This window comes from Photobacterium kasasachensis, from assembly GCF_050336885.1.
In the GTDB taxonomy this organism is placed as follows: domain Bacteria; phylum Pseudomonadota; class Gammaproteobacteria; order Enterobacterales; family Vibrionaceae; genus Photobacterium; species Photobacterium kasasachensis.
Map to the genome: position 1 here is coordinate 1 of NZ_JAKJSH010000012.1, position 57671 is coordinate 57671.

Genomic DNA, 57671 nt, shown 5'->3' on the forward strand with positions numbered 1-57671 from the left:
GCTCAGGTAAAGTCGAAAATAAAGCGGTGGAGCAGACCTATGACTACGACAAGCTGGGTAACCTGGTGCGTAAAACGGATGGTCGCAACAACAGCACATTACGGATGTATGACAGTGCCGGCCTGCTTGCATGGGAGAAGAATGCCGTCGGTGCAGTCACGCAGTACCGGTACGACAGCTTCGGCAATAAAACCCATACCAAAGATGCGATGGGTAACTTCATTTTAACAACTTACAACAAGCGTGGCTTGGTGACCAGGGAGGGGCAAATTAGGGTCACTGAGCAATCTAAAGTGGTCTCAAAATCAGTAGACCCTTATGCATGGTATGGCGCGTCTGGATCTTATGGTTCTTATGGCTCATCCGGGAGCTCTAGTACGTATATTACAATAGGCTCTCGCAGCTTTTATAACTCTGGCCTTACTCATACCTATATATACGACCAGGCAGGCCGACGTATTCAGGATATTACCGGCTTGTCAGACAACGGCGCCAATACTGTTTACACCCAGTATGATGCGAATGGAAATGTTATAGCCAAGCGGACCATGGAGCGTGTTGTTACCCGCTATGAATACGATGAGTACAACCGTAAGTCCATAGAAATCACAGCGGATGGTCGTTATCAGAAGTGGTGGCATGACAGCTTCGGTAATGTCACCCAGCGACGTGATCTAAGTGGGCGCACTACCAGTGTCAAACTAAATGCCCACAAGCAAGTAGAGAAAGAGACGAATGGTGACAATGTCAATACGTATACGTATTGGAATAACGGTGCGCTGAAGTCGGTTGCTCGTACGGGAAGCTCGGGTTGGGATGCGCTGGCCAGAAACTTGGAAGCATGGTCGCCTCAGAAAAGAAATTATCACAGCAAGAGCGTAAGCAACATATACCGCTCTGAAGTGAGTCGCTATGACTATGACAGATTAGGAAACCGTACCAGTGAAACTCACAGTTCAAAACGTGAGTATACGAGAACACATAGCTATAGAGAGAGGCCTAGTAAGTACGGTAGTTATGTAACCCGAAATGTCAGCGAGAGATTTGTCTATGACTTCAAGCGTACGACGACCAACAAATATAATGCACGTGGACAGCTAGTCGAAGTTACCTCTCCGCAGCAGGCCTATTCACCTAAAGTGTTTGAGGCTGCCACATCAAAGTATGGCAGTTCAGCTCCAAAAATTGAGTCAAATACGTCTGGGTTACAACGTTTGCAATATTACTACGATGAAGTTGGCAACCGTCGCAGAGTGTATGCCGAAGTAATCAGATCAGGGACGTTCGGTGCTGTCGAGACCCAAGATCATTACTATACCTACGACTCTGTCAACCGGGTACTCGTTGCTAATGCGGTAAATGCGACTGGAGGATATAAAGAGGGGACGCGATCGTTCACCTACGATAACTTAAACCGCCGTACGCGTGAAATTAAACGTGAAGGCGGACGTTATGACCATGAACGTTATACATATCTGTTAAGTTCCGGGCAGCTGTCATCAACCTATAAGCTGAAGAACTCAACGTCCGCATCAATATCGGCGGCAACATATAGGCAGAGTTCTAGGGACTATGACAGCTATGGTCGTCTTACCCGTGAGTATAACTATGCTATTTCGAACGGGGAAGGGAACAGTCATGCAACACGGGGTTCCACTATTAAACGCACTGATTATTCCTGGGGCAGCGGTTCAAGGCTAAATAAGCAGACGACCTACAATCTGAGAGATATATCACGTCAAGAGATGCATGTGCACCGGCGGTATGGTAATTCTGGCCCTGTGATGGCGACCTATCCGGTAAATGTTTATGACCATACGGAACTACGCAAGGCGAGTGAGGTTATATATAACAGCTATGACGGTACTGGTAACGTTCTCCAATATACAGTCAATGTTAACCGACAGAATAATGTAATTCTGAAGGGAGGGGGCGATGTTTGGGATTACACGGAAGTTCATACCAAGTCCTACTTCTTTGGTATCAGTGCACAGCAGCAGACATCCAATATGACGACGACGCGACGTCACTGGAGGCCGAACAATACTACATCGTACTTTGATCGTTTTGGCGAGCTCATGTATGTCCGCGGTTCGAATACCCGCTCTGCAGGCCATGACCGGATGCTCATCAGCAACCGAGATGGACAGGTGTTATTCCGTCGTGATGGCAATAAGATGCAGGATTTCTACTATGCCAACGGGAAAGTCCTGGGCGAATCGGGCACCCTTTCTGCTACTAACTTTGAAAGCCACATGGTTAGTGCATCAAAAATGCAGCAGTCTGCGCCGGGCACCTATGCAGTATCTAATGGCGATACCCTCAAAGGGATTGCCCAGAAGCTGTGGGGGGATCCGTCTCTCTGGTATCTGATTGCCGATGCCAACTCGATAGAGCCGACAGCTGCGCTCCAGCAGGGAATGAGCCTGACTATCCCGACGGTGAACAGTAATGTTCATAATAACGACAGCACCTTCAAGCCGTACAATGCTGCGGATGCCATCGGCAAGATAGATGCCGAGGCGATACACGTGCCGCCGCCGAGTAACCACGGCTGTGCAACTATGATTGTCGCTATCGTTGTCATTGTGGTTGCTGCGGTTGTTACATACGGTGCAAGTACAGCACTTGCTACTCCAGCCGCAACTGGTGTGGCCGGGGGGGCAACCGCTGGAGGTGCAGCTGCTGCAGGGGGAGCGACTCTAAGCGCAAGTGGTGCAATGCTTGCCGGAGCCGCAGGTGCAGCTGCGGGGAATGCCGCAGGCCAACTTGTTGGTATGGCGCTTGGCGTGCAAGATGGTTTTGATTTAGGGGGAGTATTTAAAGCCGGTGCAAGAGGAGCCTTAGCCGCAGGAGTCGGTATTATGGCTGGCAAAGTGGCAGGGGCTGGAGGGCTATTTGAACAAGGTTCAATTGGCTATATTGCAGCGCGCTCTGCCGTTCAGGCGGGGGGGAACTACCTGACGAATGCTGTTCTGGAGGGCCATAGCAACTTTAGCTGGAAGGCGTTGGCTGCGAATGTCGCCGGATCCATGGCCGGGCATTATGCCGGAGAAGCTATCGGTGGTGATGCGATGACAGCCAGTCAGCAATTTACAAGAGATCTTGCTTCATCGTTTGCAGGCGGTTACACCGAAGATATCGCAAGAGAGTGGATGGATATCGGTGGTAAACGCGGCTTTGAAAATATAGCTGTTGATGCTTTTGGCAATGCGCTAGGGAACTCGGTGGTGGGTGCTCATAAAGTGGCTGCTGAGAAGGCTAGGGCCGAGCAGATCAAAGCAGGGCATGCAGAAATTAGCTATTACGGTCGGCCTGAGGGAGGTCAAGCTTCAAATGAAGGTGTAGCAGCCTACTTTGATGGTGGGGTTGCTGACTATACGACTCTAGAACAAGAAATGACCCGCTACGGTGCTGAAATGTTGCCTGATGATTATTCTGAGGGAAGCTATTCAGCATTTGATAACTACCAAGAGGGAGTATTCTTTAATGATATATTTGGATACTCAGATTTAGTTCCGGTAGAACCAGGTTTGGGAACTGTACCAATTTTACCCATCGAATGGGCTATAGATGGTATGGCTCAAATGTGGGATGGTATAACTGATGCAGTGACAGACTATGGTTTTTGGAGTCTTCAGACTGGAAAAGTTGTAGGTGGAATTGCTGCTGAGTATGCCCTTGATCGGACTATTGGGAAGTTTATTCCAGATAATCTGACTCAGAAGTTTGTAGATTGGATGCCGTTTGGTAGTTCTTCAAATATGGTTGACGCTTTGGGAGGGCGACGTGTATATCTAAATGAAAAATTTGGTCGTACAGGTGATCTTAATGCAGATATCAATATACGTGGAAACAGAGAAACAGCTATTAATTTCTATATGCAGTCTGGCTACAGCGACCTAGATATGGTATCACATCTAAATGGTATAGATTTTACTAAACCCGTTGAGGTTGTTAAATTTGGAAAAGGCCAATCGTTTTATCAATGGGATGCACCAACAACTTATAGAGGTGGACAATATTTTGCTATTATGGAAAACAGTACACCAAGTCAGTTAGGAATTAACCCTTCGAAAGTAGGGTTTGGGAGTGACACCGTATTCAATAGAATACAAACTCCTTTAATAACAAATCGAGCTGTCTATGGCTTGAAATCTACTGCCGCTCCCATTAAAGATACGTGGTCTGTTGGGCATCAGCCTTTCATGACTGCAGGTGGAGCCCCCCAGATCTTTACAACGGATCTTGATGCATTTAGCTTGAACTCTTGGAAATATTATGGCCAATAGATTTATGACACTTAATCAGCAGCAACTTTGGATAAATACTGCTATAGACCTTACAAGGGAGCGTTTAGGTAGTGACTCTCAAAATTCAGATTTATATAATTATATTCTAAATCAGTTAGAGTACATCGGTGAGTGTATTAGAGATAAATCATTATCGAGAGAAAGGCTTTCAGACGTTAATGTTGGACAGCTGGCGGTAAGAGAATTTGAATCGATTGACAGAGAGTATAGTAATTCTCTAAAAAAAGTATATTTTATTGTTCATTACATGAAGGAAGGTAATAAGGTTCCTTTATTGGATGAAAGTGGGAATATTGTTAAAGGTTAAAGGTTAAAGGTTAAAGGTTAAAGGTTAAAGTAAGCCTAGTTATAGCTGGGCTTCTATTCCAGCCCTATATATTTACTTCATCAGGTGGCTATCATTCAGTTAGGATTTGCCTGTAATTCTACTTATGCTAATAGTTTTATCGTTTTTATTGAAATTCCTGCATCTGGATTTGTGTATATGACATTTCTAGTTATGGCCTTTCATGCGGGTGCAATCTTATATATAGTGAATGCTTTATTCTATAACTTCATAAATGATGATTTGATGGAAGAACTATTTGTGTTTAGAGGTAGTATCAGTTATTTTATTTTGCTTATAGTGTTTATTAGCATCATTCTTACTTATTTTATGTGTTGCTATAAAATTAAATACGAAGAGATAGAGGCAAGAATTAAGCAAGGCAATTGGTTAGCTAAACGATCAGCGTATAAATTGATTTTATTGCCAGTATGTAGTGTGTCATTTTGCCTTGTTATACTTAACTTGCTTTATTGGTATGTACTAAACCTTAATGGTATCTTTGAGGTATAACGACTGATTGTTAATTGTTCTCACATTGAATGTGTTGTGAATATTGTAAAATATTCAGGAAATGAGGTGCTTGAAGCAAGCTGATCTTCGGTATTGGTCAACAGAAGCTACTCCACATAATGTAGCGGAAGAGGGCATTTAGCAATCAGATTCTTAGCATTTCCGTAACATCACACTTGTATTTTGACATCTGACCGATAGCCTTAAACTGTAAGTTTAGGTCACCGGAAGGCTTACGTTCATGTTTCTCAAATGGCAAGAATTTAATAATTCTCTAAAGTTTTAGATTTATTTAAGGCCAGCTAACCTGGATATTTATTACTTATAATTGTTCAAAGAATTACCGGTAAAAACATTCATAAATACTTGTGACATTAAACAATAATTTGAATGATTGTGATGCCTTATGAGTGGGTTTTCCTTTATAATGCTGTGTTAAATGATTATTAAACAATGGTTTATGTATTGAAAGATAAATGGATAACTATAACGGTTTTGAAAAAGATGAGTTGTTGTTCTTAGTTAATCTGAAATTTGATAAATGGTTTTCTGGGCGTGTGGTGGGAACTAGGGCTGCTAACGCATTTAAGTGAGTTTTGAATGATGTATAGCAGCTTTGTTACCAATTCAAGCTATATTCAACAACGTACTTGAGTGCATACTATATTAACGTTGGGTGCTATCTTTAAATGTACACTATAGGTTTCTAATAAGGTGAAGAACTTAAGCTCGGTATTAAGGTGGCTCATTTACATTCGAGAGTGCGTGTTTTTTGAAGCGCACCTGTTAGATATAAAGAGTGAGAGAGGTCCGGTAGTATTTCCTGCATTTATTGTAGGTGTCTTTGATGCGATGATTTCCTTCTTGGTGGTTCTTTGCGTAGAAAAGATGGTATTTCCTGAATCTGGTTTCACGGAAACCTACTTGTCAGGAGGGATGTTCAATCTTTCTGGATTTATATGGGTGTTTTTAATTTTTTTATTGACGTTATTTATTACAACGTTATTTTTGATGGGAATGAAATTATTCGTCGATTTAGTGGTTTTAGCAGAAAGAGGCTCAAGCTGGCTAAAGGGATTGCTTTTACATATTTTTGTTTTGCGTTTGCTGGAGGAGTTCTCGCTGGATTCTATTCATAGAAAGCAAAATAACAAGGCATCCACGTTGCATTAAAGAAAAAAAAGGACAACACCTAAAGGGTTGATAATCGAACCCGAGTGTGGATAGACGTTGGCGGGACAAAGAGCACGCAACAGCTGTTAACGGATGCGAATGGCAGTGCGCTAGGGAACTCGGTGGTGGGTGCTCATAAAGCGGCTGCTGAGAAGGCTAGGGCCGAGCAGATCAAATCCTTTGAGGGTGTAGGGCCGATATTTGACTGGCGCGATAAGTCAATGAAGTATGATTTTAGTGGCTATCAACCAATATTTGATTGGAGAGCAATAAATGATTCAAGAAGCCTTGTGAAGGCTACTGGGTCAGTTTATCGTGATATGTCAAACTATTCTCCAATTTTGGACTATACAAATTATCAGACTGAACAAATTAATAAATTGGATTGCGAATCAGTAACTGGTGTTATTATTTTTTCGAACTGTAAGTGGAAGCAATGGGAAAGTGAGTCTCCCTACCTAAGTGAGGTCGCGGGTAGAAACTCAGTATTGAGTACCGCTGTTGGCTTAGCGAATGACTTAGGGCCGTCAGGGTTTGCGTCGATGAGAGGTGTTTTCAGTGCTTCAAATAACAGTAAAGGCCTTTTTTCGGGGGGGAATCCGAGTGGTACGTCTGGCTTTTATCGGCTTTCAAATCCTAATCCTACATTGTCGACACCAGCGATAGGTGAACCTATATACGCTAAACCTTCTTTTGGGGAGGGCGTTAAAGCTGCTCGTTTCACTAATATGCTAAAAACATCAGCACGCTCAGGAGGTGTCACCGGTGCAGTATTGGCTCCAATAGGACGCGCAGTTGAATTCGGTTTGGAAGGAAAGAGCCTACAGTCCCAAGAGTTTGTTGTAAATGCATCACTTGATAGTGCAAAAGGAATGGCTGCTGGTTCAGTAGGAGCTTATGTAGGTACAGCTGTGGGCGCTGGAGTTGCAGCAGAATTCGCCGCCGCTGGTGCAGCAGCTGGTAGCGCAGTTGCTCCAGTTGTTGGTGCTGCAGTTGGTTTTCTTGTTGGTTGGGGGGCATCCTTGTTAATTGAGAATGGAGTATATAATACTTTGGAATTGAGAGATTGGAGATTTTGACGAAAAGAATACAGAATAACTATATTAGCATGATGCTCTTGGGTTTAGTCCAGAGTATCACGCTTATGTCATGTCTTCATGGAAATATTCATGTTGATGAGATTCTGAAAATTGAAAAGTATATGCTTTTCGTTTTGTTTATATATGTGTCAGGCCTACTGTTTGGAAGGCTGTTGAATAAGTTTTCTTATGAATTATTTGTGTGTTGGAGGATTGTTCTAACTACATCATATACAGGGATAGGATTGGTCATATGTTATTTTCTTATGAATGACTATCCTTTTATATATTATGTTTTATTTATTGTTCTTCCTATTGTTTTATCTTCAATTAATGGCTTTTGGTATCGTTGTAGAACTGAGAGAATGGTAATTGGGTATAAAAGAATAACAATAAGTAAATATTCGTCAGGGACATTATTAAATCGGGTTGTTGTTGTGCTTGCAGTACTAGGTGCAGTATATGCCAACTATGATCATGAAGGTGTTCTTGTCATTTTTGCGTGCTTGGTTTTGACGTTAACATTATCTTGGGCATATTTTTTCTTTTATTGGTATGAATTTTTGAATGAATGTAAGAAATAAGTTGACAATAATGGGTAATTAATAATGGTTTCAATAAATTTCACTTATATAAGTTCAACCATTTGGATGAATTTCCTATTTGTTGTCGCCTTTAATAAATTCTACCTCCTAGTCTGATATTTAAAGAACAGGCTTTCCAGAACCTTCCCTTCCGTCATCTGATGAATGGCCTTAAACTGTAAATTTAGGTCATCGGAAGATGTACGTTCATGCTCCTAAAATAGCAAAAATTCGGTAATGATACAAAGTGTCAGTGTTATCTTGGTCCTACAAAACTGAGCCAGTCATATTTGAAAAACTTTAAAATATCTTCTGAGAAGAAATATCTAAAATACTTGTGATATTAAACAATAATTTGAATGATTGTGATGCCTTATGAGTGGGTTTTCCTTTATAATACTGAATTAAATGGTAATTTAAACAATGGTTTACGTATTGAGGGATAAATGGATAACTATAACGATTTTGAAAAAGATGAGTTGCTGGCTTTAGCTAATCTTTATTTTGACAGACAGGACTATATTGTTTCACTGCGTATATTAAAACGACTAGTTTCTGAGGAAACTGCTCCAGTTGGCGCATTTTCAACATTGGGTAGAATATATGCAGTGCTCGGACTTTTTGAGCGTGCAATGGTTGCATTTGAAACTTACTTGGAATTTCGACCTGAAGCGATTCCAGAGCGTTTTGAAATGAGTCTTATCCACCGTCATATGGAAAATGATGATAAAGCGCTGAAAATCTGGGAAGAGATTCTAAAGGATAACGCAAATTTTGCACCGGTGTTATATGCTAAAGCTATGTATCTCAGAGATAATGAGCTTGAAGATGAGGCAATAGACTTGTTGACGCAGCTTATTGAAAATACACCTGCCGAAGATCGTCATGTGGAATTGGCAAATCAGCTTCTTTCTGAGATCTCGCTGTACTGTTAATTAACAAAAAGCAGTTGAACAAATGTTCGACTGCTTTTTTTATTCTTTCTCACGAAACGCTATAGCAACCCTTGTATGGATTGCGATAGCTTTTTTAGCTTATGGCTACAAATTCCGCGCTGATTTCCACATTGTTGCATTAATCTTTACGGTGCGATAAAAACTTTTCTCAAGGTGATCTCGTAGTTCATCGCATGTCTCCATATATAAATCCATAGGCATCATCTGCCGATCCGGATCTGTATGGCTTCCATGAATTGATGAACTCCAGGGTTTCATTTTTCCAACCCAGTGCAACACTTTGGATTCCCTTATCGACTGTGCCAGCTTTTGATGATCAACGTAATCTTCAAGAAACCAAATAGACAGTTCCGGCATTGCATTCAATGTTCGTGGAAGGGGAATCTGATTAGGGGATAAGTAGTTTAGGCAATCTTGATCTGCCATCGACCACTTATATTTGTTCTCGATATAACAGTTACAGATAGACTTATAGCCTTTGTCTATGGCTTTATTCAGTAGCTCTTTGGGGTTTACAACTAGAACCCCGGCATTAAAGTAGGTTCGGTTAATATGTCGTTGGTACCAATACAATGGCCGGTGCAGTGCGTATCTGGTATTGCCATCTACTGTTTTTAGCGCGTGATATTCGCCGATGCCTGCGATTGGTGCATCTTTAGTTAGGGTGACTGAATCAGCCTCATCAACAGCTCCGCGTACAAGGATATCGAGATCCATATAGAGAATATTCGTATCCCAATGTCTGCTTATCCAATCAAATGCGACCAGCCGCAATAAGGCGCCGTGCATGTGTGTTGAATCAAACTGATCGGATACACCTTCTAATGGATTGACTACCTGGCTTTCAACACCGTATTTATCTAAAAGAGCAGTGTCAAAGTCACCGGAATGGAACATTATGACCATACGAGAAGGGTTATGCTTTCTGAAAGAGTGAGCGAAAACCTGAAATTGGTCGGCATATGCGCTGTTACCGCATAGTACTACTGGCAGCATAAAACATCCTTACTCAATAATTTGTACATCGATAGCATTAAGGTTGCTCCCGTAAACATCGCTCGGGATATGATCAACTTCCAGAGCCTTTATGAGGTCTTTGAAAGAGGTTATTGCGCTGTCAGCAACCCATTTCGCCTCAACGTCCTTAAGGCTAGTCATTACAACATTCTTTAGAAATGTTCTAAATTTATCTGCGTATTTCATTCGCACACTACGCGGAAGGTTGTGAAGAGCCATGTCATGAGGTTTAACAACAGAGCATAGGTCAAATAGGTACATACTTCCGTTTAGTACCCGTTCTAGCCACCACTGGTAAATATCTTCAAGGTTATCAATGTTCATTGTCGATAATGTCACATGCACAGTAGCAAAATGCAGGAGATCGAGATTTTCGACACACCTGTCAATATTCCTTTCGAGGATACTGTGATCTAGGCCACGTCGAATTTTTTCATTCAGCTCGCGTGTGCCGTCTAGAGAAAAGACCATGCAGAGCCGTTTAGGGTACTTTAATACGATATCGTTCCAGAAACCGTTTTTGACAAGGTCATAGCTTCCGTTGGTAAGGATGGAAACAACAGCATTGGTATTTTCTAATATAGTAATTAGATCATCGTTGAGGTTTCGGTACATGAATGGTTCACCACCGTATACAACTACCGATTTGGGTTGGTGCAGCAAGATTTCAGATACCTGATCTACGGCTATAACCTTATCTACCTCGATGACACGATCTGGAAAAACCTTACCGTGCATGATGCTATGCTCTGTGTCGCAAGTATCGCAGGCCAAGTTACATTTATTGCCAAGGAAATACTGCATGACGTCGATTTCTCCCAGCATAGCACCGGTCTTGAAATCATACTTTTCAGGGTTGAACTCTCCCCCGTATTTCATTGCAGAGTTATATCCATAATGCAAGCAACTGTGACACTCATCCGGAAGTGTGTCCCTGGAAAACATTTTCTTCCTGAACTCACGCTGATACTTAGAATTCCACGGGTTTCCCGGTAGGTTTTGCGGTTTTAGGTGGCGATTGCAACAAGCTCTCCAGCCTTCAGTCTTCATATTCCACAAGGTAAATGGCTGGGCACAGAGTGGTTTGCGATGGGAGGGGGTTTTCATTGAAGACTTCCTTCTTGTTTCAATTGACAAACGATGTCATGGATCTCTGATGCAGGCGTATCCGAGTTAAGCGCATCAACTAAAAGCTCGGGCAGTCTGAATCGTCTCTCACCATCAAGTTTTGAATAATAGTTTGCCTTGACTAACACCGATCTAAGAAAGTCAGGATGGAGCCATTTATGTGCTCTCAATGCTGCGGTGGCATACTCGCCGTAAGGCGTGACTTTTGCGATAGTTGTCCCGTCATTAAGTTCCCATGGAAGATTATCGCGATCAAATACGACGGCCCCCTGGGCCTGGTAAGCCTTCTCACGCATCGAAGATAGGACAGGATCGCTGTCTTCAATGATTGTTAGCGGGTTAACAAAGTAAACATCGTTATTTCTAAAGCTATTCGTTGTTGGGAGTAATTTATTAAGAATGTCATCAATTATGGAGTCACCCTGGTTCTTAATTTGCTGCCTACGTTCTACCAAGTCGAATGTTCGCATTGCAGCGAGTTTGCGGCTTGTTTTGTCTACATCAAAAACCATGAGGTCTGACGAATAATAATTCGTACTGATTACTAGCCTGCGGAAGTGTTCGTCTATCATTTCTTCTTTGAGCTCATTGGTACGGTTTCTGCCATGGCAAAGGGCTGCATGATCAATCGCGTCGGTTTTCGCGATCATCATAAACGGCTTTAATGTTCTGACAGGTAAAACATTCAGTCCCATGAATACGGAGGTTGCACAAGCTGGAGATAGCGCTTCGTTCAAGGCTGCCATTCTTAGTAACTCCGAGCCATAAGTTCTGTTATCAGAACCTTTACACATACGTATTACACATGGAAGCTTGGGTAACTCAGCTATATTTACATCGCCATCAACAAAGATACTAATTGCTACCTGTTGAGAGAGGCCTTCATTAGCTATTAACTCTCCCATACGGACTAACCACACATATAATTGATTTTCATCTCCAGCCGCAACTGCAGTATGAAATGTTACTTTTACATCTAGAATCATGTAACGTCCTGTTTTAAACCTGAATCATCACAAGAGAATTGTCCAGTAGAGTGAATCACAGAGCTCTGCTAATAAGCATTGTTAGCTTTGCCTATGAGGTAATAATTCGCATAAGAAAAACAACAATAAGACGCAAGTTATTTTTAATCTAAGGCAAGAGATGATAATGACACTAAGGAGTTATCTTGTACCTAGCATTGCGTTGAAATAACAAAGTTACAACAAGGCATTTTTTGGGCGATGATAATATAGTAAGGTTAGTGTACATTTGTTGATGTAATCGACATTTTTTAAAAACTACTGTCAGTTTATCTGAGCAAACTCAGTATATGGTTTTATATAAGTTGGCTTAACCAATATTGGTGTAGCTATATAAGCGTCATTGAGTTCAATTGAAGTGATGGTTAATACTTATATAAACAATCATAATTTCCAGTTTTGGGTATTATGTCCTGTGTGATGAATGATAATGGAGTTAGTAGCACTATAATGTAATCGATATCATTGTAATTATTGATAATTAAGTTATTAAATAGGAGTGAAAAATGCGATGGTTTAATAAGAATTACATGAGTTGAGTAAATGGTATTTAAGAATAAGATTAGGCTGTGAAGGGATTTTTATTGCACCGAAGGTGATTTATGTCAAAAAAGTGAATACTTCATAAATAGCCCTTGCAAATGCGGCTTGCTTGAATAATAAAAAGTCCGTATCTTTCTCTTAATATATTAATAAATAATTATCTTGGTTAGTTTGCTAGGCTCTTATGGATGTTTCTGAACAATATAAAAGATACAAGAAGTATCTTGAGTTTGACGCTGAAAATACACAGTTACTCGCACAGACTATTGAGTTTGCTTTAAAGGCTAATGATTTTAATGGTGCCTGGGAGTTGGCTGTTAGGGCGATGCAGGAGCATTCGGAAGATCTTTCCTGTCGTTATCAAGCAATAACAACTGCAATAGCAACTCATAAGTATAACGAAGCCATTTCATGGCTTTCCGCTACTATCAGTACTGATCAACCTCCTGTTTGGGCATTATATAATTATGTATATTCGCTTTTACAGTTAGGTGACTATGATGGCGTTATTGGCTATGTTGATTCAATACAGGTACAGCTCGAAGAAATACCCCAAATAATGCTTCTCAAAGCGCGAGCACTTCACTTTAATGCTGAATATACAGCATGTGAAGAGGCGCTTGTTGCTTATCTTTCTTCCAATCCGGAAGATGCTGAGGCATTAGGCTGTTTGAGCTTGGTATTGCTTGATATGGGTACTATTGAGCAGGCAGAACTAACAGGCTTAAAAGCGTTAGAGCTAAATGCAAAACAGTTTGAATCCCTATTGACTATGGCAACGATTAAGCTGGCACAGCATGATCCGAAAAAAGCACTAGCTTATGCCGAGCAAGCCTTGTCTATTGCTCCTAACGCAGGCAGAGCTCTCACAATTAAAGGTCAATTGTTGTTGATTGAGAGCGATTATGAACAGGCCATGGTTGTTTTTGAAAAGGCGATAGAAACCATACCTTCCCATATCGGTACTTGGCACGGACTTGCTTGGTGTTATTTGCTGTCAGATCAGTATGATAAATCTGAGCGAGCTTTTGAAAATGCATTACAGCTCGATCATAACTTTGCCGAGTCTCATGGTGGACTTGCGTTGGTTTGTGCGATTCAGAATAAATTCGATGATGCTGACGAACATTTGGCAAGGGCACTACGGTTGAATCGTCGTTGCTTTACTGGTCTGTTTGCCAGGGCGATGATATTACGTAAACGTGGAAAAGATAAAGAAGCAGATAAGATTATTACAGCGATCCTCAAATCACCAGCAGCAGCTGGTGCACTTCCCCTTCGTGAGGTCGCCGGAAATCTTATTTCAAAGTTGAACGAGTCATTTGATGACAAGTGATACAGCAGTATTAATACTTTCGCAAATGTTGGTAAAGACAGCGATTATAGCAACACCAGTATTGATGGTGTGTTTAGTCGTAGGTTTGCTTGTTAGCTTAATTCAAGTTGCAACGCAAATACAGGAGATGACATTAACATTTGTTCCGAAGTTGCTAGCTGCCGGAGTTACAATATTATTAATTGGGCGTTGGATGCTTTTGTCTATTGTTGAGTTTTTGATTACACACATAGAGAAAATTGCTCAATTTTAATCGAATAAAGAAGGGATCATGGCTTTTTCTGAGTTTAATATTGCATTGGTGTTGTCTGCATCAAGATTTACACCTTTGATGATTTCTGGAGGATTGCCACCTTTCTCACGTGTGCCAAAATCAATTAGAATTATTCTTCTTATTGTTGTGGCTGGCGTTTTTGCAAGTACGGCGAAATTGACACAGATTCAAGAGACTGATGAGCGGCTAGTCTTTTATATCTTATCGGAAATTATGCTTGGCTTTGTTTTTGTTTTCAGTTTGGCTATGGTTTATGGGGCAATTGATTTTGTCGGAAAAACAATTGATGTCCATATGGGATTTGCTGCTGTTAACGTTTTTAACCCTTTTTCAGGTCAAACGGGGTCATTATTAGGCAATGCTTTGATGATGACATTAATAACATTGCTGGTGACACTAAATATTCATGTAGATCTTGTTAGGTTAATTGGTCTAAGTTTTGATTTTGTACCGTTAGGTGAGGTTAATATTGCCGTGGAACCTAAAAGGTTCTTAGCTCACCTTGCTGGTGTCTTTGTCATGACGGTAATGATGTTTATTCCCGTATTCTCAGCGTTATTCCTTGTCGATTTTGCTATTGGAATGGTGTCGAAATCGATGCCTCAAATGAATGTGTATTTTGTAACGTTACCGCTAAAAATCTTTTGCGGTGTGATTTTTATGGCACTGACAGTGCGAAGCTCTGCACCTGCGTTTGTTGATCTAGCGAAGCAGACTACTTCTTTTATAGAGAGACTATAAAATGGCAGAGCAAGAACAGAACAAGAATGAACAGCCAACTCCTTTTAAGCTAAGCGAAGCCAAGAAGAAAGGACAGGTCGCTAAAAGCACTGAGTTTACGAGCATACTCGGTTTAATGTTAATTCTTCCAATCGGATATGCTATTTCAGGTTGGTTAATTGATTCTGTTGCGCGGTCGTTTCGGATAGCGATGTTGGCAATTGGTAAAATTGGGACGTCAAATAATGAGGCAATGTTATCTTGGGTATGGAACTTCATGTCTGAGGGATACATTATTGTTTTTCCAATTTTGTTTCTGGCTATGATTGTGGGAATAATGTTGACAGTTGTTCAGATTGGTTTTATTTGGTCTGAAGAACCTATAAAACTGGATATCAAACGTATGAATCCAGTTACTAATCTTAAGAAGTTATTTTCAAAAAAAATCATATTTGAATCTATTAAAGTCCTAATAAAAATGGGAGCTGTAGCATTGCTGGCATGGTGGTTTGGTTTCGACCTTTATCAAGCGACCACTGATTTTCGCTACATTCACCCTGGCAATTATGCGAATGAACTTGCACAGCTCTTGCTTTTTACAGGACTGGTAGTAGGGCTGGTTCTGATGATCTTTGCTTTAGCTGACTTAGCTTTTGTTAAATGGTCTTTCCTTCAACAAATGAAAATGTCCATGCGTGAAATAAAGGATGAGCACAAAAAGCGAGAAGGTGATCCTGAAATTAAAGGTAAAAGGAGAAAGGCCCAACAAGAGCTACTAAAGCGTTTGTCAGGACTGGCGAAGGTCAAAGATGCAGATGTCATCATTACTAACCCAACGCACTATGCAGTGGCGCTGAAGTATAAGCCTGAAACAATGTTAGCACCTGAAATGCTGGTGAGTGGACGTGGTTTCTTTGCTGCCTTGATACGTAAACAGGGGAGAAGATACTCAGTCGTTGTTAAACGAAACCCACCCTTGGCTCGATTGCTCTACAAGCAATGCAAAATTGGTGGTCCTATTGCAGCAGAGAGCTTTGAAGCTGTTGCGGCGGTCTATAGAGAGTTGTGGCGTAATAGCACTCCGGAACAAGGTGCGGTGAAGTGATGGCTGTTCAAAGTGTGAACTCAAGGCTGGGAACTAAGAGTGACTTGCTTATTGTACTAGCGACAATTGGCATTATCTCTGTGCTTTTTACACCTCTGCCTCCAATGGCGCTGGATTTCTTGTCTATCTGTAATGTTGGGACAGCGCTGCTAATTTTGTTGCTGACATTTTACTCTGAGAAACCATTAAGCTTTTCAACATTTCCGTCAATATTATTAATCACAACACTATTTCGCCTGGCATTAAATATATCTGCAACGCGGTTAATATTAGATGATGCCAGTGCGGGTAAAGTAATTGGCGCAATTGGTGAACATGTTATCGGTGGTAATTATGTGGTTGGTGTCGTTGTCTTTGTTATTCTGATTGTTGTTCAGTATGTCGTTGTAACTGCCGGTGCTCAGCGTGTTGCTGAGGTTGCTGCACGCTTTACTCTAGATAGTATGCCGGGCAAGCAAATGAGTATTGATGCCGATTTGAATATTGGCGTGATTGATGAACAAGAAGCCAAGAGGAAGCGCGAAGAAATACAGCAAGAGGCTAACTTTTATGGCGCAATGGATGGTGCAACTAAGTTTGTAAAAGGTGATGCCATTGCGGGCATTATCATTATCTTCGTCGATATCATTGCGGGTCTCATGATGGGCGTTGGGCATCATGGTATGAGTTGGAATGAGGCCTTGCATACCTATACGCTGCTGACGGTGGGTGATGGCATTGTTACTCAGATACCTTCACTTATCATTGCAACGGCGACAGGTATTATTATTACACGTGCAGCTACTGACTCTAAATTGGGCTCAGAGGTGGTTGAGCAGATTACTGCCCATCCTGTTACCTTGTTGATATTAGCTGCCTGCATATTTTTCCTGATGTTTCTACCTGGTTTGCCTACAGGGGCATTGGCTCTTGCATTGCTGGCAGTTGTTGCTCTTTTGATTTATTCCTATCGAAGTGCGGGTAAATCGGGTGAGCAGGATAATCCAGAAGCGATAGAAGATGATGAGGAGTTACCCCGGTCAGGCAGTAAAGACGATATCTATAAACAACTGGAACTTCACCCTATTGAAGTACGGTTAGGGGTGGAGCTGCATGAGGTTCTTGAACAAGTAAAAGATGCACTTTACGAAAGGGTGCAAAACTTCCGTAAGCAGTATGCTCTTGATTCTGGCTTTGTTGTTCCATCAGTAAAAGTTATAGGTAGCCACTCGGGTGTTGATTCCGACGCATATGCTATTTACGTGTATGGGGTTAAATTAGGATCTGGTCAAATTAAAGTAGACCACCAATTAGCAATTGCGGGCGCTCAGACCAAAGTACAACTTGATGGTGAAAAGACGACAGAACCAACCTATGGGTTACCGGCTGTTTGGGTTCCTGAATCAGGGGTGCAGATGGCTCGTGCTGCCAATTACACTTTAGTGGATTGGCAAACAATGTTGATCACGCATTTAGGTGAAGTCATTCGTTCTAATGCGAATGAATTGCTGACGCGTAACGAAGTTGAAAAACTCCTTGAGAGAAATAAGGCCACTTGCGAAGGTTTGGTTGAAGAAATAGTACCAAGCATTATGTCACTAACGGATATACAGCGAGTATTTCAGTTATTACTGAAGGAAAATGTGCCTATCCGTAATATCGAGTTGATTCTTGAGGTGTTGGCTGATGCAGGTAAACGCATGAAAACACCTGAAGAGCTGGTTGAAGAAGTGCGCTTAAGGCTGGGGGCGTTCATCTGTCAATCTTTGATGAGTCGTAATGGCTTGTTAGAAGTGCTGACCTTAGAACCAAATTTAGAACGAGTACTTATAACGACGGTCAATCCACCAGAAAGGATGTCAGCATTTTCTATCGATCCATCGGGTAAAGAGCAACTGTTAAATGCGATTAGCTACAGTGCGCAAAAGATGATGTCTAAAAATCATATGCCCGTGATTATGTGTTCACCAGTGATTAGGCGTCGTCTTAAACAATTAACCGAAAGAGCTTTACCAAGGTTAGCAATTATTTCGATGACGGAAATCCCTACGTCATTGAGTGTCAATTCATTTGATGTCGTTAAAGCATCTGTGCAGTCAACAAATCTAGAGGCAAAGTATGGTTGATCCTATAAATATTGTTTCGAGCACTATGCAGCAAGACCTTCAGCGAATTGAAGTGGTGAGTAATAACGTTGCCAATGTAAATAGTGTTGGTTTTAAAGCACAAGCATTGCCAAATGTTCAAAACAATATTGGCGGTGTACCAGAGCACGAGAATAATACTTTATCGGTAAATGTAAGTGATGGCCGGTTAATACAAACGGGGCGAAGCTTAGACTTGGCCATACAAGGTCAGGGTTTCTTTGTTGTCGATAACAACGGAGAAAAGCTCCTGTCACGCAATGGTAGCTTTTCCGTGAATCGAGATGGGTACTTGGTAACTTCTGCAGGTAGTTACTTGGTACAAGGTACCAATGGCGCTGTATATATTGGTGATGAGGCATTCCAGGTGAAAAGTAACGGACAAATTATCAGTAATGGTCAGGAGTTGGACCGTCTTCAGGTTCATCAAGCATTTGGTGATTTACGTTCTGTTGGAAACGGCGCATATCAAGCCCAGGGTAGTGGGCAGATCGTAGAAGGCTATACTGTTGCACAGGGAGTCCTCGAAACGTCGAATGTCGACGTTGCATCAGAAATGATGCAGCTGATGTCAACTCAGAAACACTTTGGCTTAATACAGCGCTATTTCGTGGCCTATGACGGCTTGTTGAAAAGTGGAATTAATCAGATTGGAAAAGTGAATTAGGTACTATTGAAATGATAGATGCACTATATATTGCAGGATCTGGAATTCAAACACAGCAAACTTATGTTGATGTGATTTCAAATAACATCGCAAATGTAAATACAATTGGATATAAGCGCGAATCAGTTAGTTTTTCTGATATGGTTTCGGGGAGCCAATCAGCTAATGGGAGTAGTGTTAGTCAGTCTCCGATTGCTTTTGGTGGCAATGGGGCGACAATAAATGAGATTCGTCCAGTTTTCGAAGATGGCGATTTGCGTGCAACAGATTCTGAACTGGATCTTGCTATTTCTGGGCGTGGTTTTTTCGAGGTTGAACTTGAAAATGGAGAGCAGGCTTACACTCGTGTTGGTAAGTTAAGCATCAATACGGATGGTAAACTAGCAACAGCGACGGGTCAGATACTCTCTGCGAATATTACGGTTCCCCTAGACGCTAAATCTATCGAAATCAGTAGTACAGGCGAGGTTCATGTCAGTGTTCCAAATGAAACAAATAAGGTTTATATCGGCGAACTAGAATTAGCTAAATTTTCAAGTCCATCTGAGTTAGACCCCGCCGGTTATGGTTTGTATAAGGCGACTGATTCGAGTGGGCTTGCCTATTATGGTAAACCAGGTGAGGCTGGGTTTGGAGATATTCGCCAAGGGTTTGTTGAGGTTTCGAATGTTTCAATGGTCGCAGAAATGGTGAACTTGATGCTCGCTCAGCGTGCATATCAGTTGAACGCTCGTGTCGTTCAAACCGCAGATCAGTTGATGGAAACTGCTAATAATTTAACTCGGGGTTGATAAAGTGCGCTTGCTTGCTGCTATCTTTATTGTCTTTTCTTTTACCTCTATGGCAGGTGAAGTAAAACTTTCTTTTCGAGAGCCTGTGCTGCGAATCGACGAGCAAGCAAAACTTAAGGATTTACTTATTATTCGAGCAACTGACACCGAATTGAAGATGAAACTTGGTAAGTTACCATTGGTAAGTAATGCTGGTGAAATAAGTGACAAAGAATTAGTGACCTATATTAGAGAGAATATAGAAATCGAATTCGATATAAAGTGGCGCGGGGAAAGACACGCTGTTTTAAAGCAACTTAAAAAAGTGAGCTCGGAGTCAATTAAGACAGAGATGGAAGCGCCAGTTAACCAATGGGTGGAGGAAACTTTTGGTAGTGATGCGGGTGTGTTGTGGTTAGATTATCCAGACCCATTGGTGATTGAAACAAGCCAATCTTTGCTGGGATTTGAACTTGACCCTCGTGGCTCATCCCCAAGGCAAATCGTTGGGTATTTAAAAACTGGCAATGATAAGCAGGTGTTGGCAAAGCATAGAAGAAGAGTTTTAATTTCTATTAAAAAGCCGGTTTATGTCGCTACATGTTCGTTGAACAAAGGCACAGTATTAAATGACGAATGTTTTCAACGTCGTACTGAAATTATTGAAAATAAGTTATGTGTTGGCACTAACTCGAAGTTGTCATTATTACGGTTAACCTCGCCTCTTGAATCAGGACAAATACTATTGCAAGAGGCCGTTAAGACTATCTCTATGATTGAAGCGGGTGATCGGGTGCTGGCAACCTATTCACGTAACGCGATTATGATTGATTCATTTGCAATAGCAAAACAGTCAGGAAGTGAGGGTGACAGAATTCAAGTGCTAATTCCTTCGTCTGGTAGTGAATTACCAGCTGTTGTAACGCGAAAAGGAAGAGTGACTATAAATGGTAGTTAGGATTATATGTGCATGGATATTGTTGTTTGGATCATGTGCAGCCATCGCTGAGAACTTTTTTGATCAGGGCGGTTTTGTTTCTTTAGTTTCAGATAATAGGGCTCACAAGGTAGGTGATACTTTAACCGTCATTATTGTTGAGAGCACAAAGGCAGAGAGCAGAGCTGGAACAGGATCCGAGACAAGTATTGATGTGGCTGCGAATGTTATTACTACATCGGATAGAGAGAAGTTCGGCTTAGGCTATGACCGGGATAGTGCCGATGATGCCAATACGAAACGGGAAGGCAAATTTAAGGGGCAATTAGCTGTACGTGTCGACGGTATGGATGAGCATGGCATGCTGTACGTTACCGGTGAGCAATTACTTCTAATTAATGGTGAAGAACAACGCATTGCGTTGACTGGATACATTCGACCTATAGATGTAAGAGATGATAATACAGTTTTGTCGAGCCGAGTTACAGATGCCCGTATCGAATTTAACGGAAACGGTGTTGTAAACGATGGCCAGTCTCCTGGCATTTTCTCTCGTATATTCAGCTGGTTTGGGTTATGAGGATTAACATGAGCAGACATATAATCGCTGTTCTACTTCTTCTCTTTGGGGGAGTGTTTGATGCACATGCTTTCACTGGCATAAAAGTGGGAGCACTGACACGAGTTGAAGGAGTACGAGATAACGAACTGGTCGGTTATGGAATCGTTATCGGTCTGAGCGGGACGGGTGATAGCCGACGGAGTCAGGCGACATTGCAGTCGGTTGCTAACACTCTACAAAAGTTTGGGGTGTCTGTTTCGATGAATGAAATTAGTAGTCGAAATGTAGCTGCTGTTATGGTGACATCGACAATTCCAGCTTTTTCCGAGAAAGGGAATAGAATTGACGTCAATGTATCATCGATAGGCGATTCACGTAGCTTGGTTGGCGGAACATTATTATTGACGCCGTTGAAAGCGGTAAATGGAAAAGTCATTGCTGTCGCACAAGGTTCAGTATCTATTGGTGGTTATAGTTTTGATGCCTTCGGTAACAAGGTGCAAAAGAATCACCCTACCGCTGGAATTGTTCCAAAAGGTGCGGTGGTTGAATACTCGACAACAGATACAGTAATAAACCCTGATGGTAGCTTTAGTTTGTTGCTAAAAGAGCCAGATTTTAATTTAGCAAGCAAGATAGCGGATGCAATTAACTTCCGTGACCCTTCAGTGGCAGCAGAAGCATTACATGCGGGGAAAATACGTGTTTCTCTTGGGAAAAACATAGGTTCGGATGCATTTAGAAAAATTGGGCAAGTTCAGAATATTACTGTGGTTCCGGAAAAGACTGCGCGTATTGTAATTAACGAAAGAACAGGAACCATAGTCGCAGGTGGAGCTGTCCAGATTGATAATGTCACCATTACGCATGGTGATCTGAAAATCAGAATAGATACGGATTACCTTGTATCTCAGCCAGATTCTGTACAGCTTTATGACCGTTGGGGAGCACCTGTCGGTGGTGGGGCAAGCAATGAAAATATTCGTTCTATTGTAGTTCCTGATACCAATATCCAGGTTGATGACTCTGGCAATAAGGGTATCACTCTTGCCCAGGGAGCCAGAGTATCAGATTTAATTAGCGCACTTAATGACATGAAGCTCTCTACTCGAGACATAATTACCATTTTACAGTCCATAAGCCGTGCTGGTGCACTTCACGGTGAGCTAATAGTTCAATAAGGAAATTAAAGTGATTAATGAAGTTTCAACAAAATTATTAGTGCTCTCAATGGATATGGAAGCTTATAAGCAGCAGGTTGCTGCCGTCAATGTTGCAAATGTAAATACCAATGGATATTCAGCTCAATCTGTAAATTTCGACAGCGTGTTGCGACAAATTAGTACTAGTAGAGATAGAGCTCAGTTCGCAATGAATATTGACCTTTATAGAACGATGGACTTAGAGCAGTTGGCTGATGTTGAAAATAATGCTCAATCGCAGTCTGTCATGTTGGATGAGGAGATTTTGGCATCGACTCAGGCTTCGGGTAAATATCAGGCAATGGCTGAGTTATTGAATAGAAGGTTGGGGTTGATTCGTATGGGTATCAAGGGGCAATAATCATGGCACTGTCAGAAATAAAGGCCATTGCTGCACAAGGCTTAATTCAACAAAGGCTTATTGTTGAAGCTGCAGGTTTGAATATAGCGAATGCAAATCGAGTGGTTAATCAAGGAACAAACATTCCGTTATATCGTGTCGAAGTGGAAAGTAACTCTTTTGCTGATCTTATTTCTGGAAAAAATAACAACGGCCCTCAGATTGTATCGGCTAGTGCGCCTTTGAAATCCCACTTTTCACCGACGGATCCTAATGCTGACGCACAAGGTATGGTTTGGCGACCTGATATAAATACAACACAACAATTGATTGATGTTGTCAGTGCAAATCGTGCCTATGAGGCAAATTTGAGAATTTACAATGCTGCTTCTTCAATGGGCAAGAAAATTATGAAATTAGGCGGCAATTAGGAAGTAGGAAAGACATATGATTGATTCAATAGTACCAATTGCTAGTAAAGAGCTCTTTGATGTATCTGCGAGTGAATCTATATCACTCCCACAACCATCAGCAACGGATTTTGGCAATATGGTTCAAGACGGTCTTCAGAGCGTTAATGAGTCTATAGCTAAGGCTGATTCGATGACTGAGGCTTTTGCTCTGGGCGAGGCAGATATACAAGATGTGATGCTAGCAGTGGAAGAGGCAAACATGACAATGCAACTGGCAATAACCGTACGTAATAAGACAGTTGAAGGCCTGCAAGAGTTGTTGAGGATGCAATTGTAATGGAGGCATTAAATCAGGGCTGGAAAAATATTGCCTCACGTAAGCGAACACTAATCAGCGGTATTGCTGTCATTATGGTGGTTGGTGCATTTGCATTGGTATGGTGGTTGTACCAACCCAAATATGATGTGTTGTTTGCGAACTTGGAGCAAACTGACGCAGCTGAAATAACTCAGCGACTGAAAGCGATGGAAGTGCCATTTTCATTGGAAAATGACGGTACAACCATCAAGGTTGATGAGAATACACTCAATGAAACTCGCTTGGGCTTAGCCTCTGAACAATTGGCTTTAACCAAGCCAGTTGGTTATGAAATTTTTGATGATGCTGATTTTGGATTAACAGAGTTTGCTCAAAAAGTTAATTACCAAAGAGCTCTTGAAGGAGAACTGGCGAGGACGATAACTGCAAATAAATTATATAAACAAGCTAGAGTGCACTTATCTATTCCAGAAAAGCGTTCGTTTCAAAGAGAAGAGCTAAAAACGAAAGCTGCTGTGACGATTGTAACGGTTGATCAATCCCGACTGAATTTTCAGCAGGTAGCGGGCATACAGCGCTTAGTCTCGTCGGCAGTGCCAGAGTTAGATAAGGACAGCGTTACGGTATTAGATGGCGCTGGGCGTTCATATGATTTCTCCGACCCCGAATTAGACGTGACAGGCTCTGGAAATTTGCGCCTTGCTTATCAGGAAAAGATTGAATCCTATTTAGTTAGAAAAATTGAGCAAGTTTTGGATCCCGTCTTCGGCAAAGATAGTTTTCAGATTGGGGTCAATACGACGCTGGACTTTAATAAGATACGTTCTAAAAGGCAGGAGTTAACAACTATCGGCAATGATGATGCGGGATATGTTAAACGCCGTATTGAAAGACGGGATGAAACAAATGAACCAAAGATCAAGGATGTAAAAAATCTCTCTGTCGAAGAGGAGTTTGAGTTTGGTAAAGAGATGATTGAGACTGAAACAGCATCGGGTCAGCTAGCACGTCTAACCGTTGCTGTCGTCATTAATGGGAAAGTAGCAGAGAAAGACATACAGTCCGTGCATGAACTTATCTCAGCGACTGTTGGTATTGATCCTAAGAGAGGCGATTTACTTACAGTTAAAGCTATTCCGAGTTATCGAAAGACCTCGGGTAGCAATGAGGAAGCAATAGTTAAAAATGCAGAAACTATTGAACAGAGAAATATAGCAAAAGAACTTGTGAAAAGTGAAACAGATACTCAGAAGATTAAAGATATGGTGTCTGTCTTTTTCAAACCTAATTACGTTATTTTAGCTCTGGGTACATTATTCGTTGTATTTGTGTTGATAGCAGCAAAAGTAAAATCGCAATTAGGTTCTCCTAAAAAGTTGAGCAATAAAGAACGAGAAGAATTGCTTCAGGATGTTCAGGAATGGTTAAAAATTGAAAATATGACCAAGGAGACCGTTTCATGAGCCAGGTATTAAGGACAGTATCGGCAAAGTTATCAACGCTTCACAAGCGTGATGTTGCATGGCTAACAAAGCGATTGCCGAAAGAAGTTTCAAAAGAGCTTGCTGTTTACTCTAAAGAGTTTTCGCACCTTGTAAAAGGGGAGGGGCGTGAGTTCATCACAATGATTGATACTCAGTTCCAGACTTCATACCAAGAGGCACTAACCAAGAAGACCCGCTTCGATACTCTATGCAGTTCATTATCAAAACTGAATAACGGTGAGGCAAAAGAGCTTAATCAGCGGTTGCCGATGAGCGTGCGTAATGAGTTAAAGAATAGATATACATGGCCTTGGGTAGAGGGTAGCGATGATTCTCCCTCATCAGGGACATCAATTTATGTTCAGGAAAAACTATTTCAAATGTTGGTCAGTGGTAATTCTAAACCGGAGTGAAAATGGCCAAGGTAGTTAATTACGTTCGGCGAACAACTCGAAGTATGGCTGAAAGCCAGGCTGCATTAGACCCAGTCTCCGAGGTGGTAAGTACTGTCGATAGTATCGACGTAGAATACCTGAGAAGCGAAATCGAAATGGAATTGCAGGCATCGCACGCACAAAAGCAAGCGAGTCTGCTAGAGAAGCAGTTCAAAGAGGGTTATAGCAAAGGCTACCAAGAAGCTAAGAACGCGCTGCATGACCAAGCGTTAAAACGTTTGCATGAACAAACTAAGATTCTAGAGCAAACATCAAAGCTATTAACACTGGCTGTGAAAGAGATTAAAGACGAAAAGCAAATGCAGATAGAACAGGTAAAGGCTGATCTTATCGAAATTGTATTTGATGTCGTTGGAAAGTTGACTTGTGAAGACTTTATACAAGATACACGCAGGGTAGAACTATTGCTTTCTAATTTACTGGAACAGTACCAATCTGATCACAATGTAAAAATACAACTCAGTGAGTACGATATGTCATTGTTGATGAACGATGAAACACTGTTGGAAAAGCATCCAGAAGTCCATTTTTCTGCATGTAAAAGCGTTGAGACCGGTGGCGTTATTTTGAAGTCAAGCAAAGGCCAACTGGATTTAAGGCTGAGTACCAAGCTTGAGCAGTTTATGCAATTACTTTTAAAGCATGGGGAATCGAACTAGATGTTTTCAGCTTTGCAGGAAGAGCTTAATACGGTTTCGTTTGGCAAGAGATATGGCCAGATTAACCGCTATGTTGGGCTGGTTGCCGAAGCAACAGGTTTGGATGTGTTTGTTGGTGAAAGATGCCGGATCTGTTGTGAGGACTCTCCTGCAGGAATTGAAGCTGAAGTTATTGGGTTCAAAGAGGAAAACATCATTCTTATGCCTTTTGGCAGTGTTGATGGCATTACAGTGAACAGCCGTGTTATCGGTCTGGGAAGTAAATCTAATGTCAATGTAGGTCATTCGTTGATTGGCAGAATAATTGATGCTTTCGGTAATCCGCTTGATGATAAAGGGAAAATTGTCACCGATGCCCAGTACCCTTTGCGAAGAACAAAAGCGCATAATCCTCTTTCACGTCAGCGAATAACCGAAAGGTTTGATACCGGGGTTAAGGTAATAGACAACCTATTGCCTATTGGGGTAGGGCAAAGAATAGGTATCTTTGCGGGGAGTGGTGTAGGTAAAAGTACGTTGCTTGGTATGTGTGCAAACAGACGTAGTAAGCAGATTAATGTAATAGTTCTCGTGGGCGAGAGAGGACGCGAAGTAACAGATTTTATTGAAGATCGGCTAGGTAATGAAGGGCTTGCTCGTTCTGTTGTTATCGTTGCCACGTCAGACGAACCACCACTTGTTCGTAGCTATGCTGTCTTTTCTGCATTGGCTATCGCCGAGTACTTCTGTGACCAGGGTGAAGATGTGATGCTAATGCTGGATTCGATTACACGTTTTGCAATGGCACACCGCGAAATTGGTTTAGCAGCTGGTGAGCCTCCGACGGCGAAAGGGTATACGCCTTCGGTCTTTGGAATCCTTCCTGAAGTACTTGAGCGAACAGGTAACTTTAAGAATAAAGGATCAATAACGGCAATTTTCACTGTGCTCGTTGAAGGGGATGATATTGCCGAGCCTGTTACGGATACGATGCGTGGCATTTTGGATGGTCATATCATGCTTTCTCGTAGAATTGCAGCAAAAGGACGTTTTCCTGCCGTTGATATTGGCCTGAGTAATAGCCGTCTGTGGGAAGGGTTGGTCACGGCAGGTGAATATACGTTGATAACCAAAATTAAACGTATTCTTGCCGAAAAATCGGAAATAGAAGAGATGATTGAGATTGGCTCTTTTAAAGCAGGAACTGATTCAAAACAAGATAATGTGCTTCGAGTAGGCAAAAGGGTTGAATGTATCTTCAATCAACGGGCCAACGAACAATGTCTCAGAGAAAAGACCTATCAGGAATTGGAGAAAGCAGTTGAAAGTCTCGATACAGAAAAATGAAGTGAATAGGTTGCTATCTCTATATCAACGTGGGTCAAGATCTTGTGATTTAAGAGCGAGAGCTATCAGGGGTGAATCTAAGAAACTAGCATTAAAGCGTAAAGCGCTACTTCCCAAAATCTCACTGTTAGATCAGCATATTCTTGATGTGTTAAACAAAGTTAATGAAAGAAACGTCAGCCCGGATGTTCACTTTGAATACCTGAATTACCTGGATTACCTCGAAAATCAGAAAAAAGTGCATAAACGGTCGTTGTTACTATTAGATAACGAAGAAGAAAAGCTGGTTTCTAAGCTTAAAGCCGAGCTATTTCATAGAGAGCGGTTGAGAGAAAAAGCGTTAGAGGCAAAAGCGAAAAAGCTTCAACTAGAAGATGCTGAAACCATAGAGCCGTGGATTCAGCAAAGATTTTGCGGAGATGTTGCTTGATGACAGGAAGCATTGAAAATACGGTAATATTTGCCTGTCAAGAAGGGAGGCCATCTTTTGCGCAGGCAAGTCATTTGAACAATTTTTCTCAACTACTGCTTCAAGATGAAACGGAGAATTACTGTCAAGATTTGTCAGAGCCTATTGCTGTAACTGATGAATCTGTTGACCAGTTGGACGTGGAAAATTACCTGCAAGATTTACTGGAAAATAGCAAAAGAGTTATTGCTGTAAAGTCACTAGGACCAAGCCAGGAGATAGAGGAGGTCGAGGAGATCGAATCTGAAATCTTAGTGAGCCACTCTGATGAAAATTCAGTTACGTTAAGTTACCCATTTAAGTTAACAGCGCATGGAAAACTGGATTATCTCGAATCGAAAAGCGAACTCTTGAAAAGAGAAGGGAATGTATTCGCCTCTAAGATATCCCTCTCGGCCAAGGAAGAACTAAGTATACAAGTAGGAAATAACAGTAAAGACCATTTAGTCAACAGAAGTGTACTGACAAGAATTGAAAGCTCTCAGCAACAGCTATTTATGAAATTGACGCACGAGCCGTTAAACGCAAGCATCAAGGAAGCACAAGCTAATCCGAAAAGTATCCGCAAGTATGCAGAAGAACCCAAATTAAGTGTTTTGGCTGCTTTTGTGTCGAGAAACATTAGTTACATTCGCTCGAATGACGGACGTACAAAAGTTGTTCTGAGAGATTATAGAGCAGATGAAGTCTCTTTGTCTCTGCTGTATGGAAGAATAAGAAATCAGCTACAAGAACATCAAGAAGTTATTATTAACGGAAAAAGCCAGTCAGTAGATTATTAAGAGTTAGAGTGAGAAATGAACGTAGAAGCTATCGGTTCAAATTTAACGATAAACCAAACTAGTGGTCTTGATAATACATCTTTGTCACAAGAAGATTTTATTCGCTTGTTTATGGCACAACTTAATTTTCAGGACCCTCTAGAGCCTGTTGATAATGCAGAATTTCTTGCGCAGATGGCTCAGTTTACGTCTGTTGAACAAACTCGAATCATGAATGAGAAGATGGATAATTTGCTCATATTGGGAACAACAGAGCAGGCGACAGGCTTATTGGGAAAGACTGTTGAAATACAGTCCTTTGGAAATAATCAGCCAGGAGTCGTGAAAGCAGTTGAGTATACGAACAATGGCCCAAGCCTTACGATTGACACTGGAAGTAGTGAATATGTAAAGGGTGTGTCTATTTCAAATGTTCGCGTCATAACGACAAAATAAGGAGGATAAGATGTTTCAGTCATTTTACAATGGCCTTTCAGGCTTGATGAGTTTCTCAAAAGGGTTAGATCAAATCTCTAATAATGTTGCGAATATGAATACACCTGGGTTTAAGGCTAAGGATGTTTTTTATAAAAGCATAGGAAATGACAGCGGTACATCTGTTAGCGGTGATTTTCTGAGAGGCAAACAAGGTGATATCCGACAAACTGGAAATGCGACAGATCTTGCTATTAATGGCAATGGCTATTTTGTCCTGAGAGATGGTGCAAAAAAATATTATACTCGAGCGGGGCAGTTTACATTCAATGAAAATAACATTCTTGTAGATATGTCAACTGGTTATTCTGTCTCTGGAATCGATTCAAAAGGAAAACTGATTGATATAAATATTACTAATAAACGCTTTTTGCCACCAAAGCCGACAACAGAAATTGAGCTTAAGGGAAATATCTCAGCCGATGGTCAATCGCATATAATATCGAATGTAGCGGCTTTTAATGTACTGGGAGAAGACCTTAATTATAGTTTTGATTTTTCAGAACGTCATTCTATTTATAAAACAGAAAAAAATGCCGAAGGCGAAGATGTTCAAGTACCTACAGGGCATGTTGGATGGAAGGTTACAGTTAAGAATGAGAAGGGTGATGTTGTTACAACTGGTGAGATCAGATATGACGCTGAAGGGAAGGTTGTAGATGGTTATAATTCGATGAAAGTTGACGTACCGGGCACTTCCGATTCTGAGAAGTCATCCATATCCCTAAACTTTTCTGGAACCACAGGTTATGCTGCTGGTGAGTTTTCTGATATGTCGGCAGATGCAAAAGATGGTCATGCACTATCTGGATTGTCAAAAGTAGAGTTCAATAAAGAAGGAAGCTTGAAGCTCACTTACTCGAATGGTGATGACGAGACATTATATCAACTGGCACTAGCCAATGTGAATAATCCACAACAACTTAAGCAAGAAAGCGGCTCGTTATTTTCAGCATCTGATAGTCAAACGATAACACTTGGCCGAGCTTCTAGCGGAGAAATGGGCAAGATTGTTGGCAATAGTATTGAGCTGGCGAATGTGGATTTGGCTGAAGAATTCGCAGAGATGATGATAGTGCAACGCGGATATCAAAGCAGCTCGCAGGTATTGAATATCGCTAATGAAATGCTTGAAACACTATATAATTCAGGTCGCTAAGAATAAATTATATGAAATTGATCAGATTTGTTAGTCAGAGCGAGCTGTTTTTATTGCAAGATGTTTGCGCTAATGTTTATGACACTTGGCTTTCGCGTTGGAAATCACCTCGGAATATTAACGTTCCGTTAAGAGGGAGTCTTACTTATAACGAACCTGATTTTCAGAGTTGGTTAAGCTGTAAAATTGGCAGGGGTACTGCTTTTATATCTGTAACTGAAGCAAGGTTAATATCGCTAGCCGCGCTAATTCTAGGTGTAGATGAATCGATTGCTGAAAAAGAATTACAGAAAGATATTTTGCAAGAGCTACTCATTGATGCATATAAAGAGTTGCTTAACGATCTAAGTAATGTATTGGTATCTAAAGGTGTTAATGAGTTCTCGAGATGTGAAAGCCCATCATTCAGCGTCGGAAGCATTAACTATGGTGGCTATCAATTTCAAAATAATATTATCAACTTTGTACTTGATAGTAATTCTGTTTATCGAGAAGTCGAACAGCAGCATGACTTGGTTGCACGAAATCAATCTTTGCTACATGAAAAAATCGATGTAGAAGCATTTTTACCACCATCCAAAATATCCCTGCATGAACTACTAGATATAAAGAAAGGGAATGTTTTAGTCACCGATACAAAAGTTGGTTCCGAGATAGGAGTTTATGTTGAAGGACAAAAATTCCGAGTTGGAAATCTTGGAAAGACTGATGGGTTTCTAGCCTTGAAGATTAGTAAATAGGAATTATGATGAACGATTTTGTAGTAACAGACCTAATTATGGATGAGATTAAACCTCTCAATGAGCCTAAGAATCCTGTATGGAAAACGGATGTTATTAAGGATGTAGAAGTTGACATAGACATAAGATTAGGAGGAGCATCTGTAACTGTTAATGAACTATTCTCATGGAAAAAAGGAAGTGTTGTAACACTCGATAATCAGCTTAATCAACCTGTCGATATTTTGTTAAACCAAAAAGTCGTTGGAAAAGGTATGCTAGTTGCTTGTGGTGAACATTATGGTATAGAAATTACTGATGTCATCGAATAAAAATGTAGTTCTCGATAATAGTCAAGCAACATTAGATTCATTATCTTTTAAGCAAGAACAAGACGTAGATGTAGTACCGGTTCTCATGAGCTTGATGATCATTATTATATTGGTCATCACTGCTCTGCTAGTAGCAAAAAAAAGAGGTGTAAACTTAGTCAAAAAATACCTCCAGCGGACAGAATCAAGGTGGGAACTGATAGAAAAGAAAAGGTTAACACCGGATACAAGTATAATTGTTGTAAGAGAGCGAGATCGTGAAATAGTGATTGTTGAGTCTAAGAGTAATATCCAAGTTGTCGATAATCAACTAAAGGCTTCAGAGAGGATAAATGAAAGCATGCATTAATAGATTGACACTATTTAGCATTAGTATTGCTTTGCTGTCATTTTCAAATACTATAATTGCTGCTGAAGCGTCTAATATGGATGTAGAAGCGTTAACAGGCAGTGCATTCACTTTGCTTAATGAGGAGTGGCGCTCTCCTATCAAGTATTTGGTTATAGTTACGAGCCTGTCATTTATACCAGCTGCTGTAATAGCGTCAACATCATTTACCAGAATTATTATTGTCTTATCGATGCTAAGATCAGCGTTGGGACTGCAATCGTCTCCACCTAATGCTGTTATTGTTCTGCTTGCTTTGTTTCTGACTTTTTTTTCAATGTCACCAGTATTGTCAGAGATAAACGAATCAGCTTTGATTCCATACTTGAATGAAGAGCAATCATTGGAGTTATCAATTGATATAGGGGCAAGAGAGTTAAAGTCATTCATGGTGGTTAACACCGATGAAAGTGCTTTTTTATCATTGTTGGATGCTACGAAGGCAGAAATGCCAAGTAATTTGAGTGATCTGTCATATATGCATTTAGTACCAGCATTCATGTTAAGCGAGATCAAGACAGCATTTCAGATGGGATTCTTATTATTTATACCATTTATTCTTATTGACTTGATTGTTGCCAGCGTATTGATGGGGTTAGGTATGATCATGGTTCCTCCGATGACAATTTCGATGCCACTTAAAATCTTGGTTTTCGTTCTTGCTGATGGTTGGAATCTATTATCAAGCTCTCTACTGTTAAGTTTCGCTAATTAACTATGTTCGTTCATAACAAAGACGATGATGTTCAAAATAAAGATATTACAGATGTTGTTATTTTGTACTCGACATGGGTCCGTAGAATAGCGAAAAGTTTTTATGTTAAGTATTATGCACCTGGCGTAGAGCTAGGGGATTTCATTCAATATGCCTCTGTTGGACTAATTGAGTCTGCCAATCGGTTTAATAAATATGAACCCGTGCGTTTTACCAGTTTTGCTTATCTCAGAGTCAAAGGAACGATCCTTAATAACATATATAAGTTTTCGGATGCGGGACATTATATCTACAGTCAGTATCGTAGAGAAAAAGAGAGGTTGAGTAGTCTCAAGCGTAAGAAAAATATCAAAAATATAGATGACTATTCAACTTTAGTTATTGATCTTGCCTTTTCGGTACTACTGGAAGAACAAGCTGATGATTTATTTTTTGAGCAAGAGCTAGATGAAAATTACTCAGCATATCAAAAAGATGAAAATATGCAGCTAATGCGTGAGTTAATTGGCTTACTTCCATGTGATCAGAAAAAAATCATGATCATGCATTATTTTCAGTTTATATCATTTACTGATATTGCTGGTTTAATGAATGTTAGTAAAGCGAGAGTGTCACAACTTCATGCCAAAGCGATATCAGAGATGAAGAACAAAATGGAACACTCTAGTCTTTACGAATTTTAGCGGAGAATACGAACAGATGGCATTTGCAATTGTTTCGACGATAGCTGACGAGAAAGAGCAGGTTGATTATTTTATAAGATATCATTTATCTATAGGTTTCGAGCGTCTATATCTGTACTTCGATGAACCTGGTGATCCTGCTATCGATGTTGCGAGGAGTTATCCTCAGGTTGATGTAACAGTTTGTGATGTTAACTGGCGTAAACAGTGTATTGAATCATTGGCTTGCCGGAGTGACTCTGAATCAGGCTTATATGAAGACGAGGTAATGATTAGACAAGAGGCTAATGTTCATTTAACAATTGAACGCGCCCGTAAAGAAAAAGTTTCATGGCTTTTACACATCGATTCTGATGAACTGTTCTATACATCATCTGCTGATATTAAGACGCACTTTTCTGAACTAGACGTTAAAGGCATAAAGAACGTTATATATAAAAATAGTGAAGCGTTAATACATGCTAATGCGGCTGGCGAACCTTTTCAAAGCACTAAGTACTTTAAGCGAAACTTCTTTAAAAATAACAACTGGACTTATAGTGCTACACAGAGAAAATTACTTCGGTCGATGGGTTTAAAGGCTGAGTTTTATTTCCATTTTTATCAAAATGGAAAGTCAGCGGTAAAGTTGGATCAAGACGTAGATGTAGATGGAGTGCACTTTTTTAGTACTAAAGTGAAACCTATAGTCTGGGAACAAGGCTGCGAAAGAGTTCTCCATTTCCCTTGTCCTACATACTCAAGCTTTGAAAAAAAATACCGGAAGCTAGGTGACTTCTCCAATGATTGGCGGGGTGAACCTAGAGCTGGTGACTTCATTAGTCTCATACATTTACAGGCAAGAGATGCATTTTTAAGTGGTAAGCCTGGCGCTCTGAAGGACTTATATTTAAAGAAAGTGGCTGTTGATGATGCTGGTAATATCGAGAAACTGTTGAGTTGCGGATTGCTAGATTGTATCGAAAATCTTCATCTTAAAGTTAGGTCGAAAGCTGAGATTACTGACCGTATCTTGTCACGAAAAACGCCTTTGTATGAAAAATGCCTCGCGCTAATTGAAAAAGAACATCAAGCAGAGATATACAGCTTATCAACCTTAAGACATCAATTTTCGGTAATTTTTGAACGGCTTGATAAAGTGATTAGGCTTACTTATCCAGATGATAAAGTTTCTGATAATGTGATTCTAGCTAGTTTAAAACTTGTTGTTCAAGCCATAAATAGGCGTAACCCAAACTTCAGAAAGTTGGATGAAGAGCGAGTTTCTGCTGGAGATTGGCTGAGTACTAACGAAAGAGTTGGTGCTTGTTTTTATATTGATCGCTTTGCTGACAATATTGAAGGTCTTCGATCAAAGCTGAGCTACCTGAGAGACCTAGGAATTAATTATCTTTATCTGATGCCTCCTTTTGAGGGCCATCCAGATAAGAATGATGGCGGTTTTGCTATTACTAATTACAGATCCATCTCTAATATACTCGGAGGTAATGAAGAGTTCGAGCAGCTTGTTGTTATGCTGAAGGAATATGATATAGCACTATGTCTCGATTTTGTGCTGAATCATACAGCTACTAGTCATCCTTGGGCTGTAAAGGCGGCTGATAATGATCCTTACTATCAGGGTTTTTATTGGTTTTTTGAAACGGAATCAGAAGTGTCACAGTGGTTAACTGGCGTAGAAGACACTTTTCCAGAGCAAGGAAAAAACATCTCTTATAATTCAGAGCTTGAGCGATATGTTTGGACGACTTTCAATGACTATCAATGGGATTTGAATTATAGCAACCCCGATGTTTTTGTTGCGATGCTGGATAACTTACTTTATTTGATCAATCTTGGTGCCGATGTACTTCGCCTTGATGCGATACCACATATCTGGAAGGAGATTGATAGTAATTGCAAGAACCTCCCAGAGTGTCAGTTAATTGTCGAGGCCTATCAACTATGTGCTTCAATGTTATCACCGTCTGTAAAATTGATTTCTGAAGCTATTGTTGCACCTGAGCAGGTGAAAAGTTATGTTTCAAGCAATGGAACTTCATTTGCCTATCGACCTCTGCTATCTGCCTCGTTATGGCAATCGATCATGTCAACAGAGACAAGTGTGCTGCAACATCAATTAAGGAGGTGGAGTACTTTACCTCATCATTGTGATTGGATTAATTATGTCAATTGTCATGATGATGTACAGTGGGTATTCAGCAATAAATCACTAATTGAGCAAACTCCAGATATTGACATAAAACTTTTTTATAGAAGTCTGCTATCATTTTACGCTAGTGACTCCGGTAAGTCATTTCCTCGAGGTCTACTATTTCAAAAAAATAGAATATCAGGTACAACAGCTTCATTGGCCGGTTTAGAGAAAGCCATTGACAGTAATAATAAGGTTGGTATAGAAAAAAGTATAAATAGAATTCTTCTTATGCATTCAGTTATTCTTTCTATAGGAGGCTTACCCATTATTTATATCGGGGATGAAGTCGCAGAACTAAATGACTATTCCTATCGTGATAATGAAAATACCGCGTATGATTCTCGTTGGGTTCACAGAGCGAAAAGAAACTGGAAGGATATTAGTAATTCTCTATTATCACAAGGTTCAATTGCTGAGCGTGTGCATTGTGAAATCACAAAACTAGTTTTTGCTCGGAAAAGACTACCAGAGTTGTCGGGAAATAGGTTCAACTTTATTCCCTCTAAGGAAAAAAGCTTACTTATTTATACTCGAGAAGATGAAAGCTATCAATTTTTATTCATTGGCAACTTTTCTCCTTTAACCAAGAAGCTATCGTTACAAGGTGCTAACAGGAAAATTGAACTATATAAGTGGGAGAATGTTGTAGGAGAATCAGTTGAAGAAATGAAAATCCCAAGAGAAATTAAACCATACCAATACTTTTGGCTACGTCGTAAAAGTTATATTAATGGAGAGCTATAATGCAAGATGGCAACAACTTACTAGATAACGAAGAACTACTGGCATTGTCAAGAAACGCGCTTGAACGTGAAGATTATCATGATGCGCTTATAAAAATTAAGTATATTCTGAAGCGGAACGAGGTACCTGCTGGTGTTTATGCCTTGCTTGGTCGGACATATGCCGCTTTGGAGCTTCATGATAAAGCTGTTGCGGCGTTTAATGAGTTTCTTCATCATCGTCCTGAAGTTATTCCGGAAAGGTTTCACCTTGGTGTTGTTTATCGTGAAATGGGAGATAATGCCAAAGCACTTGCCGTTTGGGAGGAGGTATTGGAGAAAGCACCTAATTTCCCGCCAGCACTTTACAACAAAGCTTTATTTTTGCTAGATGACGGTAATGAAGATGAAGCAATTGAACTGTTCAACTATATTATTGAGAATGTTGAACCAGATGACAGTCATGTAGAAATGGCAAATCATATGTTATCTACTATCAGTTTGGCATCCTAGTATCAGCAAGGGGGCTTTAGCCCCCTAATAATTTGTTGATATATTCTGAAGAATCATTATCATCTGAAATTACTTTTGATATTCTGGTTGCTATTCTTTTGCAGGAGGCATCACTAAGCATATTTCCTAAAGGGTGTGATAGGAGAATTTTTTGATTAAGTAGTTGTATTGCTTCTTCAGGATTATTCTGGAATAAAAGCCTTAAGTTATCAATTTCGCACAAGCCTGAACCACGTTCTTGGTTAGTTTTGATGTTTGTTGTTGAATTTTTACTTGCTTTATTCTTTTTAGAGCTTCGGGAAGTGATATTTTTGCTTGAGGTAATCGTTGACGTTGAACGTGATACTCGTGTCATATACTTACCTTATTGTTTATAAGCGCCAAGTAAAAAATCACTACTTGATAAAATATCTGACTCATCAGAAATCGATGAAGCTTTGTTTGATAATTGCTCTGTATTTGACAAAGATTCTTCCGGCATATTTTTGAGAGCGTCAATTACTCCTTCCATATCACGACTTATAGGATTATTCTGCTCTAATTCAATACCTCGCTCTAATATTTCTATTGCTTTTTCTTTCTGATTTCGTTGTGAGTAAAGTAATCCTTCAGCAAAGCACTTAAGAAACTCAGGTGCATCTGAGCCGCAGATCATATCAAACTGCTCACAGCCTTCTGTTGAACTGTCTAGTGCAAGTAAAGATAGCCCAAGTTGGAAGCGTGCTATGAAGAAGTCGGGTTTCTCCTTGATGGTTTTTTCAAGATGCTCAACAGCTTCTTCAAACATACCTAATGTTGCATAGGTCGCACCAAGCAAAAATAGCGCATTATTATGGTTCGGCTCTCGTGAAACTAATTCTTTCAAATATGTTAAAGTAGCATCCGTTCTTTTTTGGTTTGCAGAATCTATTGCAAGGTGAAACAACTCTTTGTTGGTGAAATCTGAAAGCATTCTGTTGTGTCCTTACACACAATGTGATTTTATTTGACTAATAGTCGTATTTTACCCTGTCTGTTGACATACAAACCGTGCTTTAGCTACTGTTTTTGTTAATATTTTGACAAGTAACCCACTAATAGCAGTGTTTAAGCTTGATCCAAAGTTCTCTAATCAATCTGGTAGTTATTGATTACACTTCTATATTCAATTAAAGCTAGTTACGACATTGGGAAAAAATATCCAGTTCCGAATTGTATATTTCCGTTTCTACATCCATGATGCCCAACATCGAGTGAAAGATATTATCTTGCGAGTAACTGTTCTTCTCGGCAGCATGTTTAAGGCAGTCTGTATTAATTTTTTTACTCTTCGAAAAGCTACTTGAAAACCAAGCCATCATCGGTACCTGAGTTTGATGATCTGGCGCAAGGCTATACGGTGTCCCATGTAAGTACAAGCCATTTTCACCCAAGGACTCGCCATGATCAGAGATATAGAAAAGCGCTGTATTATATTTGTCTTCCAGCTGTTTTAGCTTGGCAATGGTTTGGCTTATTACGAAATCTGTATACAAAATAGTATTATCATAAGTATTGATAATCTCCTCCTGGCTACAGTTTTCGATATCACTGCGTGGGCAGTCTGGCGTGAAGAAGCGTTTATCCTCAGGGTAGCGCTGATAATAGGTTGGTCCGTGACTACCAATCAGGTGCAGGGTCAGCATACGGTTCCCTTTCATAGCAGAGACATCGTTATCAAAGTTCTCTAGTAGTGCCATGTCGTAGCAAGTGTTTCCATTACACAGATGATCCTGTTTGTTACGATCTATTTCTTGCTTTGGAATATGTTTGGCAACATCTTTGTCACCACCATCGTTTTCTTTCCATAGAAGTGAAATACCGGCGCGTTGCATGATATCTAGAAAGTTGTCCTGATTATATGCCCGTTGTTTGTCATAACTGCTTTGTGGCATGGCTGAGTACATACACGGAACAGAAACCGCTGTAGCGGTGCCGCATGAACTGACGTCCTGGAAGGAGATCATGCCCAAATCGCGGGTATAGAGGTTTGTCGGGCGCTCATAGTCATTGAGTTCATAGTTTTGAGCCCGGGCCGTTTCTCCCAGCACAAAAACAAAAAGCGTAGGCTTAGACTGTGCTGTTGCCAAAGCCGCATCGCTTTGTCTGGCATCCAGACCTATTTGTTGGTACTCGACAGGTTCCGCAAAATAGGTATTGTTGATGTATTTTGCAGCGCTATACATATAATGGGTCGGGATGATCATTTTCTTCAGGTAGCTGTTGTTTCGACCGACTGAGCTATAGTCTTTGTAAAAGAAAAAGGCGATGATGGCAATGATAAGTAGTGAGGCGGCCATTGAAGTAATTTTCATTACGATGAAACGGACTGCTCCTTTGTCACTTTTAATCTTAACTTTCCATAGGAATAGAGAAGGCAGTATACCCATTATCAGTGTCCAGAAAACGGAATAGTTACTAAGGTATGAGGTTGCTTCGCTGGTATCCGTTTCAAATATGTTTTCTATCATGCCGTAGTCAAAAATCACGCCGTAGTTGTACATAGCATAGCTGACCATACTGGATACAATGAGCAAGAGGGTAAAGAAAGGACGCGATAAGTAAGGCCAGCTAAATAAATTGAAGATAAAGTTAAAGGCCGCAAAAAAGAACACCGGAATTGAAATAATGAAGCCAACCTTTACGCTCTCTAACTTGCTTAAGATCGTGTTCAGCTCAGATAAAATTGGAAAGTTCACTATGAGTGAAAAGTAAAGTGCGAGAAATATTGGTAAGCTAACAAAGGTTATTTCTTTATAAGGTAAGAAATTTTTGATTTTATTCATGGTGTTATCAAATCGCATAGTTTGGATTTATAGTAAAATTACTGTCCAGATAAGAGCCGCTAATATGAGCGTGATAAGAACAGCCGATTTCAGACCCTGTAGAGAATAACCCGTTGCATGAATAATACGGGTTAATCCTTTTTCTCCTGGTTTCATAATCTCTTCAGTATTGTTAGGCAGCCCCGGACAAATAAGCTCAGTTACGAAGCGAGTTTAAGGACTGTATAGTGAATAAAACGTGAAAAATGCTGCTTGGACATCCTGTTAATCTGAATGCAATTAAAGTCGAATTGAGAGAAATATTAAATATGCGCTATGTAAGTCCCTGTCATGGAGCATACACAATGTATTTAAATGTATTATTGAACTTTGGCTTCTAGGCGAAATCTAATTGAAATTTTAGTCTGAGCTGAGCTTGTTTAACTTTGTTGTTAGTCTTTTATTAGTATGACGCTCCATATGATTATGAATCCACATGCTTATTATTTCCTTAACTATATTAAGTTTATTTACTGAGTTTTCATTATATTTAGCGGTTGTTTTGCCAAGTGGCGGGAAAATTTCCCGTTCTATTACTTCCATCACTGTTTGTATGCCATCACAATTTATATATTCACCGCTTGTTGTAAACCCGTTTTTATGGAGAAAAAGATGATGGAACAACAACGACAACAAGCACAGCTCGATTTTGTTAGCAGCGGACAAAACATTACTGTCGGTACTTTGGAAGGCCTGCCAATGGCTTTGGAGCAGCTTAAAGCGACGACGCCTCAGTCTGATTATGTGGTGGAAACGTTTAGTTCGGGTCTGACTGCAGTGGTATATCACCTGAGAATTGGCGGCACTGACTGGACATTAAAACAAAAGAGGGAAGAGAGTTTAGTCAAAAATGTTGACGGTAAGACTTCATTTTTAAATGAGGTTCAGCGAAGACGAGATATTACAAAGCTAAAGCAAAGTGATCCCGATAGCTTTAAGCACATCGTTGATACTCAATTTGCATCTTATCAAGATGGCATTATTCTTTCGCCGTGGATAGAGGGCGAGCGGTTACATTCGCTGTCTGACGATATCTTCCAGCAGATATTCTTAGCTATCGTCAACCTCGAACTGAATGGGTTATTTGAGTGGGATTTTTGCCCGGGAAACATCTTGCTAAACAATCAGGGAGAAATAAAATTATTTGACTTCGGTTATATGTATCAATTCGATCCTCTGCAGCACTTTAATAGCAACGGTAGAGCAACACCGCTATTTCATGGTATCGAACGATTTGAAACCCGTTTCTTGTTTGATTATTTTTTGAAGAACCCTTCAAACTTATCAGCAGAAGCGCTTTTTGATTTATACCGAGTCGAGAAACAATGTGCCCTGACGGCCTATCAGCACAAGTTGAAGCAACTGTTAGCGCTTGAGGCGGATCAGCCTGTGATTGACCACCTTGAAGGATTGACCTTGCGCTGGCAGCGTGCGCTGGATAATGACGAGGCCCTTCATGAGCTTTATTTCGTTGAAAGCTATCGATCGAGTTTGCTTGACTTGCTCGATGATCTTCATGGCAAGTCATGCAGTGTTTATACGCTTAAAAAAGCTGATTGGGTAATAGAGCTCGTTGAGCTTCACTTCGATCAGTTGAAGGCGAGTGATGCATTCTTTTTTGGTGACGAGGCACTGGAGAAGCACGAATTAGTGGCTAAATTTACCCGTCTACGCAACGATGCCGAAAAGTATCAGTTGGAAGAAGCGGTGAGCTAAAGGGCGTGCATGGGTATGAAGGTGATGGATCGGTTTTATCGGTCTATCATCGAGCTTTAGTCTATTACGGCTTGATTCTTACCATTACGTTTAGCTTCATACAGGGCTTTATCTGCGCGTGAGAGCAAATGTGTCACGGTATGGTCGTCATGTGTAAGTGCGGCAATACCCAAGCTGATGGTGAAGCCAAGCTGCGAGTTTGTGGTTGTGATGGCTTGTTTGGCGACATCTTTGCGCAATCGCTGTGCGATAAGCTCTGCTTGTTCGATGCTGGTATCCGGGAGCAATAATACAAATTCTTCTCCGCCCCAGCGTCCGATGTGATCGCTTTGACGAATGTTATTGCGGCAGGTAGCGGCGAACTGTTTCAACACTTCATCCCCAGTATGGTGTCCGTGCTGGTCGTTGATGGATTTGAAGTCATCGATGTCGATTAGAACACAGCATAACGGTAATGAAAGAGCCTTGTGGCTACGAAACTGCTGGTCAAGTATCTCGGTCATTGCACGACGGTTGATAAGTTCAGTAAGACCGTCATAGTTGGCTCGGTGCTCGAGTTGTTCACGGAGCCGGTGCTGTTTGGTGATATCCATTGTTGTTACTTGAACAACGCGTTCGCCATTCCAGGTGACGGGCCGTGACAGCAACCCCAACCATACAGCTGAGCCGTCGAGGCGGTAGCATTTTGCCTCGGTTTTTATCGCACTTTTTCGTCCGGATAACAGGGCTTGGTTATTACGATGAGCTTGGTCATGAAATGCGGGGTCGTACAGGGGAAGGATTGAACCGCTGGCGATTAGCGCTTGTTCGTCGCTAAAGCCCAGTGCTTGTGCGTAGGCCTGATTGCAAAACAGCGGTTTGAAATTTCGGTGGACAAGAATACCTTGTATCGAACCATCAACAAGTTCACGGTATCGTTGTTCGCTGGCTTGTAGTTTTTTTAGTGTATCGACATGATTGCTCAGATCAACAACTGTCGTTTGGATTGCTGACTCACCCTGCCAGTCAACAACATGATCGACAGTTAATACAACAAATTCATTGCCTTCGTTGTCGATATTTCGATAGGTTTTCAAGCCGGGTTTTTCTTCTCCTGACATGATAGCGCTATAGGTCTTGATAGCGTTAGCGCGCTGATGAGGAGCAATAAGGTGCAGCAAACTGTCGAGTGCAAGCATTTCCTCGCCAGTGTGGTAGCCGAAGAATTGCGCGTAAATATCATCGGCATATAAGGGGATAAAGTTTCTGTGGATCACCACGCCATAGTGGGAATCTATCAGAAATCGTTTGTCAAAAGTGGGAATAACGTTTACTCACCTATTGCTTTACTTAGATGTCAGGCTATTTCTAGCTCAACCTATAACATCAGAATCCCACTCATTGAAATAAACTTCAAGAGACAGAGGATGTGAATACCAATTATTTGAGCGTAGTCGTGAAAAATAGTAATTTTCGTCTGTTGTTCTGGATGATAGTGTATGAAAAACAATGTCTTTAATGTGTTGGCTTTTTTATGGTGTTTGATGCTGTGGAATTAATTGCTTAGTTATAGGTTGGTAATATTTGATAGGGCAGGAGTTAATAACAAGCAGTATTAAGAAATATATTATCGCTATGTATGAAAGAGGATAATACATCCTCTTTCAGGCGCTTAGCTAATAACGGAGGCATGATTAGAACTTATAATCGACCGACAAGATAATTTGTTGTGAGTAATCGATTGATGTGTCGTTCTCTTCGTAGTTTTGGTCTATGTAGCGATAAGTAAGATCAGTAGACCAGTTATTGTTTATTTCATAGATGGCACCTATCTGGCCGCCCCAGGCAAAATCTGTTGAACTGGTGTTCTGGATTTTGCTGTCGGCAAAACCCGCTGATAAACCAGCATAAATATCAACACGTTTTGATACTGGGTGAAGATAGTCGTACGAGGCGAGAAGCAGGTCTTGTGACGACTTGTCAATGTAACTATAGGTACCCATTAGGCGGTGATGATCATTGAGGATAGCACCACCACGTAACTGGTAAGTACCGTCTTCGCCATTTTGATCAAATCTGCCTTTGATGCTGTCTTCCTGATAACCGACACCTGCACCAACAAACCACTCGGTGCTCGCAGCGTATACTGGCGATGCAGCGACAGTGACCACAGTTAGGGTTGAGATAATCGATAATATCCTCATCAGTGAAGCTCCTAATTGAGCCGAGGCTCCAATCACAAAATTGAAGCCTTGAACCGGCTTCGAATGAACTATAATTATGGCCCCTAATTGCCCTTTTTACCGCTCCTGGCCTGACTGCGATCCTAAGTTACTGTTGGTTTTAGAAAGAAATGCCCACTCAAAAAATGTAATCACAATCTATACTTGAACTGTATTCGCTAATAGAGATCAGAGATAGGATAAATGTACGCTAAACATCGTTCATATACGCTTGCAGGGAGCACACACCATCATGCGCATCTTGCCGTTAGCCCGACCGGGATATTATCAGTTGAAATCGAGGAGGAGCATAAGAAGCTAGAAGCGGACTTTGACGATTTATGTTTTTCGACACACGGAAAGGTAACGGGTCTGGATTGTGTAGAGCATTGCAAGCCAACACATACACTATGGCATATTGATCTTACTCCCAGTGATGCCAGAGACTTGACTCAGTTAATCGATGCAGCCAAGGAAGAATATGAAATTATTATGCGAGATCTTTGTTAATCATTTACAAAGTTGAATGCGAAGAGTTTAATAACTCACTGAATATTAATCGTTTCATATAAAATCATCATACTTAGGTATGATGTTTTTTTATGTCTGGTGATATTAATATTTTTATCTGGTACCCACATGTTAACAAAATGAATATGATAGAACGTAATAAGAATCTTAGAAGTGGGCTAATTGATGACAATAGATAACGAACATCAGGATCATTCGGCATTAGTAGAGAAGTTTGTACGCGAATTGAAGTTGGCTTCTCAGTACGGCTCAATACTGGATTTAGCATGTGGTAGTGGTCGTAATGGTTTGTATCTGGCAAGAAAAGGGATCCCGGTTGTGTTTGCAGATCAAGATGAGGAGAAGCTTGCCCGAATCGATCAGATTATTTGCGAAGAGCAATTAGATGCCAAAACATGGCATGTCGATCTCGAGACAGGTCAGCCGCTTGCCGGAAAGAAGTTTGGTGCCATTGTTGTGTTTCGCTACCTCTATCGACCATTATTTCCAACCATAAAGACAAGCATAGTGCCTTCCGGATTGCTTATTTACGAAACCTTCAATATTGCGCAGAGAGCCTATGGTCGCCCCCGTAGTCCTGATTTTTTGCTCAATGATAACGAATTAGCCACTGAATTCGGGGCGTGGCAGATTTTGCACCAGTTTGAAGGTGTTGTCGCCCAACCCCAAAGTGCTATATCGCAACTTGTTGCTCGCCATTAATCAAGAAGATAAGTTAACCATTATCGCGAAACTGTTTGGCTATCCGGCCAAAGTACGCTTCCATATCTTTGATAGACGCCTCGGTGGTCGTTTCGATTTTGTGCCGTGCGGTATTGAAGTTATGGACGATGCTATTTCCTGTTGATTCCATGAAGTCCTCTGCATCCATTTTTGCCAGATGGCTTTGCAGTGCAGCATGATCGAGTTCTGTCTTCGCATGACGACTGGTCTTTTGCGCCAGCTTATCTACAGAGCTGCTGATGTGCTGCCATTTATCGTGGGCTTCCATGGCAGCTAAATGGGCCTGCAGTGTGGCTTCATCAGATTTTCCTGCAAGGTGATTGGATGCTTCCCCAAGTTTCTGGTTTACTTCAGAAAGCCGCTCCTTGGCGTGACTCCATAGCTGTTTGGTTTCACCAGACAGCTCGTCCGTTTTTTCGTCAATCGCTTGGGTTATTTCCCGGATTTTTTCGCGGGAGCTGTTAATTTTCTCACTCAGTTGTTTCTTCATGCTGATTCTTCCGCGGTTAGGTTTCACTAGGCCGCTTCAAGTATAGTCATTCAGGCTTTACATGTACTTCTAACTTAGGCTCGTAATATGGAAACATGTTCCGATTCAGGTATATCGTTCAACTGTTGACGGATACTCGATGGCTATCGAAAAGCCTTCTCTCATAAAGCTGTGTAATTAACCWAATGTCAAAAAAATGAAGATTTTTGTTAAATTTTGGTTTTTGGTTGATTTAGGCGATCAAATATAGAGATGAATAATATGGATAGTTGATAGGTCTGAAGTTTTACTATGTATTGGTGTTATGGTCTGAATATTTATGCTTGTATTTTTGGTTTTTATTTCTTTTTGCCAGTCGGCGTTTGAGTCCAAGATATTTTATTTGCTATAACCAAGCTTGTATCAGCTTGATACAAGCCAATTTACCAATAATAAAGGATACAAGGATGTCTATGCGCAAGTTATTCAGTGGTTTTGTCGCAGCTATGGCTTTGATGACAGCTTCAACAACGGTTTCCGCAGGGCCGATTCTCGATGATATTGCCAAGTCTGGCGAGCTTCGAGTGTGTTTTGATGCCGGTTATATGCCGTTTGAAATGAAAAGTAAAAATGGTTCCTATATCGGATTTGATATTGATATCGGTAAAATTATGGCACGTCAGATGGGCGTGAAATATGTTCCCGTTAATACGGCCTGGGACGGTATTATCCCAACGCTTCTTACTGGTAAATGTCACCTGATTAACGCCGGTATGACAATTAATGCCAAGCGTAACATGCGTGTGAATTTTGCAGACCCGTATATTGTCGTTGGGCAAAGTATTTTGCTAAATCCTGAGCTGGAAGGGAAAGTGACCAGTTATAGAGATTTGAACGACAGCAAATACACGATTGCAACCAAGCTGGGTACGACTGGTGAGCAAGCGATTAAGCGTATGATCAGCAAGGCTAAGCTGAATGTATTTGAAACACAGGCCGATGCCGTGCTGGAAGTGGCCAATGGTAAGGCAGATGCATTTATCTATGATATGCCGTTCAATGCAATCTATGCATCGCAAAATGCCGGTAAGGTTGTTCACCTTGAGAAGCCTTTTACCTTTGAACCTCTGGGATGGGCGATCGCACAAGGCGATATGGATATGTTGAACTTCCTGAATAACTTCCTGCGTCAGATCAAAGGCGACGGTAGCTACGATCGTATTTATGACAAATGGTTTAAGAACGATAAGTGGCTAAGCCAGGTTCAGTAATGCTTTTCTCGGAGCCGGGTTTGTTTGCCCGGCTACCGCCTTTGGCTTTTCAGACACGTTTCAATGCTCCTAATGGAAGATGTATATGCTTAGGAACTCGAGCCGGTGGCTTTGGCACGGCGTATTTGCGGTCATTCTGGCTGTCTTAGTTTTCGCCGTTTATCAGTCATCGCAAAAAATAAATTACAACTGGCAGTGGGAGCGGATCACACCGTTTCTTGTTGATACCAGCCCACAAGAAATTCGTGCGAGCGGCAGCGGTACGGCTGTTATCAATGCCGATAACAGTATTACAATTAATTTTGATTATGGTGATGAGCCGCAGCTGATCACCACTTATGACGAACGTCTGGTAGAAGACGGCGACTTGATTTTTGAAGGGGATCTCATCGCTCGTAGCGAGCAATGGACCATGGGGCCTTTGGTGGTTGGCCTCTGGGTGACCATTGAAATATCGGTCATTTCGTTGTTTTTTGCCATTATTCTTGGCTTGATTACCGGGCTGATGCGGATTTCACACAACCCGGTAACTAAAAACTTTGCCTATCTGTATGTTGAGGTGATCCGAGGCACTCCGCTGCTAGTACAGATATTTATTGTCTATTTTTTCCTCGGTACCATTTTTGATTTAGACCGCTTTGCAGCAGGTATTGTTGCGCTGTCTATCTTCACCGGTGCCTATATCGCCGAAATTATTCGCTCAGGTATCCAGTCTATTCCTCCGGGGCAAATGGAGGCAGCGCGTTCACTGGGGATGAGTTACCCCAAGGCCATGGTATATGTCATATTGCCTCAGGCGTTTAAGCGCACACTACCTCCGATGGCCGGGCAGTTGATCACACTGATTAAAGACTCGTCGCTAGTCTCGGTCATTTCCATTACGGATCTCACCAAAGCCGGTCGTGAAGTGATTAGCGGTAGTTTTGCCACATTCGAAGTATGGTTTGTTGTAGCCGGGTTATACCTGCTGTTAACCACTACCTTATCTTGGGGTGTTCAGCGTATTGAGAAGAGGTTGGCGACCAGTGACTAGGAATTATGATGGCGACGATATGATCGTTGCAACGAATGTAAACAAAATCTATCCGAACAAGTGTCATGCGCTGAAGGATGTCAGTGCCACGATTAAACGTGGTGAAGTGGTGGTGATAATCGGGCCATCTGGATCCGGAAAGTCTACGTTTCTCCGTACGCTGAATCAGCTTGAAGTGGCTTCGTCTGGAGACATATGGGTTGATGGTCTGGATATGTATGCTAAGGCGACCAATATCAATACGCTTCGTGAAAATGTCGGGATGGTGTTTCAGTCTTTTAATCTTTTTCCCCATAAGACAGTAAAAGGCAATGTGATGTTGGCACCGATAAAGGTATCGGGACGCGATCCTGCCGAGGTTGAAGTCGAGGCCGAACAGCTCCTGAAGCGGGTTGGTCTTGCTGAAAAAATGGATGTGTTTCCAAGTCACTTGTCAGGAGGACAGCAACAGCGGGTTGCGATAGCCAGGGCATTGGCAATGAAGCCTGATGTGATGCTCTTTGACGAGCCGACATCGGCACTCGACCCGGAAATGGTGGGAGAAGTACTGGATGTGATGAAAGATTTGGCCGCCGAAGGGATGACCATGGTAGTCGTTACCCATGAAATGGGGTTTGCGCGAGAAGTGGCCGATCGCGTGCTCTTTATGGAAGATGGAGAGCTGCTAGTCGGTGATACTCCGGAGCATATCTTTGATACGCCTAAGCACCCGAGGCTACAGCAGTTTTTATCTAAGATAATTTAGCGGGCCAAGTAACAGTCCTGCTGCGTTACACTGTGATGTTGTGCGGTATCATTTGTAGACAGCCTGTGTTCAGAGAAAGTTCGTAGTATTGGAACATATTATGTATTCACTCTCTGCATTGGACCTGCAAATGTATAACAATGAAAGGGTAAAACGACTCGTCCGGGAAATATCCGAAAGTGTGAAGAAAAAGCACTTAAAAAAGTCATAACAAAAAAGCCAACAGCAAGCTGTTGGCTTTTTTCTAAATTCGATATTTAGTTTGTTGCTATGCTGTTTCGCAAGCGAGGTTTGCTTGTTTGCTTCGCTCTTGCTGCATCTTCGCCAGGAAGTACACATTAACGCAAGCAATAAAACCATTCGTTACAACTACTGGCATCGCGTCAATCATGAAGCCGTAAGTGGTGAAAAGTACACAACCAACGAAGTTCAGAACACGTAGCCATACAATGTCTTTCATCATGAGTGAGATTGCTACCATCAAAGAAGATGCATAGCCCAATAGTTCAACTGTGTTAAATTCCATAATAGTTACCCTCTAGTTTTGCCAATCACCTCATCATGAGTCTGCAATCAATCGAAGATTGATTTAAAGGGGGAGATTCCTTGCCCCGAATGGTCTTGTATAAATTATGTTGTAATTATAACAACCATGAATGGACTGTTGAACCACTAAAATAAGGGAAAGGGATCGAAAGCGATTACGCAATCGTTTAATTTGTAGTTATATTACATTCATTAACACACATGTAATGCAATATTATGCGGGTGGTTTCTTATTGTTAAATATGCTCGCTATTGCACTGCTGCATCGAAAGTCACTTTGCAAGCTCTACAAAGTTGTAGACACCAAACAGGCAGATCAGCAATCCGCCGAGCAGTTGCAGATAAAATGGAAAGGTGAGGGTGTCAAAGTGATCTTTGAAGAATGAGCCAGAAATGGCCAAAATGCATTGAATCACCAAACTACCGGTAAAAATCGCCCCTGCAAGCTGAAGCGAAAATAGCAGATCAACGTGATCGGTGGCATGGCCGATAAAGGCAGAGAGGGCGATCACTGCGATCGGGTTGGCAAGTGTTAGATAGAAAGCTGCCCGGAAGCCAAGTTTACGGGCTGGCTGGCTGAAATTGGCCAGCAGCCTGGTATTTTGCAGCGCGCCGAACATCATGTAGAAACCGACAAAGATAAGTACCCAGGAAGAAAGCAAAATGATCTGATAGTGATATTCGGTAAAAGAGGTGATGATCCAGGTACCAACGATGAAGCCAATAAGGGCATAACAGTAGTCTGCCAGCGCGGCACCAATAGCGCTTCTCACTGCAACCGTATAACCGTGCTGGATACCGTTATTGAGAACCAGTATGGCGATAGGTCCTATGGAAAGGGATAAGATGAAGCCAAATATAAATGCTTTCATTACTTCCATAAGCTCTCCTTTCAACCTTTGAGAACTAGACTTTCAGGTGAGAAAAAATAACTGTTTTATATTAAGCATAGTCAGGGTGGCTAAAGGTGTGCCACATCTAATCGACTGTTTCTAAAGCGCATAATCTTGCAGTACCCAACGAGTGGGACATCAATTAAAACGGGGGAAGACTGGCGTTACAGAGAGAGAATAATGTTTAGTTATTCGATAACTGTGCATGGTTTGGTGGATTTAGATGTGTGGTGTTTTTTATTATTCTCAATAAATTCAGAAGGTTAAAACTTTACTCTCAGAGTTTTAACGGCTGTTTAAGCCCGCTATTTCAGTTGAAATAAGGGCTTAGCAGATATCCGGTTAGCCAGGTAGAAGAGAAGGGGGCTCAACTCTCGTCTGGAATAAGGTTGGCGGCTTTGATGCCGGAAATTGCACACATTTCGTCAAGCTCTGACAGATCACCGCTTATTCCGACTGCCCCAAGGAGTTGCTTGTCATCATTGCGGATCAGGACGCCACCGGGTACGGGCAGCATATTGCCTTCTGCCAGCACGTTGACTGCGGAAATAAAGGCTGGACGTTGCTTGGCATCGTCGGCCAGTTTCCTTGACGAGCAGCCTAAAGCGAGCGCTCCCCATGCTTTGGCAATGGCGATGTCGGGTCGCATCATACTGGAGCCATCTTGTCGCTGGAGGGAAATGAGCTTTCCGCCGTTATCAAGAACAGCAATAGTCAATGGTGCTGAGCCTTTAGTTGTTCCGGCACTGAATGCGCCTTTGGTAATGGTTAACGCCTCATTGAGTGTCAAGTTCATCGTATGTTCCTCCAATCATGATGTAAAAATAGAGCCTGTAAGGTGATGGCTGTCTGATGCGTCTGATCGGTGACAATAGCCGCGATGATTCAGTTACCGCGGCCAGTGTTAGGCGAGACAATGCTGGTGGTTAGTACTTACTCTACCAGTAAGGAATAGCTTGGTAGCGTCAGAAAGTTTGCAAAGTGACTCGCGGTCGAGATGTCATCAAACAGTGTTGCCGTTTCTTCAAAACGTCGTTGGGAGTAACTTTCTTCACCGATTTCGAATTTAATGGTGTCGAGCTCTTGTGATAGCCACTCTCGAAATAGAGCCGCTGTAAATACTTGACCGTCGTCGAGTGTTATCCCGTGGTGTATCCATTGCCAGATGCTTGCCCGGGAAATCTCGGCCGTCGCGGCATCTTCCATCAGGCCATAAATAGGCACACAGCCAACACCGCGGATCCATGCCTCGATATAATAGAGTGTGATGCGAATGTTCTTGCGTACGCCTTCTTCGTTACGTTTGCCTTCACAAGGGGTAAGCAGATCAGCGGCAGTAATGTCTGCTGCAGATGTTGGGAAATAATCCAGTTGATTTTGGCGATTGCCAAGGTGGTTGTCGAAAATCTCCATGGCGGTATGAACTAATCCCGGATGGGCAACCCAAGTACCGTCATGGCCATTTGTCGATTCACGTTGCTTGTCCTCGACAACCTTGGTTAGCACCTGAGCCATTTCGGTCGGATCTTTGCTCGGGATAAAGGCTGACATCCCCCCCATCGCAAGGGCACCTCGCTGGTGGCAGGTATTGATAAGTAGTTGGCTATAGGCATTTAGGAATGTCTTGTCCATAGTCACGTCGTGCCTGTCAGGCAGGATCTTGTCTTTATGGTTTTTCAGCGTTTTGATGTAGCTGAAAATATAGTCCCAGCGTCCGCAGTTCATGGCGACAATATGGTCGCGCATGGCATAGAGGATCTCATCCATCTGGAACACTGCCGGTAATGTTTCTATCAGTACGGTTGCACGAATGGTTCCTCGATCTCGGTTGAAGTAGTTTTCGGTAAAGGTAAACACATCACTCCACCATTGTGCTTCCTCCATACTTTCCAGTTTAGGGAGGTAGTAATAGACGCCAAGCCCTTTGTCAGAACGGGGCTGATAGTTATGGTAGAAGTACAGGGCGAAATCCATCAGAGAGCCTGGAATGGCTTTGCCATTTAATATTATGTGCAGTTCGGGCAGGTGAAGGCCACGCGGTCTGGCAATTAGCAGTGCCGGGTTGTTGTTGAGGCTGTAGCTTTTGTCTTTTTTCTCATCGTAATAGCTGATAGTCCCACGGTTGGCATCCCGTAGGTTGATCTGTCCCTGGATCATGTTTTCCCAAGACGGCGCGGTAGCATCCTCAAAGCAGCACATGAAGACCTTGGCACCAGAGTTCAGCGCATTGATCACCATCTTTCGCTCTACCGGGCCGGTTATTTCCAACCGTCTGTCTTGCAGCGGGGCCGGAATAGGGGCGATACGCCAACTTTTATCATTACGTATTGCTTGGGTGTCTTCTCTGAAGTCAGGTAGCAACCCATTGTCATAGCCTACTTGTTTTTCATCGCGCAAAGCCATCAAGGCATCAAGCCTGTCACCAAATGCCTCGACAAGTGATTGCAGGAAAGTCAGGGCGTCCGGGTTAAGAATGGTGCTGAACTCGTTCGCTGTGGTACTTCCTGTTATCTGGATACATGATGATTGTCGCTCCATGGTGCTATCCTGATTCATAGTCGTCTCCTTTAAACAATACTTCACATTGTTGTATACATAATTATTTGTGAATGTATCTATCTATATCTCAATTTGTAAAACAAGGCAAAAATTAATTTACATAATTGTTAATTCGTAATTGATGGTTTGTGTTTTAATGATGCTAGTTAACTTGTTGTTTCTTAATTAATAAGGTTTGCTGGTGTGTGTTTGCAGTAGGCTGTTTGTTTAAAAAATGTAAAAATACACTTGCTTAAATTCCTGATGAGTGGCAATAATACAATCAAGTTTTAAATTGTATACAATGTGGTTGGAGGCTGGCATGGCGAGAATGAAAGCAATAGAAGCAGCAGTAGAAGTGTTAAAACGAGAAGGCGTTGATCTGGTCTTTGGTGTTCCCGGCGCAGCGATCAATCCTATGTATGCAGCCCTAAAAAAATCAGGCGGGGTTAACCATGTTCTTGCCCGGCATGTCGAAGGGGCATCGCATATGGCAGAAGGCTATACCCGTACCAGTGACGGTAATATCGGGGTTTGTATCGGCACCTCAGGTCCGGCTGGTACCGATATGATCACTGGCTTGTATTCCGCCTCGGCCGATTCTATTCCTATTTTGTGTATCACCGGGCAGGCACCACGCGCACGTTTACATAAGGAAGACTTCCAGGCCGTCGATATCGAGACGATTGCCGAGCCGGTTACGAAATGGGCAATAACAGTGCTGGAGCCTGCACAGGTTCCGCGGGCTTTCCAGCAGGCATTTCATCTGATGCGATCCGGTCGCCCTGGGCCGGTACTGATTGACCTGCCGCTGGATGTACAGCTGGCGGAAATCGAATTTGATATCGATACCTATGAACCTCTCGAGGCGTATAAGCCAAAGGCAACCCGGGCACAGGTCGAGAAAGCTGTGAGCATGCTTAATGCCTCGGATAAACCATTGTTGGTAACTGGTGGCGGTGTTATCAACTCGGGTGCTTCAGCCTTGCTGCAGCAGTTTGCCGAAATTACCGGTGTGCCGGTTATTCCGACGCTGATGGGGTGGGGCGCGTTGCCGGACGATCACGAATTGATGGCAGGCATGGTGGGACTACAAACTGCCCACAAATACGGTAATGCCACCATGCTAGAGTCAGATTTTGTGTTCGGGATCGGCAACCGTTGGGCAAATCGCCATACCGGTTCGATAGATGTATACACCAAAGGGCGGAAATTCGTTCATATTGATATCGAGCCGACTCAGATTGGGCGTGTATTTTGTCCGGATTTGGGCATCGTTTCTGACGCCAAGGCTGCACTTGAGCTCTTGGTGGAAGTCGCCCGGGAAATGAAAGACAAGGGACTGCTTAAAGATCGCTCTGACTGGGTCGCGGAGTGCCAGCAGCGTAAGGCGACTATGCTGCGAAAGACACACTTTGATACCACTCCGGTTAAGCCGATGCGGGTTTATGAAGAGATGAACAAGGTGTTTGGTGAAGAAACCTGCTACGTCAGCACCATTGGTCTGTCACAGATTGCTGCTGCACAATTTCTGCATGTCTATAAACCGCGCCATTGGATCAATTGTGGCCAGGCAGGACCGCTGGGTTGGACAATTCCAGCCGCTTTGGGAGTAAGAGCAGCCGATCCTGAGCGCAAGATAGTGGCTATTTCCGGTGATTACGACTTTCAATTCATGATTGAAGAACTGGCCGTAGGCGCCCAGTTTAATCTTCCTTATATCCATGTATTGGTTAACAACTCCTATCTTGGTCTGATCCGTCAGGCCCAGCGCCAGTTCGATATCGATTATTGTGTTCAGCTGGCATTTGACAATCAGAATGCGCCGGAGCTGGAGGGGTATGGCGTTGATCATGTAGCCGTAGTTGAAGGATTAGGCTGCAAGGCGATCAGAGTGACCGACCCTAGCAAGATCTCAGAGGCCTTTATTACGGCACAAACTCTGATGGAGAAGCATCAGGTGCCAGTGGTGGTGGAAGTGATTCTTGAACGGGTTACCAATATTGCCATGGGTGTCGAAATTGACAGCATCAACGAGTTTGAAGCACTTGCAGAAGGTGTGGATGACGCGCCGACTGCCATTACATTCAATCAGTAACCGGTTTATCGATATTGAAAGGGGGCCAAGATGCCGAAACTAGCTGCAAATCTATCCATGCTGTTTAACGAACTGCCTTTCCTGGACCGTTTTGAGGCGGCAGCCAATGCCGGGTTCCATGGTGTGGAATATCTCTTTCCCTATGACTTTGATGCCAGTGAGATTAAACAGCGTCTCACCCAGCTTGGGCTGACCCAGGTTCTGTTTAACCTTCCGGCGGGTAACTGGGAAGAAGGTGACAGGGGGATTGCGGTTGACCCAAGCCGTGTAGAGGAATTTCGAGCTGGCGTGCCGGAAGCCGTTCGTTATGCAAAGGCGCTTAATTGTTCACAAGTCAATTGCCTCGCGGGCATTGTTCCGGCTGGGGTGAGCGAAGAGGTTGCCAATGATACCTTTGTTGCCAATCTCAAGTTTGCCGCTGAGGCTCTGGCAGCCGAAGGTATCAGCCTGGTGATTGAAGCAATTAATACCCGTGATATACCGGGCTTCTTTTTGAATAACACCAGCCAGGCGCTCGATGTGCTGGAACAGGTCGGTAGCAACAACCTCAAGCTGCAATACGACATCTACCATATGCAGATTATGGAGGGAGATATCGCGATCACCGTCAGTCGAGAATTCGAGCATATTCAGCATGTCCAGCTGGCAGATAACCCAGGCCGCCATGAACCGGGAACCGGTGAGATTAACTACGCGTATTTGTTCAAGCACTTGGATGAGCTTGGTTATCAGGGGTGGGTCGGCTGTGAGTACAAGCCTAAGACAACCACCGAAGCTGGTTTGCACTGGCTAAAAGACTTTAATCAAATCTAAGGAGAGAGTGATGAGTACGATTGCGTTTATTGGTACCGGGATCATGGGTAAGCCTATGGCCCTGAATTTACAGCAGGCCGGTCACCAACTGGTCTTCTCCGAGCATTTCAGTCAGACTCCGGCTGAGCTTATTGCCAGTGGCGGCGTTGCTTACGCCACCCCTAAAGAAGCGGCGGAAGCGGCAGAATACATCATCCTGATGGTCCCGAATACACCGCAGGTTGAAAGCGTTCTGTTTGACAATAATGGAGTCATCGAGGCACTTGAAGCTGGCAAGACCGTGATTGATATGAGTTCGATCTCGCCAATTGAAACCAAGTCGTTTGCGGCCAGAGTGAAAGAAACGGGAGCTCAGTACCTTGATGCACCGGTGTCAGGGGGCGAGGTCGGTGCGATAAATGGCGCCTTGACCATTATGGTGGGTGGTGATGAATCGGCTTTTGACGCAGCAAAACCCTTGTTTGAAATTATGGGGCAGAATATCACCCTGGTCGGTGACAATGGGGCCGGCCAAATTTGCAAGGTCGCCAACCAGATCATTGTTGCCCTAAATATCGAAGCGGTATCGGAAGCTCTGGTTTTCGCATCCAAGGCGGGTGCCGATCCGGCTCGCGTAAGGGAAGCCCTGATGGGTGGGTTTGCCAACTCGAAGATTCTGGAAGTGCACGGTGAAAGGATGATTAAAGGAACGTTTGATCCTGGCTTTAAGATTGCACTTCACCAAAAGGATCTCAATCTGGCGATTACCGGTGCAGAGGCATTGGGGGTGAGCCTGCCAAGTACGGTGATGGCGCAAAAGCTGTTTGATGAGTGCGTGAAACTGGGAGGAGAGGGTTGGGACCACTCCGCGATGATCCGGGCTATCGAGAAGCTGGCCGATCATGACATTCGGCAGTGAATAACACTGGTTACTGACACATAACTTTAGTCTCCTTTGTTATGTGTTCCCGGAGCTTGATGAGTACTCTAGATCATTGGTCGAATACGTCGAGACACAACTAAGTCACGGTCTTTCTGTTGGTGGTGTTTACACTTGTTTTGCTTCGGTTTTTTATTTGCCTAATAGGTACGACTGTCAGCCCATAACTGCAGGGCATTTGGGTGCTGACTGTATCCATTAGTGAATATATCCCTGGCCGTTTGGGAGAAAGGTGTTAATCGCTGAGCAGAGGAAAGCAGCCGTTATCAGCTTGTCGACCAAAACGGTAGGCGCGGATCCACGGTGTCCGAGCCCTTTGGAATAGTACGAGGTGTGTACTATTCCTTTTTTTGTTAAGGCTGCTGAACAAATCTACTTTTTCTTGAGCACATCCGAGAAAACCGCGTGAAGATCTTTTGTTATGGCTTCCTCGTCGAGGGCTAGCTTTGACTTGATATGTTCAAGGTGGGTTTTCATCAGGCTTATTGCCTTGGCTTTATCGCCAGACTCAATCGCATCTAGCAAGTCATTGTGCTCGTCAAACGAGCATTGACTGCGTGTACCGACTTCATACAGTGAAATAATCAGTGACGTCTGAGAGACAATACTGCGCTGGAAGGAGAGCAGAGGGGAGTTGTTCGCCATATCACCGAGCTGGATATGGAATTCACCAGACAGGCGGATCCCACGGCCAATATCGCCTTGTTCAAAAGCCTGATGCTCTTCTTCGACAAGCTGGCGCAAAGAGGCAATTTGCTCGCTGGTCGCATTATCAACCGCCAGCTCTGTGATTGCCAGTTCCAGTACTTCACGGGCTTTCAGTACCTGTTTGGCCTCTTCGACGCTGGGGGCCGCAACGATAGCCCCGCGGTTTGGGCGAATATTGACAATCTGTTCGACCGATAAGCGCAGCAGGGCGCGACGGATAATGGTGCGGCTGACACCAAAGATTTCGCCGAGGGCTTCTTCATTGAGTTTGGTATTGGGTGGAAGGCGTTGCTCAAGAATGGCATCAAAGATATGCCCGTAGACAACATCATCCTGGGTTTGGCCTGTTTGCGCCGCGGCTGTTTTTTTCAGCTCTGATTGTTTTTTCTCGGGCATGCTAACACTATGTCTCCTAAGGGCTCATTCAGTTAAAACAATAATTGCTACCGGCTGAGAGAGCGATTCTATTATTAGTTACATAGAGTATGAGATTGAAAAATTATTACCACCATTTATCTCTAGTTTTGTATACAAACGTGCGAAGCATTTATCAGAATAGTGAACAGTGAGGTGGTTTGGGTAAAAGCAAGAAAGAAAGCACTAGGGCTTTCTTTCTTGTTGGTACTAAGGAGCATACATCAGTGTTACTTGCTTTCGGTGTTATCGCGCTTAACCCTAAGAGGCTGATCTCCTATGGTAGTTTTGCCCGGACAAACTCGCTTAACCGGGCATTTGGGGCAACCCCAAATAGCGGCGTAGGGACACAATGCTATTTCCTTATTTTTTTTTGCCATGTTTACCTCTATCAGCTTGCTCACATTGACGGGCCGTTTACCGGCCTCTGAGTTCCGCGATAAGCAACCGCTGAGTCAGCTTATCTTGGATACTGGTTGGGTTTTCCAAACCAATTCGTTTCAACAATGGCTGTATGGTTTTATCTGGCTTCGGTGTTGTGATCGCGTTCAGTATGCACTTGATTTTGCCTTTCGGTGTCGCCGTTTTAGCTTTCAGGGCTTTTAACGCTTTACCCAGCTGAAGCTCCTCGGCCGTAAAGCTACAGCCAAACGGGAACGGGCCAAATATATTTTGCTGGGTAAACTTCTGGTAAAAGCCATGAATGGCC

57 protein-coding genes (1 of these 57 running past the window's edge) are annotated in these 57671 nt (G+C 42.2%); 42 read left to right on the forward strand and 15 right to left on the reverse strand.

What is annotated here, in order from left to right; all coding sequences use genetic code 11:
• The 5 genes from L4D19_RS16995 to L4D19_RS17015 form a co-directional block, all read left to right on the forward strand.
• The coding region (locus L4D19_RS16995; protein WP_428453445.1) for a polymorphic toxin type 46 domain-containing protein at positions 1-4292 on the forward strand (4292 nt) is incomplete at its 5' end.
• Positions 4282-4620: an immunity protein Tsi6 family protein gene (locus L4D19_RS17000; protein ID WP_428453446.1), complete on the forward strand. Its 339-nt coding sequence runs from the start codon at positions 4282-4284 to the stop codon at positions 4618-4620. The genes L4D19_RS16995 and L4D19_RS17000, both read left to right, overlap by 11 nt.
• Before the next feature lie 1245 nt (positions 4621-5865).
• Positions 5866-6324: a hypothetical protein gene (locus L4D19_RS17005; RefSeq protein WP_428453447.1), complete on the forward strand. Its 459-nt coding sequence runs from the start codon at positions 5866-5868 to the stop codon at positions 6322-6324.
• Positions 6325-6449: 125 nt separating this feature from the next.
• Complete coding sequence (locus tag L4D19_RS17010; protein WP_428453448.1) at positions 6450-7403, forward strand: hypothetical protein; 954 nt, start codon at positions 6450-6452, stop codon at positions 7401-7403.
• A 1030-nt stretch (positions 7404-8433) separates the two neighbouring features.
• On the forward strand, positions 8434-8922 hold the full coding sequence (locus L4D19_RS17015) for a tetratricopeptide repeat protein (RefSeq protein WP_428453449.1): 489 nt from the start codon (positions 8434-8436) through the stop codon (positions 8920-8922).
• A 105-nt stretch (positions 8923-9027) separates the two neighbouring features.
• Here the strand turns inward: L4D19_RS17015 and L4D19_RS17020 are convergent, their stop codons facing one another.
• Genes L4D19_RS17020 through L4D19_RS17030 form a run of 3 tightly spaced genes read right to left on the reverse strand, consistent with a single transcriptional unit; the run spans position 9028 to position 12074 of the window.
• Positions 9028-9939, reverse strand: coding sequence for a glycosyltransferase (locus L4D19_RS17020; protein WP_428453450.1), 912 nt, complete (start codon positions 9937-9939; stop codon positions 9028-9030).
• 9 nt (positions 9940-9948) lie between these two features.
• Entirely contained in the window at positions 9949-11067 is a 1119-nt protein-coding gene (locus L4D19_RS17025; protein ID WP_428453451.1) for a radical SAM protein, read from the reverse strand.
• A complete protein-coding gene (locus L4D19_RS17030) occupies positions 11064-12074 on the reverse strand; it encodes a hypothetical protein (RefSeq protein ID WP_428453452.1) in 1011 nt (336 codons plus the stop codon). The genes L4D19_RS17025 and L4D19_RS17030 overlap by 4 nt, the downstream gene beginning before the upstream one ends.
• Positions 12075-12840: 766 nt before the next feature.
• Here L4D19_RS17030 and L4D19_RS17035 point away from each other — a divergent pair.
• Genes L4D19_RS17035 through L4D19_RS17170 form a run of 28 tightly spaced genes read left to right on the forward strand, consistent with a single transcriptional unit; the run spans position 12841 to position 36501 of the window.
• Entirely contained in the window at positions 12841-13992 is a 1152-nt protein-coding gene (locus L4D19_RS17035) for a tetratricopeptide repeat protein (RefSeq protein WP_428453453.1), read from the forward strand.
• Positions 13982-14245: a flagellar biosynthetic protein FliQ gene (locus L4D19_RS17040; protein ID WP_428453454.1), complete on the forward strand. Its 264-nt coding sequence runs from the start codon at positions 13982-13984 to the stop codon at positions 14243-14245. Before L4D19_RS17035 ends, L4D19_RS17040 begins: the two co-directional genes overlap by 11 nt.
• 18 nt (positions 14246-14263) lie before the next feature.
• Positions 14264-15007 (forward strand): flagellar biosynthetic protein FliR, encoded by a 744-nt coding sequence (locus tag L4D19_RS17045; protein ID WP_428453455.1) that lies wholly within the window; start codon positions 14264-14266, stop codon positions 15005-15007.
• Between the two features lies 1 nt (position 15008).
• Positions 15009-16091, forward strand: a complete 1083-nt coding sequence (locus L4D19_RS17050) for an EscU/YscU/HrcU family type III secretion system export apparatus switch protein (RefSeq protein ID WP_428453456.1) — start codon at positions 15009-15011, stop codon at positions 16089-16091.
• Positions 16091-18196 carry an FHIPEP family type III secretion protein gene (locus L4D19_RS17055; RefSeq protein WP_428453617.1) on the forward strand — a complete coding sequence of 702 codons (2106 nt, stop codon included), beginning with the start codon at positions 16091-16093 and terminating at the stop codon, positions 18194-18196. Before L4D19_RS17050 ends, L4D19_RS17055 begins: the two co-directional genes overlap by 1 nt.
• Positions 18189-18881 carry a flagellar hook-basal body complex protein gene (locus tag L4D19_RS17060; protein WP_428453457.1) on the forward strand — a complete coding sequence of 231 codons (693 nt, stop codon included), beginning with the start codon at positions 18189-18191 and terminating at the stop codon, positions 18879-18881. The genes L4D19_RS17055 and L4D19_RS17060 overlap by 8 nt, the downstream gene beginning before the upstream one ends.
• Before the next feature lie 11 nt (positions 18882-18892).
• Positions 18893-19672: a flagellar basal-body rod protein FlgG gene (gene flgG / locus L4D19_RS17065; protein WP_428453458.1), complete on the forward strand. Its 780-nt coding sequence runs from the start codon at positions 18893-18895 to the stop codon at positions 19670-19672.
• A 4-nt stretch (positions 19673-19676) separates the two neighbouring features.
• A complete protein-coding gene (gene flgA / locus L4D19_RS17070; protein WP_428453459.1) occupies positions 19677-20609 on the forward strand; it encodes a flagellar basal body P-ring formation chaperone FlgA in 933 nt (310 codons plus the stop codon).
• On the forward strand, positions 20599-21168 hold the full coding sequence (locus L4D19_RS17075; RefSeq protein ID WP_428453460.1) for a flagellar basal body L-ring protein FlgH: 570 nt from the start codon (positions 20599-20601) through the stop codon (positions 21166-21168). The genes flgA and L4D19_RS17075 overlap by 11 nt, the downstream gene beginning before the upstream one ends.
• 8 nt (positions 21169-21176) lie before the next feature.
• Positions 21177-22331: a flagellar basal body P-ring protein FlgI gene (locus L4D19_RS17080; protein ID WP_428453461.1), complete on the forward strand. Its 1155-nt coding sequence runs from the start codon at positions 21177-21179 to the stop codon at positions 22329-22331.
• Positions 22332-22341: 10 nt separating this feature from the next.
• Positions 22342-22713 (forward strand): hypothetical protein, encoded by a 372-nt coding sequence (locus tag L4D19_RS17085; protein WP_428453462.1) that lies wholly within the window; start codon positions 22342-22344, stop codon positions 22711-22713.
• Between the two features lie 2 nt (positions 22714-22715).
• The gene (locus tag L4D19_RS17090) at positions 22716-23123 is read left to right on the forward strand and encodes a flagellar basal body rod C-terminal domain-containing protein (RefSeq protein ID WP_428453463.1); all 408 of its coding nucleotides are present in this window, start codon (positions 22716-22718) and stop codon (positions 23121-23123) included.
• A gap of 16 nt (positions 23124-23139) precedes the next feature.
• Entirely contained in the window at positions 23140-23442 is a 303-nt protein-coding gene (gene fliE, locus L4D19_RS17095; RefSeq protein WP_428453464.1) for a flagellar hook-basal body complex protein FliE, read from the forward strand.
• Positions 23442-24887, forward strand: a complete 1446-nt coding sequence (fliF, locus tag L4D19_RS17100; protein WP_428453465.1) for a flagellar basal-body MS-ring/collar protein FliF — start codon at positions 23442-23444, stop codon at positions 24885-24887. The genes fliE and fliF overlap by 1 nt, the downstream gene beginning before the upstream one ends.
• Entirely contained in the window at positions 24884-25321 is a 438-nt protein-coding gene (locus L4D19_RS17105; RefSeq protein ID WP_428453466.1) for a hypothetical protein, read from the forward strand. The genes fliF and L4D19_RS17105 overlap by 4 nt, the downstream gene beginning before the upstream one ends.
• A 2-nt stretch (positions 25322-25323) precedes the next feature.
• Positions 25324-26022: a FliH/SctL family protein gene (locus L4D19_RS17110; RefSeq protein ID WP_428453467.1), complete on the forward strand. Its 699-nt coding sequence runs from the start codon at positions 25324-25326 to the stop codon at positions 26020-26022.
• Entirely contained in the window at positions 26023-27348 is a 1326-nt protein-coding gene (locus L4D19_RS17115) for a FliI/YscN family ATPase (protein ID WP_428453468.1), read from the forward strand.
• Positions 27323-27778 carry a hypothetical protein gene (locus L4D19_RS17120; protein WP_428453469.1) on the forward strand — a complete coding sequence of 152 codons (456 nt, stop codon included), beginning with the start codon at positions 27323-27325 and terminating at the stop codon, positions 27776-27778. Before L4D19_RS17115 ends, L4D19_RS17120 begins: the two co-directional genes overlap by 26 nt.
• On the forward strand, positions 27778-28599 hold the full coding sequence (locus tag L4D19_RS17125; RefSeq protein ID WP_428453470.1) for a hypothetical protein: 822 nt from the start codon (positions 27778-27780) through the stop codon (positions 28597-28599). Before L4D19_RS17120 ends, L4D19_RS17125 begins: the two co-directional genes overlap by 1 nt.
• A gap of 15 nt (positions 28600-28614) precedes the next feature.
• Positions 28615-29034, forward strand: coding sequence for a flagellar hook assembly protein FlgD (locus L4D19_RS17130; protein WP_428453471.1), 420 nt, complete (start codon positions 28615-28617; stop codon positions 29032-29034).
• Between the two features lie 10 nt (positions 29035-29044).
• Positions 29045-30232, forward strand: a complete 1188-nt coding sequence (gene flgF / locus L4D19_RS17135; RefSeq protein WP_428453472.1) for a flagellar basal-body rod protein FlgF — start codon at positions 29045-29047, stop codon at positions 30230-30232.
• A gap of 11 nt (positions 30233-30243) precedes the next feature.
• A complete protein-coding gene (locus L4D19_RS17140; RefSeq protein WP_428453473.1) occupies positions 30244-30972 on the forward strand; it encodes a FliM/FliN family flagellar motor C-terminal domain-containing protein in 729 nt (242 codons plus the stop codon).
• An 8-nt stretch (positions 30973-30980) separates the two neighbouring features.
• Positions 30981-31283, forward strand: a complete 303-nt coding sequence (locus L4D19_RS17145) for a FliM/FliN family flagellar motor switch protein (RefSeq protein ID WP_428453474.1) — start codon at positions 30981-30983, stop codon at positions 31281-31283.
• Positions 31270-31632 carry a hypothetical protein gene (locus L4D19_RS17150; protein WP_428453475.1) on the forward strand — a complete coding sequence of 121 codons (363 nt, stop codon included), beginning with the start codon at positions 31270-31272 and terminating at the stop codon, positions 31630-31632. Before L4D19_RS17145 ends, L4D19_RS17150 begins: the two co-directional genes overlap by 14 nt.
• A complete protein-coding gene (gene fliP, locus L4D19_RS17155; RefSeq protein ID WP_428453476.1) occupies positions 31616-32386 on the forward strand; it encodes a flagellar type III secretion system pore protein FliP in 771 nt (256 codons plus the stop codon). Before L4D19_RS17150 ends, fliP begins: the two co-directional genes overlap by 17 nt.
• A 2-nt stretch (positions 32387-32388) precedes the next feature.
• The gene (locus tag L4D19_RS17160; RefSeq protein WP_428453477.1) at positions 32389-33069 is read left to right on the forward strand and encodes a sigma-70 family RNA polymerase sigma factor; all 681 of its coding nucleotides are present in this window, start codon (positions 32389-32391) and stop codon (positions 33067-33069) included.
• A 16-nt stretch (positions 33070-33085) separates the two neighbouring features.
• On the forward strand, positions 33086-36010 hold the full coding sequence (locus tag L4D19_RS17165) for an alpha-amylase family glycosyl hydrolase (protein WP_428453478.1): 2925 nt from the start codon (positions 33086-33088) through the stop codon (positions 36008-36010).
• Positions 36010-36501, forward strand: coding sequence for a tetratricopeptide repeat protein (locus L4D19_RS17170; protein ID WP_428453479.1), 492 nt, complete (start codon positions 36010-36012; stop codon positions 36499-36501). Before L4D19_RS17165 ends, L4D19_RS17170 begins: the two co-directional genes overlap by 1 nt.
• Before the next feature lie 16 nt (positions 36502-36517).
• Here the strand turns inward: L4D19_RS17170 and L4D19_RS17175 are convergent, their stop codons facing one another.
• From L4D19_RS17175 to L4D19_RS17185, 3 genes are all read right to left on the reverse strand, one after another.
• Positions 36518-36856, reverse strand: a complete 339-nt coding sequence (locus tag L4D19_RS17175; protein ID WP_428453480.1) for a hypothetical protein — start codon at positions 36854-36856, stop codon at positions 36518-36520.
• Between the two features lie 9 nt (positions 36857-36865).
• Positions 36866-37453, reverse strand: a complete 588-nt coding sequence (locus tag L4D19_RS17180; RefSeq protein ID WP_428453481.1) for a tetratricopeptide repeat protein — start codon at positions 37451-37453, stop codon at positions 36866-36868.
• A gap of 202 nt (positions 37454-37655) precedes the next feature.
• Complete coding sequence (locus L4D19_RS17185) at positions 37656-39305, reverse strand: phosphoethanolamine transferase (RefSeq protein ID WP_428453482.1); 1650 nt, start codon at positions 39303-39305, stop codon at positions 37656-37658.
• A gap of 651 nt (positions 39306-39956) precedes the next feature.
• Between L4D19_RS17185 and L4D19_RS17190 the strand changes: the two genes are divergently transcribed.
• Positions 39957-41060, forward strand: coding sequence for a protein kinase family protein (locus tag L4D19_RS17190; RefSeq protein ID WP_428453483.1), 1104 nt, complete (start codon positions 39957-39959; stop codon positions 41058-41060).
• 56 nt (positions 41061-41116) lie between these two features.
• Here L4D19_RS17190 and L4D19_RS17195 read toward each other — a convergent pair whose 3' ends face one another.
• Positions 41117-42316 (reverse strand): sensor domain-containing diguanylate cyclase, encoded by a 1200-nt coding sequence (locus tag L4D19_RS17195; protein WP_428453484.1) that lies wholly within the window; start codon positions 42314-42316, stop codon positions 41117-41119.
• 417 nt (positions 42317-42733) lie between these two features.
• Entirely contained in the window at positions 42734-43243 is a 510-nt protein-coding gene (locus L4D19_RS17200) for a porin family protein (RefSeq protein WP_428453485.1), read from the reverse strand.
• A 222-nt stretch (positions 43244-43465) separates the two neighbouring features.
• On the opposite strand from L4D19_RS17200, the gene L4D19_RS17205 reads away from it, so the two are divergent.
• Both L4D19_RS17205 and L4D19_RS17210 read left to right on the forward strand, forming a co-directional pair.
• On the forward strand, positions 43466-43771 hold the full coding sequence (locus tag L4D19_RS17205) for a hypothetical protein (RefSeq protein WP_428453486.1): 306 nt from the start codon (positions 43466-43468) through the stop codon (positions 43769-43771).
• A gap of 186 nt (positions 43772-43957) precedes the next feature.
• Positions 43958-44494 (forward strand): class I SAM-dependent methyltransferase, encoded by a 537-nt coding sequence (locus L4D19_RS17210; RefSeq protein WP_428453487.1) that lies wholly within the window; start codon positions 43958-43960, stop codon positions 44492-44494.
• A gap of 13 nt (positions 44495-44507) precedes the next feature.
• On the opposite strand, the gene L4D19_RS17215 is transcribed toward L4D19_RS17210, so the two are convergent.
• Positions 44508-45005, reverse strand: a complete 498-nt coding sequence (locus tag L4D19_RS17215; RefSeq protein ID WP_428453488.1) for a hypothetical protein — start codon at positions 45003-45005, stop codon at positions 44508-44510.
• A 452-nt stretch (positions 45006-45457) separates the two neighbouring features.
• Here L4D19_RS17215 and L4D19_RS17220 point away from each other — a divergent pair, with 452 nt between their 5' ends.
• The 3 genes from L4D19_RS17220 (at position 45458) to L4D19_RS17230 (ending at position 48033) form a co-directional block, all read left to right on the forward strand.
• Positions 45458-46255, forward strand: coding sequence for a transporter substrate-binding domain-containing protein (locus L4D19_RS17220; protein WP_160648371.1), 798 nt, complete (start codon positions 45458-45460; stop codon positions 46253-46255).
• 85 nt (positions 46256-46340) lie between these two features.
• Complete coding sequence (locus tag L4D19_RS17225) at positions 46341-47288, forward strand: amino acid ABC transporter permease (protein ID WP_428453489.1); 948 nt, start codon at positions 46341-46343, stop codon at positions 47286-47288.
• 19 nt (positions 47289-47307) lie between these two features.
• Complete coding sequence (locus L4D19_RS17230) at positions 47308-48033, forward strand: amino acid ABC transporter ATP-binding protein (protein ID WP_428453618.1); 726 nt, start codon at positions 47308-47310, stop codon at positions 48031-48033.
• A 268-nt stretch (positions 48034-48301) separates the two neighbouring features.
• On the opposite strand, the gene L4D19_RS17235 is transcribed toward L4D19_RS17230, so the two are convergent.
• The 4 genes from L4D19_RS17235 to aceB form a co-directional block, all read right to left on the reverse strand.
• On the reverse strand, positions 48302-48559 hold the full coding sequence (locus L4D19_RS17235; RefSeq protein WP_428453490.1) for a hypothetical protein: 258 nt from the start codon (positions 48557-48559) through the stop codon (positions 48302-48304).
• Between the two features lie 292 nt (positions 48560-48851).
• Entirely contained in the window at positions 48852-49460 is a 609-nt protein-coding gene (locus L4D19_RS17240; protein ID WP_428453491.1) for a LysE family translocator, read from the reverse strand.
• A gap of 379 nt (positions 49461-49839) precedes the next feature.
• Complete coding sequence (locus tag L4D19_RS17245) at positions 49840-50268, reverse strand: GlcG/HbpS family heme-binding protein (protein ID WP_075761947.1); 429 nt, start codon at positions 50266-50268, stop codon at positions 49840-49842.
• A gap of 137 nt (positions 50269-50405) precedes the next feature.
• Positions 50406-52028 (reverse strand): malate synthase A, encoded by a 1623-nt coding sequence (aceB, locus tag L4D19_RS17250; protein WP_428453492.1) that lies wholly within the window; start codon positions 52026-52028, stop codon positions 50406-50408.
• A gap of 304 nt (positions 52029-52332) precedes the next feature.
• Between aceB and gcl the strand changes: the two genes are divergently transcribed.
• From gcl to L4D19_RS17265, 3 genes are read left to right on the forward strand one after another with little or no spacing between them, the layout of a single operon-like run.
• Entirely contained in the window at positions 52333-54108 is a 1776-nt protein-coding gene (gene gcl / locus L4D19_RS17255) for a glyoxylate carboligase (RefSeq protein ID WP_428453493.1), read from the forward strand.
• A 30-nt stretch (positions 54109-54138) separates the two neighbouring features.
• Positions 54139-54921: a hydroxypyruvate isomerase gene (hyi, locus tag L4D19_RS17260; protein WP_428453494.1), complete on the forward strand. Its 783-nt coding sequence runs from the start codon at positions 54139-54141 to the stop codon at positions 54919-54921.
• Positions 54922-54931: 10 nt separating this feature from the next.
• Positions 54932-55819, forward strand: a complete 888-nt coding sequence (locus tag L4D19_RS17265; RefSeq protein ID WP_428453495.1) for a 2-hydroxy-3-oxopropionate reductase — start codon at positions 54932-54934, stop codon at positions 55817-55819.
• Positions 55820-56212: 393 nt separating this feature from the next.
• On the opposite strand, the gene L4D19_RS17270 is transcribed toward L4D19_RS17265, so the two are convergent.
• A complete protein-coding gene (locus L4D19_RS17270) occupies positions 56213-56944 on the reverse strand; it encodes a GntR family transcriptional regulator (protein WP_428453496.1) in 732 nt (243 codons plus the stop codon).
• Positions 56945-57379: 435 nt separating this feature from the next.
• Positions 57380-57671, reverse strand: the 3' end of a protein-coding gene (locus L4D19_RS17275; protein WP_428453497.1) for an acetyl-CoA hydrolase/transferase C-terminal domain-containing protein. Its footprint extends 1952 nt past the window's final position; only the last 292 of its 2244 coding nucleotides appear in the window; its start codon lies beyond the right edge, outside the window; it ends in the stop codon at positions 57380-57382.

Bases quoted from the DNA above. Each gene is read 5' to 3' on its own strand.
- L4D19_RS17045 (WP_428453455.1), top strand. From the start codon at position 14,264: ATGGCTTTTTCTGAGTTTAATATTGCATTGGTGTTGTCTGCATCAAGA.
- fliP (WP_428453476.1), top strand. From the start codon at position 31,616: ATGAAAGCATGCATTAATAGATTGACACTATTTAGCATTAGTATTGCT.
- L4D19_RS17080 (WP_428453461.1), top strand. From the start codon at position 21,177: ATGAGCAGACATATAATCGCTGTTCTACTTCTTCTCTTTGGGGGAGTG.
- L4D19_RS17020 (WP_428453450.1), bottom strand. From the start codon at position 9,939: ATGCTGCCAGTAGTACTATGCGGTAACAGCGCATATGCCGACCAATTT.
- L4D19_RS17210 (WP_428453487.1), top strand. From the start codon at position 43,958: ATGACAATAGATAACGAACATCAGGATCATTCGGCATTAGTAGAGAAG.
- L4D19_RS17040 (WP_428453454.1), top strand. From the start codon at position 13,982: ATGACAAGTGATACAGCAGTATTAATACTTTCGCAAATGTTGGTAAAG.
- L4D19_RS17190 (WP_428453483.1), top strand. From the start codon at position 39,957: ATGATGGAACAACAACGACAACAAGCACAGCTCGATTTTGTTAGCAGC.
- L4D19_RS17175 (WP_428453480.1), bottom strand. From the start codon at position 36,856: ATGACACGAGTATCACGTTCAACGTCAACGATTACCTCAAGCAAAAAT.
- L4D19_RS17025 (WP_428453451.1), bottom strand. From the start codon at position 11,067: ATGAAAACCCCCTCCCATCGCAAACCACTCTGTGCCCAGCCATTTACC.
- L4D19_RS17205 (WP_428453486.1), top strand. From the start codon at position 43,466: ATGTACGCTAAACATCGTTCATATACGCTTGCAGGGAGCACACACCAT.
- L4D19_RS17125 (WP_428453470.1), top strand. From the start codon at position 27,778: ATGACAGGAAGCATTGAAAATACGGTAATATTTGCCTGTCAAGAAGGG.
- L4D19_RS17220 (WP_160648371.1), top strand. From the start codon at position 45,458: ATGCGCAAGTTATTCAGTGGTTTTGTCGCAGCTATGGCTTTGATGACA.
- L4D19_RS17240 (WP_428453491.1), bottom strand. From the start codon at position 49,460: ATGGAAGTAATGAAAGCATTTATATTTGGCTTCATCTTATCCCTTTCC.
- L4D19_RS17185 (WP_428453482.1), bottom strand. From the start codon at position 39,305: ATGAATAAAATCAAAAATTTCTTACCTTATAAAGAAATAACCTTTGTT.
- L4D19_RS17090 (WP_428453463.1), top strand. From the start codon at position 22,716: ATGGCACTGTCAGAAATAAAGGCCATTGCTGCACAAGGCTTAATTCAA.
- fliE (WP_428453464.1), top strand. From the start codon at position 23,140: ATGATTGATTCAATAGTACCAATTGCTAGTAAAGAGCTCTTTGATGTA.
- fliF (WP_428453465.1), top strand. From the start codon at position 23,442: ATGGAGGCATTAAATCAGGGCTGGAAAAATATTGCCTCACGTAAGCGA.
- L4D19_RS17225 (WP_428453489.1), top strand. From the start codon at position 46,341: ATGCTTAGGAACTCGAGCCGGTGGCTTTGGCACGGCGTATTTGCGGTC.
- L4D19_RS17145 (WP_428453474.1), top strand. From the start codon at position 30,981: ATGAACGATTTTGTAGTAACAGACCTAATTATGGATGAGATTAAACCT.
- L4D19_RS17035 (WP_428453453.1), top strand. From the start codon at position 12,841: ATGGATGTTTCTGAACAATATAAAAGATACAAGAAGTATCTTGAGTTT.
- L4D19_RS17140 (WP_428453473.1), top strand. From the start codon at position 30,244: ATGAAATTGATCAGATTTGTTAGTCAGAGCGAGCTGTTTTTATTGCAA.
- flgG (WP_428453458.1), top strand. From the start codon at position 18,893: ATGATAGATGCACTATATATTGCAGGATCTGGAATTCAAACACAGCAA.
- L4D19_RS17245 (WP_075761947.1), bottom strand. From the start codon at position 50,268: ATGAACTTGACACTCAATGAGGCGTTAACCATTACCAAAGGCGCATTC.
- L4D19_RS17050 (WP_428453456.1), top strand. From the start codon at position 15,009: ATGGCAGAGCAAGAACAGAACAAGAATGAACAGCCAACTCCTTTTAAG.
- L4D19_RS17265 (WP_428453495.1), top strand. From the start codon at position 54,932: ATGAGTACGATTGCGTTTATTGGTACCGGGATCATGGGTAAGCCTATG.
- L4D19_RS17230 (WP_428453618.1), top strand. From the start codon at position 47,308: ATGATCGTTGCAACGAATGTAAACAAAATCTATCCGAACAAGTGTCAT.
- L4D19_RS17130 (WP_428453471.1), top strand. From the start codon at position 28,615: ATGAACGTAGAAGCTATCGGTTCAAATTTAACGATAAACCAAACTAGT.
- aceB (WP_428453492.1), bottom strand. From the start codon at position 52,028: ATGAATCAGGATAGCACCATGGAGCGACAATCATCATGTATCCAGATA.
- L4D19_RS17000 (WP_428453446.1), top strand. From the start codon at position 4,282: ATGGCCAATAGATTTATGACACTTAATCAGCAGCAACTTTGGATAAAT.
- gcl (WP_428453493.1), top strand. From the start codon at position 52,333: ATGGCGAGAATGAAAGCAATAGAAGCAGCAGTAGAAGTGTTAAAACGA.
- L4D19_RS17235 (WP_428453490.1), bottom strand. From the start codon at position 48,559: ATGGAATTTAACACAGTTGAACTATTGGGCTATGCATCTTCTTTGATG.
- L4D19_RS17180 (WP_428453481.1), bottom strand. From the start codon at position 37,453: ATGCTTTCAGATTTCACCAACAAAGAGTTGTTTCACCTTGCAATAGAT.
- L4D19_RS17150 (WP_428453475.1), top strand. From the start codon at position 31,270: ATGTCATCGAATAAAAATGTAGTTCTCGATAATAGTCAAGCAACATTA.
- L4D19_RS17015 (WP_428453449.1), top strand. From the start codon at position 8,434: ATGGATAACTATAACGATTTTGAAAAAGATGAGTTGCTGGCTTTAGCT.
- L4D19_RS17055 (WP_428453617.1), top strand. From the start codon at position 16,091: ATGGCTGTTCAAAGTGTGAACTCAAGGCTGGGAACTAAGAGTGACTTG.
- L4D19_RS17200 (WP_428453485.1), bottom strand. From the start codon at position 43,243: ATGAGGATATTATCGATTATCTCAACCCTAACTGTGGTCACTGTCGCT.
- L4D19_RS17215 (WP_428453488.1), bottom strand. From the start codon at position 45,005: ATGAAGAAACAACTGAGTGAGAAAATTAACAGCTCCCGCGAAAAAATC.
- L4D19_RS17170 (WP_428453479.1), top strand. From the start codon at position 36,010: ATGCAAGATGGCAACAACTTACTAGATAACGAAGAACTACTGGCATTG.
- L4D19_RS17270 (WP_428453496.1), bottom strand. From the start codon at position 56,944: ATGCCCGAGAAAAAACAATCAGAGCTGAAAAAAACAGCCGCGGCGCAA.
- L4D19_RS17115 (WP_428453468.1), top strand. From the start codon at position 26,023: ATGTTTTCAGCTTTGCAGGAAGAGCTTAATACGGTTTCGTTTGGCAAG.
- L4D19_RS17165 (WP_428453478.1), top strand. From the start codon at position 33,086: ATGGCATTTGCAATTGTTTCGACGATAGCTGACGAGAAAGAGCAGGTT.
- L4D19_RS17110 (WP_428453467.1), top strand. From the start codon at position 25,324: ATGGCCAAGGTAGTTAATTACGTTCGGCGAACAACTCGAAGTATGGCT.
- L4D19_RS17030 (WP_428453452.1), bottom strand. From the start codon at position 12,074: ATGATTCTAGATGTAAAAGTAACATTTCATACTGCAGTTGCGGCTGGA.
- L4D19_RS17075 (WP_428453460.1), top strand. From the start codon at position 20,599: ATGGTAGTTAGGATTATATGTGCATGGATATTGTTGTTTGGATCATGT.
- hyi (WP_428453494.1), top strand. From the start codon at position 54,139: ATGCCGAAACTAGCTGCAAATCTATCCATGCTGTTTAACGAACTGCCT.
- L4D19_RS17060 (WP_428453457.1), top strand. From the start codon at position 18,189: ATGGTTGATCCTATAAATATTGTTTCGAGCACTATGCAGCAAGACCTT.
- L4D19_RS17105 (WP_428453466.1), top strand. From the start codon at position 24,884: ATGAGCCAGGTATTAAGGACAGTATCGGCAAAGTTATCAACGCTTCAC.
- flgF (WP_428453472.1), top strand. From the start codon at position 29,045: ATGTTTCAGTCATTTTACAATGGCCTTTCAGGCTTGATGAGTTTCTCA.
- L4D19_RS17160 (WP_428453477.1), top strand. From the start codon at position 32,389: ATGTTCGTTCATAACAAAGACGATGATGTTCAAAATAAAGATATTACA.